A 57198-nucleotide genomic window follows, 5' to 3' on the forward strand; every position below is an offset into this window, starting at 1 on the left:
GGGCGTGGTCCGCCCCCCACTCCGGCGCCACCGGGGCGACGATCGGGGGGGGGGGCTTCGGGTGGTGCTTTTCTGGTCCCGGGCCCGGGGCCCGGCCGGACGGCCGGCCCCCGGACCGTCGGCGGAAGGTTCGTCAGCCGGCCGTGACGGAGGCCGAACGGCGCTCCCGGTCGCGCTGCTCGATCTTGTCCCGGATGAGCTCCATCTGGACCCGCGAGTTGCGGTTGATGTTGTCGGTCATCCAGGCGTCGTCGACCGGGGCGTCCGGGCGCATCGCGAAGTCCTGCGCCCAGTGCATGCGGGTGCCGCCGGGGACCTCGGAGTACTCCCAGTGGATGTCCATGTGCTGGAACGGGCCGGGCTCGACGCGACGGGCCCGGACCTTGCGCCCGCGCCGGTCCGTGGTGCGCTCGGAGACCCAGCTCCACACCTTGTCGTTCTCGTCGGGGTGCATGGTCAGGCGGAACGTGGTCCGCTCGCCGTCCCGCTCCATGACCTCGACCGCCGCGTACTCGCTGAACAGCGCGGGCCAGTTCTCCAGGTCGTTCGTCATGTCCCAGACGAGGTCCAGGGGTGCGGCGATGACGATCTCGTTCTCGGTGTGTCCGGACACTTCAGGCTCCTGTCATGAGGCTGTTGTTGACGAGGTCGAGGAACTCGCGGGGCGTCTTGCACCGGTCTGCGTCGGCCGGCAGCGGCTGTCCGTGCCGGTTCTCCAGCACGCCGACGATGCCGAGCAGGCCCAGCGAGTCGAGGCCGAACTCGTCGAAGGCGGTGCCGGACCGGTTCTCCATCTCCCGGGGGTCGACGGTGAGTCCGGCACCCTTCTTCATCAGTGCGGCCAGTTCTTCGTACGTCAGTCGGTCGGTCATGAGGGACTTCTCCTTCTCACGAGGGGGTGTCGGTGGAGCGCCGCAGCACCATCGCCGCGTTCGAGCCCATGAGGCCGCGGCTGAGCACGAGCGCCGTGCGCAGTTCGGCGGGACGGGCCCGCCCGGTGACGACGTCGAGGTCGTGGCACACCTCGAAGACGTTGGGTGTGGGCGGGATCAGACCGTTCTCCATGGCGAGCACGGCGGCCGCCGCGTCGAGGACCGGGGCACCGCAGTACGCCCGTCCGATCCCGGTCTTGGGCGCCGTCACCGGCACCCGCCGGCCGTGCGCTCCCAGCGCGTCGGCCAGGGCCAGCGCCTCGGCCCGGTCCGCGGCGGGTACGCCGAGGGCGTCCGCGAAGACCACGTCGATCTCCTCGGGCGCGCAGCCCGCCTCCCGCAGTGCGCCCTCGATGGCGTGGGCGAGCCCCTCGCGGGACTCCTCCCAGCGCATCGCGGTGGTGAAGGTGGCGGCATGTCCGGCGACTTCGGCCCTGACCCGGGCACCGCGCCGGCGCGCCGCACCCTCCTCCTCGACCACGAACATCGCGCCGCCCTCGGCGGGCACGAAACCGCAGGCGTCCGAGGTGAACGGGCGGTAGGCCCGGGTCGGCTCCTCGGTGACGCTCAGGTCCCGGTAGCCGAGCTGGCAGACGACGGAGTAGGGCGCGAGGGGGGCCTCGGCCGCGCCGACCACCACCGCGTCGGTGCCGCGCCGGATGGACCGGGCGGCGTGCGCCAGGGCGTCGAGGCCGCCGGCCTCGTCGCTGGCCACCACCGCACACGGCCCCTTGAAGCCTCCGCGGATGGAGATCTGACCGGTGCTCGCGGCGTAGAACCAGGCGATCGACTGGTAGGGGCCGACGTATTTGGAACCCTGGCCCCAGAGCCTCTGCAGCTCGCGCTGGCCGAACTCGCCGCCGCCGGAACCCGCGGCGGTCACCACTCCGACGCTGAACGGCGCGCCCTCGTAGTCGGCGCGGCCGAGCCGGGCGTCGTCCAGCGCCATGTCGGCCGCGGCCATCGCGAAGTGCGTGAACCGGTCGGTCTGCACGAGGAAGCGCTCCTCGATCAGGCTGACCGGGTCGAAGCCCCTCACCTCGCCCGCCACCCGCAGCGGCAGTTCTTCGCACCCTTCACGGGTGATCCGGTCGAGGACGCTCATGCCCTCCTGTGTCCGCTTCCAGAAGGCCTCGGTGGTCGTGCCGTTGGGGGCGACGACACCGATGCCGGTGACGACGGTACGCCGGTCCTCTGGGGTGCTCATGGAGTCCTCCCACCGGTTCTGGTCAGGGCCACCGCGGACTGGAAGCCACCGAAACCGCTGCCGACCGAGAGGACGCTGCGCAGCTTCAGCGAACGTGCGGTGCGTGGCACGTAGTCGAGATCGCACTCGGGGTCCGGCGACTCGTAGTTCGCGGTCGGCGGTACGGTCTGGTGGACCAGCGCGAGTACACAGGCCGCTATCTCTATCGCCCCGATCGCGCCGAGCGAGTGCCCGACCATCGACTTGATGGAGCTCATCGGTACGTCGTGGGCGTGCGCGCCCAGTGCCCGCTTCACCGCGGCGGTCTCGTGCCGGTCGTTCTGTTTGGTGCCCGAGCCGTGCGCGTTGACGTAGTCGATGTCCGAGGCGGCGATCCCGGCGTGTCCCAGCGCCCGGTTGATGGCCTCGGCCATCTCCAGGCCCTCCGGGGTCAGCCCGGTCATGTGGTAGGCGTTGCCGAAGGTGGCGTAGCCCGCGATCTCGCAGTAGACCGTCGCACCGCGGGCGCGGGCGTGCTCCAGCTCCTCCAGCACCAGTACCGCTCCGCCCTCGCCCATCACGAAGCCGTCGCGGCGGGAGTCGAAGGGCCGGGAGGCGTGTTCGGGGTCCTCGTTGTTGGCCGAGGTCGCCTTGATCGCGTCGAAGCACGCCACCGTGATCGGGGTGATCGGGGAGTCCGACGCCCCGGCGATGCAGACGTCGACGCGGCCGTCCTCGATGGAGTGGAAGGCGTAGCCGATCGCGTCGAGTCCGGAGGTGCAGCCGGTCGAGACGGTCTGCACCGGACCGTGCGCGCCGACCTGCTCGGCGACGGCGGAGGCCAGCGAACTGGGTGAGAAGGCCCGCTCCAGATGGGGCCCGGCCGGCCGGTGGTCGACGTCCCAGCGTGCACCGCTGCCGCTGACGGCGACGTAGTCGTGCTCCAGCCGGGTGGTTCCGCCGACCGCGGTACCGAGCGAGACACCCATGCGCCAGGGGTCGGTCCGCTCCTGGTCGAGGCCCGCGTCGGCGAGCGCCTCGCGGGCGGCCACCGTCGCGAACTGGACGTAGCGGTCCGAGCGGGCGATCTCGCCCTCGTCCAGCCCGTACGCCGCCGGGTCGAAGTCGCATTCGGCGGCGATCCGGGACCGGAAGCCGGCCGGGTCGAAGAGCGTGATGCCGCGTGTCGCCGTGCGGCCGTTGGCGAGGAGGTCCCAGAAGGCCGGTGTGCCGATCCCGCCCGGGGCGACGACACCGACGCCCGTGACCGCCACACGCCGGGTCATGAGGCGGCCTCGGTTCGTTCTGGCGGCGCGCTCCGCTCGGCGGAGTCCGTGTGCTCGGTGTCGACGTGTCCGAGCTCCGGGCGGGGGGCGAGCGGCCCGAGATGGAAGACCATGCGCGCCTCGGTGTCGCCCACGTTGCGGAAGCGGTGCCTGACGTGCGGGGGGATGAGCAGTCCCTGGTCGGGCCGCATCGCGTGCGGTTCACCGTCCAGGTCGACCTCGAGGAGCCCGTTCACGACGTACACGAACTCCTCCGAGTACGGGTGGTAGTGCTCACCGATGCGGTCACCGGGCTGGACGATGGCCAGTCCCATGAAGCCGCTGGTGGCACCTACCGCCGTCGGGGTGAGCAGGGCGCGCAGGTCGCCTCCGCGCCTGCGGTTGGGCTGGGTCTCACTGAGGTCCACGATGCGTGGCCGGTGCGTGGTCATGGCTGCTTTCCTCCTGGCGCGTTGCGCGTTGTGTCGACGGGTTGAGCGAGAACCCCCCAAGTGCTGGGGCGCGGCTCAGGACTCCGCGGCCCGCCGGTCGGTGATCAGGTGCATCTCGGACCGGGCGAGGAAACGCGCGGCGTCCTCGTCGCTGGTCGGCACGGCGTTCGCGGTCCCGTCCAGGAGGCGGGCGAGCCTGGCCGCCTTGCCGGGGCCGTGGATGCCGAGCGCCTGGGCGGGCTGCCCGTCGAGCGGACCACTGACCTCCAGGAGACGGACGACGATGTCGTCGCGCTGGAAGATCGTGCTGCTGTCGATGGGGCTGCCGGTCTCGTCGGCCTCCTCCTCGTCGTGCTCGGCCAGAAGCCGGGCCAGGGCCATGCCGCAGCCCTCCTTGGCCTGGTAGAACAGCGCGTGGCGCTTGAGGTCCGCCTCGGGGTGCCGGCCCGTCGTCACGTGGTGGACGGTGGGCAGCGCCGCCCGGGTGAAGAACATCCGTGCCGAGTCGGGGTCGGCCAGGTCGCGGTCCTGCTCCAGATACGGGTTGATCGCCTCTTCGACGGCCCGGATCTCCGGCTGCCGGGAGACGTGCCGGAGGGCCGCGAGGAGGTCGCCCTCGACCTCGACCGCGCGCACCACGCGGTTACCGTGCATGAAGAGCGAGGTGCGGCGCAGCCGGGTGTGCTCGTCGACCCGGGCCTTCGGGGGGTCGTAGTCGGCGAGGAGCTTCGCGACGATCTCCTCGGTGCCCGGCTTGACGGTGAAGGTCAGCGCGTGGCGCACGATCCCGTCCCCGAGGCGGGGTGCGGACTGGAGCCCGCCCTTGAGGGGCTCGAAGCTCTCCTCGAAGGCGGCGCCGGTCTCGCGCAGGACGCTGAAGCGCAGCGAGCGGGTGTCGCGTACGCAGCTGTGCAGGGGCTGGACGGTGGCGACGTGGTCCTCGCTGTTGACCCAGGCGAGGAAGGGCGGCGCGCTCTCCCACTCGCTGGTGATGAGCCACTGGGAGGGGTTTTCGATGGACTGGCACAGCTGGTCGCTGATGTGGCCGGGGATCGAGGCCACCTGGTTGCGCATGTGCTCGTAGGCCTCCAGGAACTGCTTCTGGGCGCCGTCGTGCAGGTCAAGCAGCAGGATGACCCGCAGCCTGGATCCGTCGAAGGCGGACTGGGAGGTCCGTTCCGAGAGGGTGGTGGTCATCTGTCGAGCTCCTTCGAGACGGTGGGGCGGCCCGGCCGGCCGGTTCGCTGGGTAACCGGCGGCTGTCGAGTGGAATGCGGAGCGGGGAGTCTCCCGGCGGATGAGCACGGTCCGCCCCGGACCGCGGGCGTCGTCTCCGTCACCGATCGTGAAACGCTGGTCCGCCTGACGCGAGATTTATGAACCGTTCAGGTGAGCGGGCGTCCGAACCGCTCCGACCCGGCTCCGACCAGGGCATGGACACTGCATCTGTACGGCGTCCGAGCTGGAGCAACTGATGAACGAGAACGTCGACCTCCACGTACCGGTCCTCATCGTGGGCGGCTCCCTGGTGGGCCTGTCCGCGTCCCTTTTCCTCGGTCGGCTCGGCGTCGAGCATCTGCTGGTCGAGAAGCACGCGGCCACCTCGACGCACCCACGCGGCCGCGGCAACAACGTCCGCACGATGGAGATCTTCCGCCGGGCCGGGGTGGAGCCGCAGATCCGGGCGGCCGCGTCGGTGCTGGCGGAGAACCACGGCATCCTGCAGGCCGGATCGCTGACCGGCGACGACCAGGAGTGGCTGTTCAAGGAGATCGACCCGGGTGGCGCACTCGCCCGCTTCAGCCCGACCGGCTGGTGCCTGTGCAGCCAGAACGATGTGGAGCCGGTCCTGCTGGACCGGGCCCGGGAGCAGGGCGGCGATCTGCGGTTCTCCACCGAACTGCTCTCGTTCGACCCGGACGGCTCAGGGGTCGGAGCGGTCCTGAAGAACCGCGAGACGGGCGAGCACACCACCGTGCGGGCGGACTATCTCATCGCCGCGGACGGCCCGCGCAGTCCGGTGCGTGAGCAGTTGCGCATCGGCCGTTCGGGTGCCGGAGACCTGTTCCACAACGTGAGTATCACCTTCCGTTCCCGCCGGCTCGCCGATGTGCTCGGGGACCGGCGCTTCATCGTGTGCTACCTGACGAATCCGGAGGCGGACGGCGCCCTGCTGCCGGTGGACAACGAGGAGCAGTGGGTGTTCCACGCGCCGTGGCAGCCCGACCGGGGCGAGACGCTTGAGGACTTCACGGACGAGCGGTGCGCCGAGCACATCCGCAGGGCGGTCGGCGCGCCGGACATCGACGTCGAGATCACCGGCAAGGCGCCGTGGCATGCGGCGGAACGGGTGGCGGACCGCTACTCCCGGGACCGGGTGTTCCTCGCCGGTGACTCGGCGCACGAGATGTCGCCCACCGGTGCGTTCGGTTCCAACACCGGTATCCAGGACGCGCACAATCTGGCGTGGAAGCTCGCCGCCGTGCTGCGCGGCGAGGCGGGAGCGGGTCTGCTGGACACCTACGGGGCGGAGCGGCTGCCGGTGGCACGGGCCACGAGCGAGCGTGCCTCGGCGCGCTCCGGCGAGCACAGCCACCCCGGGTATGCGCCGCCGCCCACCGTGGGCGGCGGGAAGCGCGGCGGAATGCTCAACGTGGCGCTGGGCTACCGCTATGTGGACGGTGCGGTGCTGGGCGTCGCCCCGGATCAGCCGGTGGTGCCGCAGGGGATGCAGCTGACGGGTGAACCGGGCAGCAGGGCACCGCACTTGTGGGTCCGGCGGGCGGGGACGCGGATCTCCACCCTGGATCTCTACGAGCGGTCGTTCGTGCTGCTCGCCGACGGCGCGGACGTGGCGTGGCGGCGGGCGGCGGCGCGGGTCGGTGACCAACTGGCGGTGCGGTTGGACGCGTTCGGGATCGGCACCGGTCCCGGCGGCGATCTGGAGCCGGAGGCCGGTGCCGACTGGGCCGAGGCGCACGGCACCAGCACCGAGGGTGCGGTGCTGGTCCGCCCCGACGGCTTCGTCGCCTGGCGCTCGGAGACGGGTGTCCCGGACGCGGAGGCGACGCTGCGGGACGTCATGGTGTCCTTGCTGGACAGGGGCTGACCCGGCGGGTCGCCTCCTGGCGCCCCGTCAGGCCATGCCGAACGACCGGAGGGCTGCGAGGAATTCCTCCGGCCGTTCGGTGTGGACGAGGTGGCCGGCGTCGATGGTGACGAGCCGGCAGTCGGGGATCCGGTGGGCCATCCAGACAAGATCGTCCTGGTCGATCTGGCTCGTCGGGCCGCCGCCGATGATCAGGGTGGGCGCGGTGATCTCGCCCAGGCGTTCGCGGCCCGCCGGATCGGGCTCATTGAGCTGGGCGTTGATGGACGGCACCACGGGCCAGTCGAAGCCGAGCTCTTCGTCGGGGCGTTCGACGGGGCCGCGGGGCGGGTCGAGCGGGAAGGGCGGCGGGGCCTCCTCGATGACGAGCCGGCCGATGAGTCCCGGCTGCCGCTCGGCGAGCAGACAGGCCGCGAGCCCGCCCATGGAGTGGCCGACGACCGTGGCGCCGGAGAGGTTGCGGGCCTCCAGGAACGCGTGCAGATCGTCCCGGAACAGCTCGAAGGAGTAGCGGCCGGTCCAGTCGCTGAGGCCGTGGCCGCGGAAGTCCAGTGCGTACACGCGGTGTCCACCCGCCAGCTCTTCGGCGATCCGGGTCCAGGTGCGGCTGTCGCCGCAGCGTCCGTGGACCAGCACGACCGGCGGCGCGGACGGGTCCCCCCACACCCGGTAGGCGATCCGTATCCCGCCGGCCTGCACGCTGTGCACGTCCGGGTCGAGGAAGGCGGTGACGGTGCGGACGAAGGCCCCCGGGTCGTCGAGCCACGGGAAGTGTGCGGCGCCGCGCTGCACGGCGAACTCCGCGTGCGGGAAGAGCGCGGCGAGTTCGGCGGCACGGTCGGGGGTCGTCACGCCGTCGTACTCTCCCGCGAGGACCAGCACCGGCGCCGGCAGCTCACGCAGAGCGGCCACCGTCGTCGCCGGATCGAACGCTTCCTGAGCGTAATAGGCCCCGGCCGCGAAGGAGTTGAGCTGCGCCGCGGACGACGCGGCGTGGGCCTGCGCGGCGGCGTCCCAGCGGCCGTAGAGGAACGGCCTTGCGGAGGCGCGCAGTTCGTCGGTGAGGCGTCCCGCCCAGATCTCCTCCAGGGCCGGGAGCGCCTCCTCGTACCAGGGCTCCGACCGACGCAGCCCGGCGGCCTCGCGGGCCTCGCGTTCGGCGAAGCCGAAGCCGGCGGCCTGCGTTCCGGGGGTGATGAGCAGGAGATTGCGCAGCGCACCCGGATACCGGGCGGCATAGAGCGCGGCGAGCTCGCCGGCGGCCGAGTGGGCGAGCAGGTCGATGTGTTCCAGACCCAGGTGTGCGCGCAGTGCCTCGATGTCGTCGACCATCCGGTCGCAACGGTAGGTGCCGGTGTCGTCCGGTACGGCGGAGTCCCCGGTGCCACGCAGATCGAGCAGCACCAGTTGCCGGTGGGTGTCGAGCCCTCCCAGGCCTCCGAGATAGGCACTGGCCCGCATGGCCCCGCCGGGCAGACAGATCAGAGGATCGCCCTGCCCGGCGAGGTGATACGCGAGCTCGGTTCCGTCGTACGTGTGGAAAGTCGGCATGGAACCATCCAAACAGGGCCGACCGGGTGACGCAGCCCTGTTCGGTACGAGCGTATCCGCGGCGCGGGGCGGCTCGTGTCGGGTCGGGGCGTCGCCGGGGACGTCCCGCCGGCGGTGGTCCGGGCGCGCCGCAACCCGTCACGCGACATGCGTCCCGTCGCCCCTCTTGCCATGGAGCGGAAGATCCTGAATTACTGCTCCCGGGAGGAACGACCGAATGATCGGTCGTCTGCACGGTGCGCTCGGAAGAGGGAGATCCGCATGACGGCTCTGCTGGACGCGGCGGAACGGATGGACCGCGAGGAGCTGCGGGCACTCCAGCTCGAACGGCTGCGGGCGACACTGCAGCATGCGTACACCCACGTCGGCCACTACAGGGCGGCGTTCGACCGGGCGGGGCTGCACCCGGACGACTGCCGCTCGCTCGCCGATCTCGCCCGGTTCCCCTTCACCACCAAGGCCGATCTGCGGGACAACTACCCGTTCGGGATGTTCGCGGTGCCCGAGGATCAGGTGCGCCGGATCCATGCGTCCAGCGGCACGACGGGCCGCCCTACCGTCGTCGGCTACACCCAGGGCGATCTGGACATCTGGGCGGACGTGGTCGCCCGCTCGATCCGGGCGGCCGGCGGCCGCCCGGGGCAGAAGGTCCATATCGCTTACGGGTACGGGCTGTTCACCGGCGGGCTCGGGGCACACTACGGGGCGGAGCGGCTCGGCTGCACCGTCATTCCCGCGTCCGGGGGCATGACCGCCCGGCAGGTCCAGCTGATCCAGGACTTCCGTCCCGACATCATCATGGTGACGCCGTCCTACATGCTGACGCTCCTGGACGAATTCGAGCGGCAGGGCGTCGACCCGAGATCGACGTCGCTGAAGGTGGGCATCTTCGGCGCCGAGCCGTGGACGCAGGAGATGCGGCGCGAGATCGAGGAGCGGTTCGCGATCGACGCGGTCGACATCTACGGGCTGTCCGAGGTGATGGGGCCCGGCGTCGCCCAGGAGTGCGTGGAGACGAAGGACGGGCTGCACATCTGGGAGGACCACTTCTATCCGGAGGTGGTCGACCCGTTCACCGGTGAGGTGCTGCCCGAGGGCGCGGAGGGTGAGCTGGTGTTCACCTCGCTCACCAAACAGGCCATGCCGGTGATCCGTTACCGCACCCGGGATCTGACCCGGCTGCTGCCGGGAACGGCACGGGTGTTCCGGCGTATGGAGAAGGTGACCGGGCGCAGCGACGACCTGGTGATCCTGCGCGGGGTGAACCTCTTCCCGACCCAGATCGAGGAGATCGTGCTCCGTACGCCCGCGGTGTCACCGCACTTCCAGCTGCGGCTGACCCGGGAGGGACGGCTGGACGTGCTGACAGTGCGCGCGGAGGCCCGGGCGGGGGCGACGCCGGAGCAGCGCGCGGCCGCGGCCGCGTCGGTGGCGACCGCCGTCAAGGACGGGATCGGGGTCTCGGTCGGGGTGGAGATCCTCGACCCCGAGACGCTGGAGAGGTCGGTCGGCAAGTTCAGGAGGATCGTGGACGAGCGGGACCGGCCGGGCAGTTGACGTTCACTCAGCTGTGCGGTCGGCTCAACTCACCACGGGTGCTGCGTGGTTGTTGTGACAGTATGCGTCGATGCGGTGAAGGCCCGCAGGGCAGACGTGCCCGGACCCGCACCCTCCCGCCTGTTCCGCGCACGCCGCACCGTCCGCACACCGAAGAACTCTGGAGCTGTCCATGACGCCAGGCACGGCCGATTCTCCGATCGACACCAGCAGGCCGCACCCGGCGCGTGTCTACGACTATCTGCTGGGGGGCAAGGACAACTACCCCGTGGACCAGGAGCTCGGCGAACAGATGCCGGCCATGGCCAAGGAAGCCGTCGCGCAGAACCGGGCGTTCATGCACCGGGCGGTCGGCTGGGCCGCGCGCGCGGGCATCGACCAGTTCCTCGACATCGGAACGGGCATTCCGACCCGGCCGAACCTCCACCAGATAGCGCAGGGGATCAGTCCCGCGGCCAGGGTCGTCTACACGGACAACGATCCCATCGTCCTGCGCCACGCCGAGGCGCTGCTCGTCAGCACCCCCGAGGGCGCCACCGACTACCTCGACGCCGATGTGCGAGCGCCGGAGAAGATCCTGGACCACGCCAGGACCCTGCTGGACTTCGGCCGGCCCGTCGCCCTGTCCCTCGTCGCCCTCATGCACTTCGTTCCCGACGAGGACGATCCCTACGGCATCACCCGCACCCTCATGGACGCGCTGCCCTCCGGCAGCTGTCTGGTGCTTTCGCACTTCACCAAGGACTTCCTCTCCGCCGAGCAGGACAAGACCGATGAGTACCGGTCGAGCGGAATCAGCCTGCGACCGCGGACGCGCTCGGAGGTCGCCCGGTTCTTCGACGGGCTCGATCTCGTCGAGCCGGGTCTGGTCACGGCTCCCCGGTGGCACCAGGACGCGCCGCTCCCGGAGAACACCGGGGCCACCGACAGCTTCTACGCCGGGGTCGCCCGCGTGGCATGAGCCCTATCCGGCGAAGCGGTCGCGCAGCTCACGCTTGAGGATCTTTCCGCTGGCGTTGCGCGGGAGCCCGTCCACGAAAAGGATCCGCTTCGGAGCCTTGAAGTGGGCGAGCCGCTCGCGGGCGTGGCCGATCAGCTCGGCCTCCGTGGCCTCACCGCGCAGTACGACGACGGCGGTGACGGCCTCGATCCACCGCTCGTCGGGCAGTCCGACGACTGCGGCCTCGGCGACCGCGGGGTGGGTGTAGAGGGCGTCCTCGACCTGGCGGGAGGCGACGAGGACACCGCCGGAGTTGATGACGTCCTTCACCCGGTCGACTACGGTGAAGTAGCCCTCCGGGTCGCGTACGGCGAGGTCGCCCGAGCGGAACCACCCGTCGCGGAACGCCTCGGCGCTCTCCTGCGGCTTGTCCCAGTAGCCGTTGCACAGCTGGGGCGAGCGGTACACCACTTCGCCGGCCGTGCCGTCGGGCACGTCCTTGCCGCTCTCGTCGACGACCTTCGCCTCGACGAAGAGGACGGGCCGGCCGCAGGAGTCCATCCGGCCCTCGTGCTCGTCGGGGCCCAGGACGGTGGCGAGCGGGCCGATCTCGCTCTGTCCGAAACAGTTGTAGAAGGCCAGTCCGGGCAGCCGGTCACGGAGTCGCTCCAGCACCGGCACCGGCATGATCGAGGCACCGTAGTACGCCTTGCGCAGCCCGCCGAGGTCGCGCCGTTCGAAGTCCGGGTGGTTGGCGAGGCCGATCCAGACGGTGGGCGGGGCGAAGAGGCTGTCGGCCTGTCCCGACTCGACGAGGTCGAAGATGCGGCCCGCGTCCGGGGCGTCCAGGACCGTGTTCTGCGCCCCGACCGCGAGGTAGGGCAGCAGGAACACATGCATCTGCGCCGAGTGATAGAGCGGCAGTGCGTGGACGGGGCGGTCACCGGCGCGCAGGTCGAGGGCGGTGACGGCGCTGACGTACTCGTGCACGAGGGCCCCGTGCGTCATCATCGCGCCCTTGGGGAGTGCGGTGGTGCCGGAGGTGTAGAGCAGCTGGGCGAGGTCGTCCGCGCCCGGTTCGTGGTGCGGCGTGAAGGCGCGCGGCGTGGACAGTTCGGCCAGCAGGGAGTCCGGGGCGTCGCGCAGCGCCCGTACGGCGTGACCGTCCGGGACGCGGCCGGCGAGGTCCGGATCGGTGAGGACCAGGGAGCTGCCGGACTGGCTCAGGATGTACGCCAGGTCCTCGCCCGTGAGGTTCTGGTTGACCGGGACGTGGACGAGTCCGGCGCGGGCGCAGGCGAGGAAGCCGATCAGGTACGCGTCGGAGTTGTGGGCGTAGGAGGCCACCCGGTCCCCCGGGCGCAGACCGTGGCCGTCCATGAGGACGGCGGCCGCGGTACCGACCGCCTCGTCGAGTTCCCGGTAGGTCCAGGCCCGGTCGGCGTACCGCAGGGCGGTGCGTTCGGGGGTGCGCCCCGCGCTGCGGGTCAGGACGCCGTCGACTGTGCTGCTGCGTACACCTGTCATGGCGTGATCCTGTGCGGGCGGGGCTCGGCGGTCAAGGGTCCGGATGCCGGCCGGGATGTCGCGGGCGGACCGGTCCGGTCGTCAGGGGCTGATCCCGAGGGCGAACGCGGCGAAGGCGAGCTGGGCGGAGGAGAACTCGGGCCCTTTCCTGCCGGTGGTGGAGGTGGGCAGCACCGGGCTGAGGGTGGCCGGCGTCGCGACGGTCGCCAGGGCCGCGCCGGAACCCTCGGCGTTGAAGACGACGACGCGGGTGCGGACCGCCCCCACCAGCAGGGACAGTCCGATGATCGGCGTTGCAGGTGATCATCACCGCCGCGTGGTGCACAGCGGCCAGGACGGCTCCGGCTAGGCAGAGAGCGATCAGGGCGACGGCGGACGGCACCGGCTTGCGCCCCCGGCTGAGGACCAGCACGACGGCGGCGAGGAGCGGCACGACCACGGTCCACCGGGTCGCCAGTGACCGGATCGTCGCGCTCGTGTTCATGGGCCGTACGCTGCCAGAGGTGCCCGGGGCCCGCGCGGTGAGTTGGGCCCCCGTGAGCGAGGGCCCTTCGCCCGGATCAGGCGTGTGACTCCCAGTAGGGCTCGCGCAGACGCCGTTTGTACAGCTTGCCGTTGGGGTCCCGGGGCATCGTCGTGATGAAGTCGAGGGTTTTGGGGCGTTTGTAGCCGGCGAGCAGCTCCGCGCTGTGGGCGAGGATCTCGGCGGCGAGTGCGTCTCCGCCCTCGTGCCCCTCGGCGGGTTCGACGACCGCCTTCACCTCTTCGCCCCAGTCGGCGTGCGGAATGCCGAAGACCGCGGCGTCGGCGACCGCGGGGTGGGTGAGCAGAGCGCTCTCGATCTCGGCGGGGTAGATGTTGACCCCGCCCGAGATGATCATGTCGATCTTGCGGTCGCGGAGGAAGAGGTACCCGTCCTCGTCGAGGACGCCGAGGTCGCCCACGGTGAAGAAGTCCCCGATGCGGTTCTTCCGGGTCTTGCCCTCGTCCTTGTGGTAACTGAATCCGCCGGTGCTCATCTTCATGTAGACGGTGCCCAGCTCGCCGGGGGCGAGGCGGGTGCCCTCGTCGTCGTACACCGCGAGTTCGCTGATCGGCCAGGCCCGGCCGACGGTGCCCGGTTTCCTCAGCCAGTCCTCGGCGGTGGCGAAGGCGCCGCCGCCCTCGCTGGCCGCGTAGTACTCCTCGACGCACCGGCCCCACCAGTCGATCATGGCCCGTTTGACGTGGTCGGGGCAGGGAGCCGCTCCGTGGATGGCGTGGCGCATCGCCGTGACGTCGTACCTCTGCTTCACCTCGTCGGGGAGGGCGAGCAGGCGGTGGAACTGGGTCGGGACCATGTGTGTGTGGGTGCAGCGGTGGGTGTCCATCGCCCGCAGCATCTCCTCGGGCGACCACTTGTCCATCAGGACCAGCGGGTGGCCGATGTGCAGGGCCGCTCCGGCGAACTGGAGGACCGCGGTGTGGTAGAGCGGTGAGCAGACCAGATGGACGTTGCCGTCGAACGGCTTGATGCCGAAGATGCCGAGGAAGCCGCCGAGGTAGGTCTCCTCGGGCAGTTTGCCGGGCAGCGGGCGCCGGATGCCGCGCGGCCGGCCCGTGGTGCCGGAGGTGTAGTTCATGACCCAGCCGAGGGTGCGCCCCTCGGGGGGCGATACCGGCCGGTTCTCCAGCAGTTCGCCGTACGGGCGGAAGCCGTCGACCGCGCCGACGCCGTAGCGGTGGCTCGCCGGCAGCTTCGCCTCGTCGGCGGCGGCGGTCGCGGCGTCGGTGAAGCGTTCGTGGGCGATGAGCACCTTGGCGCCGGAGTCGGAGACGATCCAGGCGATCTCGGGTCCGACGAGATGGTGGTTGACGGGGACGAGATAGAACCCGGCCTGCGAGGCGGCCAGGTAGGCGGTGAGGAACTCGACGCCGTTGGGCAGGACGACGGCGAAGGAGTCGCCTTCCTCCAGACCGGCGGCGCGCAGTCCGTGGACCATGCGGTTGGCGTCTGCGTGCAGCCGTCCGGCCGTCCACTTCTCGCCGTCGGGTGCGATCAGGATCGTACGGTCGGGGTCGGCGGTGGCCTGGGCCCAGAAGCCGTTGGGCGGCTGGTTCATGCGGTGCTCCGTCCGGCGATGCGGTTGATCCGGTCCACGGCACGTTCGAATCCCCGGGTGAGGTCGTCGAAGACGGCCTGCACGCTGCGCTCGGTGTTCATCCGGCCGACGATCTGGCCGACGGGGGTGCCGAGCAGGGCGCCCGTCTCGTACTTCTGGATCCGCGAGACGGCCTCGGCGACCAGCAGCCCCTGCAGCGGCATGGGCAGGGTGCCGGGTCCCGACGGGTCGTCCCAGGCGTCGGTCCATTCGGTACGGAGCTGGCGTGCGGGTTTGCCGGTGAGGGCGCGGGAGCGGACGGTGTCGCCTGATCCCGCGGCGAGGAGTTTGGCGGTCAGGGCGCGGGAGTGCATGTCGGCCTCCTCGGTGGTGAGCCAGAGGGAGCCGAGCCAGACGCCCTGCGCGCCGAGGGCGAGCCCGGCGGCGGCCTGTTCGCCGCTGCCGATGCCGCCTGCTGCGAGGACGGGGAGCGGGCCCACGGCGTCCACGACGTCCGGGACCAGCACCATGGAGGCGATCTCCCCGGTGTGGCCGCCCGCTTCGTACCCCTGGGCGACGACGATGTCGATGCCGGCGTCCGCGTGGTGCCGGGCGTGCCTGGCGCTGCCGGCGAGGGCGGCGACCAGCACGTCCTGGTCGTGGGCGCGGGCGATGACGTCGGCGGGCGGTGAGCCCAGCGCGTTGGCCAGGAGCTTGATGGGGTAGTCGAACGCCACGTCGAGCTGGTTGCGTGCGACTTCCTCCATCCAGCCGGTGATGCGCCAGCCGGAGGCCTCGCCCTCGGCGAGCTCGGGGACGCCGTGCTTGGCGAGGGTGTCCTGGACGAACTGCCGGTGTCCGGCCGGGATCATCGCCTCCACATCGGCCTCGCTCACGCCCTCCACCTTCTTCGCGGGCATGACGACGTCGAGGCCGTACGGTTTGCCGTCGGTGTGCTCCTGCATCCAGTCGAGGTCGCGTGCGAGGTCGTCGGGGGCGGTGTAGCGGACCGCTCCGAGCACACCGAATCCGCCTGCCCGGGTGATGGCCGCGGCCACCGCGGGGAACGGCGTGAAGCCGAAGATGGCGTGCTCGATCCCCAGTTTCTTGCTCAGCTCCGTCTCCATGGGCGGCAGGATGCCGCAGTCGCGCAGCCGAGGGAAGAGATTTTCTGATGCAGTGTCAGATTCTTTGTGGCTCCGGGCCCTCCGGGACGGCGGGCGCTGACAGTACCCTCTGCCTCGGCAGGAAGTTTCACGGTCGGACGAGATTTCGAAAGTTACTTTCACGCAGCGGGAAGGGGTTCCGGATGACCGAGGACACGGCGGGTGGCGGCATCAGCCGACGGCGGCTGGGCGGTGGGATGCTGGCCCTGGGCGGAGCACTCGCCCTGGCGCCGATTCCGTTCACGGAACGGGCGTCCGCAACGGAGTCGGGGGCGGGGTCGTCGGGTATGCGCACAGGAACGGCGGCGGGATCACCGTCCGGACAGAGCAGGCCGACGCTGCGGCGCGGGTCCGCCGCCCGCGCCGGGCTGCTTCAGGAACCGCTCGATCAGCTGGTGACCGAGGCGGAGAGATATCTCGACGACTCCTCCGGGCATCCCTGGTACGCCGGTGCGGTGCTGCTCGCGGGGCGGGGCGGAACGGTCGCGCTGCACCGGCCGATCGGCAAGGCGCTGCGCTATGCGGCATACGACGAGAAGACCGACACCGGTGTGGAGTTCCCGCCGGAACAGCAGATCCCCATGGCCCAGGACACGGTCTTCGACCTGGCGTCGGTGTCGAAGCTGTTCACCTCGATCCTGGCCGTGCAGCAGATCGAGCGCGGCAGGCTGGAGCTGGAGGCGACCGTCGCCTCGTACCTCCCCGACTTCGCCGGTGGCGGCAAGCAGGACGTCACGATCCGCCAGCTGCTCACCCACACCTCGGGCTTCCGCGCCTGGATCCCGCTCTACTCGGCGCCGACCCGGGAGGGGAAGCTGGAACTGATCTGGAACGAGGTGCCGGCGAGCCCGCCCGGCACCGCGTACCTCTACTCCGACCTCAATCTGATCTCACTCCAGCTGGTACTGGAGAAGATCACCGGCCGCACCGAGGACGTACTGCTCCGCGAGCAGATCACCGCTCCGCTCGGGATGCACCGCACCCGCTACAACCCGCCGGCCTCCTGGAAGCCGAAGATCGCCGCGACCGAGGACGCCCGGGCGCCGTGGTCCGGTCTTGAGCGCGGGCTGGTCTGGGGCGAGGTGCACGACGAGAACGCCTACAGCCTCGACGGCGTCGCCGGTCACGCAGGTGTCTTCTCCTGCGCCTGGGACCTGGCGATCCTGGCCCGCACGCTCCTCAACGGCGGGGTCTACGGGCGTGCGAGGATCCTCTCGGCCCACTCGGTGGACCTACTGTTCACCGACTTCAACACGGCGTTCCCGGGTGACGCGCACGGCCTCGGCTTCGAGCTCTACCAACACTGGTACATGGGGGCGATGGCCACTCCGCGCACGGCGGGCCACACCGGTTTCACCGGTACCAGCCTGGTCCTGGACCCGACCACGGACACGTTCCTGATCGTGCTGGGCAACTCGGTGCACCCAGTGCGCAACTGGCGTTCCGGCAGCGCGCCGCGCGTCGCCACCGCCAACCAGCTGGCACGCGCCGTCGCGGTTCCGCCCGCCCGGGGCCGCACGGCGTGGTTCTCCGGCCTGGCCAGCGCGTCATCCGCCACGCTGACACTCCCCCCGCTGGCTCTCGCGTCGTCGCGGGCCGGGCTGCGCTGTGCCCTGTGGTGGGACACCGAACCGGACTCCGACTTCCTGTTCCTGGAGGGCTCGTCGGACGGCGGGGCCACCTGGCAGCCGGTGCCCTTCACCACCGTCCCCACGCCGCAGGAGCAACGGCCGCAGGCCGAACCCCATCCGGCCGGTTCCGTCTCGGGCTGGTCGGGACGGGTCTGGCACCGGATGGACGCGGACCTGTCGGCCTGGCAGGGCACCGAAGTGCGGCTGCGCTGGCGGTACGCCACGGATCAGCTGTACGTCGGCCGAGGGGTGTACGTCGACGCCGTCCGGGTCGAGGACGGTGGCCGCACGCTCTTCGACGAGGGCAGACCGGTCGACGCCCGCCGTATCGAGGCGAACGGCTGGACGGCCTCGGCGAACTGACGCGGCCGCTTCCGGGCGGAGCCCGGGACCACGCACCCGGTCCCCGCCCGGACGCGGTGCGAGGGCATCGCTTCAGTACCGGCACCCTCGCACCGCCTGCCGCGCGGTCCCGCTCACCGGCGCGCTCCGGTCGGGGCCGCCGGGGCGACGGTGCGCGCACGGCTTGCCGGCACCGTCGCTCCGGCCGGTGCGGGCGCGGTCGACTCCCGTACGACCAGCCGGGGCCTGATCAGGAGCGAACGTCCCGCGACGGGCGCCGAGTCGATACGGGCTCGCAGCTGCTGAAACGTCTCGGCGGCCATCTCCGGCAGCGGCTGGCGGACCGTGGTGAGCGGCGGTTCGAAGAGGTCGGCGAGCAGGATGTCGTCGAACCCGACCACGGAGACGTCCTGGCCCGCACTGTGCCCGGCGTCCTTCGCTCCCCGGCAGATCCCGATCGCGCACATGTCGTTGATGGCGACGAACGCGGTGGGCGGGCGCGGCCCGGCCAGCAGTTCACGGGCGGCGTTGCGCCCCAGCTCGGCGGCGTCCTTGTCGCCGAACTCGGCGGTGTCGGCGCCGGGCCAGACGATCGCGTCGGCCGGGTCGAGTCCCGCCGACTCCAGGGCGGCCCGGAAGCCGCGCAGCCGCTCACGGCGGTTGACACTGTTGACCGATCCCGAGACGAACGCCAGCCGGCGGTGGCCAAGATCCAGCAGATGACGGGTGGCGAGCTCGGCGCCCATCGCGTTGTCGACGCTGATGGAGGCCAGCGACGCCGGATCGCCGGCCTGGGCGGTGCGGTCGAAGGCGACCATCTTCAGGCCCCGGCCGAGCAGCGGCGCCACGTGGTCGAGCGAGGGCAGCGAGGAACAGAGCACCACTCCGCTCACCCCGTCGGCCAGCAGTTCCTCGCCGTACTTGAGTTCGCGGGCCGGGTCGCGCTCACTGTTGCAGAGCAGTACGTGGTAGCCCTCGGCCAGCGCGATGGCCTCCAGCTCCCGGGCGAGCGCACCCCAAAAGGGGTTGGCGACGGACGGCACGATCAGGCCGATGACCTTGATCCGGCCGGTGCGCAGCATCCGCGCCGCACGGTTGGGCCGGTAGCTGAGCTCCTCGATCACCCGCTCCACGCGGGCCAGGGTGGCCGCCTGCATACGGTCCGTACGCCCGTTGAGGACGTTCGACACGGTGCTCGCGGATACTCCCGCGGCCTCCGCGACCTGATGGATCGTTACCCCGCTCATGCCACCTCCGGTTCGGAACGTGTTCAGCCAGACTAGTGTACCGATTTACTGAACTCTCTTCACCGGTACACCCGTTAACTTCCCTGAAAATTGTTGTGCATCAGCTGTTGACGCACCTCTCGGCACGTTCCTAGTCTCAGTGCATCGATTTACCAGCACTTCCCAGCCAGAGCCGGGTTGTCATCGCTGGATCGATCCACTGCCTCCACCTCAAAAGGGGTGCCCATGGAACTCAAACGACGGTCGCTGCTCGCTGCCATCGGCGCCGGGACGGCTGCGGCCGCACTCTCCGGCTGCGGCACCGGCTCCTCGGCAGCCGGCTCCGCCGACGGTCCCGCCGAGGGCGAGATCACGCTGCTCACCCCGATCTACGAAGGCGCCGACGGCAAGACACTGCTGGAGAAGGAGATCCTCGGCGGCTTCCGGAAGAAGTATCCGGACGTCAAGGTGAACGTGGACTACACCACGTATGCGCAGCTCAACGAGAAGATCACCACCGGCCTTGCGGGCGGCCTGCTGCCCGATGTGCTGATGATGGGCGTCGGCTGGATCCCCCCGTTCGCGGCCAAGAAGGCGATCGCCCCGCTGCCCGAGAAGTTCGCCACGGCGCACGACTACGAGAAGCGGGTGCTGGAGCCCTCCCGCTACGACGGCAAGCTGTACGCGCTGCCGGTGGTCCTGGACACCCGCATCGTCGTTTACCGCAAGGACCACTTCGCCGAAGCCGGGATCAAGAAGACTCCGGCCAACTGGTCGGAGCTGCGGGCCGTGGCCAAGCAGCTGACGAAGGGCGGCCGGATCGGTTTCGACCCGTTCTCCATTGAATTGCGCCAGTGTTGGGAGACTTTCCTCTTCGCCAACGGCGGTCAGCTGTTCAGCGAGGACGGCAAGAAGGTGTTGTTCACCGACAAGCGGGGTGTCGAGGCGCTGCAGTTCTTCAAGGACCTGTCGAAGGACGGCTCCTCCGACTACACGAAGAAGACGGACGCCGGTGCCCCGTCGAACGTCCAGACCGGCAAGGCGTCGATGATGATGACGACCAGCGCCCTGTGGGAACAGGTCCGTGACCAGTCGCCCGACCTGCTGAAGGACGACACGCTCGGCTGCTTCGTCCTCGCCAACCGCCGTCCGGCGATGCTCCAGGGCGGCACCCTGGTCACCCAGTCGGCGAGTTCCAAACACCCCGCCGCGGCCCGCGCATTGGTCGAGTACCTCGCGACGCCCGAGTCGATCCTGGGCGCAGCCAAGCAGCGCGGTTCGGTGCCGGGGCTCAAGGATCTCAACGAATCCGGCTATGTGAAGGAGAACAAGTTCGTCGACCTCTCGCTGCAGAACATGAGCGCCGCCCGCTCGGAGGGCGGCACCGCTGCGTGGATGGAGATCCGCGAGAAGATCAAGCCGACGCTGGAGCCCGCGATCGTGGGCGGCCAGTCCGCCAAGGACGCCATCGCGGAACTCGGCCGTCTCGCCGAGGCCGCCATCGGCCGGATGTGAGGCGTCACTGTGGGAACGACATCCGTATTGAAGGCACGGCCCGCGCGGCCGCCTGCCCCGCCCGATAACGACGCGTCCGCCAAGAAGCGCACCGGCAGGACCCCGACCGGCCCGGGACGCCGCAGGCAGCGGGCCGGCATGCTGATGGTGACGCCCGCCCTGCTGCACGCCTCCCTGTGGATCGGCCTGCCGGTCGTGGCCTCGGTGGTGCTGGCCTTCACGAAGTACGACGTGCTCACCGCACCGCAGTTCGTGGGGCTCGACAACTTCCGGGACATGCTGGACGACGCGGTCTTCCGCAAGTCCATCGTGAACACCGTCATCTACACCTTCTTCACCGTGCCGTTCGGCATGGCGCTGGGTCTGCTGGTGGCCTTGGCCCTGCACACGGGCCTGAAGGCGCGGGGCATCTTCCGCACCGCGATCTTCCTGCCCCAGGTCACCGCCACGGTCGCGATCGCACTGGTCTGGCTGTGGATCTACAACCCGGGCAACGGGCTGTTCAACACCCTGCTGTCACTCGTCGGCATCAACGGCCCGGCCTGGCTCTCCTCGACATCATGGGCGATGCCCTCGGTCATCCTGGTCGGCATCTGGCAGGGCATCGGCATGAAGATGCTCATCTACTTGGCCGCTCTGCAGTCCATGCCGAAGGAGTTGTACGAAGCAGCCTCGGTGGACGGCGCGTCCAAGGTGCGGCAGTTCTTCTCCATCACGCTGCCGCTCCTGAAGCCGGCGACGTTCTTCGTGCTCATCACCTCGATGATCACCGCGTTCCAGTCCTTCGACCAGATCTACATCCTCACCGACGGCGGACCCGCCAACAGCACCACGATGATGACGTATGAGATCTACAAGTCCGCCTTCCGGGAGTTCCGCGTCGGCTACGCCTGCGCCCAGTCACTGGTGCTCTTCGTCCTGCTGATGGGCTTCACTCTGGTCAACCGGCGGATCATGGGAGGCACCCGTGGCCACAGCTGAGCTGCACAAGCCCGCGACCGGGCACAAGCCCCGCCCCGCGGCGAAGAGAAAGCCGCTCTCCGGCGGCCGGGTCGCGCTCTATGTGACGCTGTCCGTCGTCTCGCTGCTGATGGTGGTGCCGTTCGTCTGGATGGTGCTGACCTCGCTCAAGAGCCCGGTGGAGATCGCGTCGCAGGACGCCGGACTGCTGCCGGAACACTGGGAGTTCGGCAACTACGTCGACGCTCTGAAAGCCGCGCCCTTCGCCACGTACGCCCGGAACAGCTTCATCATCGCGTTCAGCCACACCCTCATCAACGTCCTGGTGGCGTCGATGGCCGGGTACTCACTGGCCCGGATCAGGTTCCGGGGCAGCGAGGTCATCTTCTACCTGTTCATCGCGGCGCTGATGATCCCGACGTACACCAAAGTGCTGCCGGAGTTCCTGATCGTCCGCTTCATGCCACTGGCCGGCGGGAACGACCTCTTCGGCCAGGGCGGCAGCGGCTGGCTCGACTCCTGGTGGGCGCTCATCGTGCCCGGCGCGGTGACCCCCTTCGCCGTCTTCCTCTTCCGGCAGTTCTATCTGGATCTCCCGGTGGAGCTGGAGGAGGCTGCCCGTCTCGACGGGCTCGGGGAGTTCCGCATCTACTCCAGGATCATGTCCCCGCAGGTCAAGCCCGCGTTCATCACGGTGGCACTGCTGACCTTCGAGTCGTCGTGGAACAACTTCCTCTGGCCGTTGCTGGTCACCCATTCGGACAATCTCCGGGTGATCCAGGTCGGGCTCTCCGTCTTCAAGACCGAGAACGGCACCCAGTGGCACTTCCTGATGGCCGGCACCACGCTCGCCACCCTCCCCATGGTCGTTCTCTTTCTCATCGGCCAGCGCTACTTCGTGCAGGGCTTCGCAACCGCCGGTCTCAAGTGACCGGTCCCGGTCCTCATTGACCGGTTATCGAAAGGGTTTCCCCCCATGTCTGCTGATCTCCAAGGTTCCCGCGCGCTGGTGACCGGAGCGGGCCACGGCATCGGCCGTGCCATCGCCGTCGCCCTCGCCGAGGCCGGCGCCGACGTCGCCGTCCACTACCACTCCTCCGCCGACGAGGCCGCGAAGACGGTCTCGGAGATCGAGGCGCTGGGCCGGCGGGCCAAGGCGTTCCAGGCCGATGTGACGGTGACGTCCGAGGTCGACCGCCTCGTTGAGGAGGCCACCGGCTTCCTCGGCGGACTTGATGTCCTGGTCTGCAACGCCGGGCACCTGATCGGCCGGGCGAAGATCGCCGAGATGTCCGACGCCCACTTCGACCAGGTCATCTCCACCAATCTGACCTCGACATTCCGCACCGTGCGGGCCGCCCTGCCGCATCTGACGAAGTCGTCGGCCGGGCGCGTCATCACCATGGCCTCGCTGGCCGCGCACAACGGCGGCGGCCCCGGCTCGGTCGCCTACGCGGCGGCCAAGGCCGGAGTCATCGGCTTCACCAAGGGCCTGGCCAAGGAGCTCGGCGGCACCGGCATCACGGTGAACGCCGTGGCACCGGGCTTCATCAAGGGCACCGCCTTCCACGACACGTTCACCGCGCCCGAGGCGCAGCAGGCGATGGAGGCGGGCATCCCGGTGGGCCGGGCCGGCACTCCGCAGGACGTCGGCTCGGCCGTCGTCCACCTGGCGTCGCCCGCGTCCGGCTTCCTGACCGCCACCACCGTGGACATCGACGGTGGCGTGTGGCCGCGTTGAGGGGCATCGCCCGGGAGCGGGGCGGCTGGTGGCACGCCTATGTGTGCCCGGCGCACGGTGTCGAGCTGGACCACGGCGATGTGCTCGCCGGGGTGTTCCCCGAGGGCGGCGCGCGCTGTGCGTACGGCTGCAGGGTGGACAACGAGGCGGTGCGCGGCGCCTGGCTGGTGCTGTCGCACCAGGCGTGGGCGCGGCATCTGCGGGTGCTCGCCCACCGCGGCGAACGCGCCGAGGCGGTGGCCCGGCTCGTCGAGTACGCGGGCCTGTACGAGGAACTGGCCACCGCGCAGCACGGCGAGGCGCAGGGCTGGATGCTGCGCGGCCGGCTCTTCCACCAGGCGCTGACCGACGCGATCTGGGCGGTGAACATCGGCCACGCGGTCATCACGCTCGCCGAGCACGGCACGGACGACCTGGCCGGGGTGCTGCCGCTGCTGGACGCGCTGGAGCGCTCGGCCCTGGACGCCCGGTCCGTGCTGACCGGCAAAGGGCAGCTCGCCTCGAACTACACGGCGTGGCTCAACGCCGCCGGGGTGGCAGCCGGTCGCGGCGCCGCCGCGGCGCGCGGGCTGAGGTGGGACGGCGGCAAGGAGTGGCTGGAGGGCGAGCACGGCCTGTACGCGCATCTGCGGGTCGCGGTCGCCGAGGACGGCTGGGAGTGGGAGGGCAGTACCTACTACCACGGGTTCGTGCTGCGGGCGGCGCTGCTGGCGCTGCGGGGCACCGACCCGGCGGCCGTTCCGGCCGATGTGGTGGGTGTGCTGGCCGGGATGACGGATGTGCTGGCGACGATCGCGACGCCGGGCGGCATTCTGCCCGCGCTGCACGACGGTCCGTATCTGCGCGGTCCGCTGGCTCTGGAGTGGCTCGAACTGGTCGCACTGGCTCAGCAGTTGGTGCCGTCCGCCGCCCTGGAGCAGGTGGCCGGGCGGGCCCGTGCCGAGCTCGGTGACGCGGACGACGGTCTCGACCGGGAGCTGGGCGGCTGGTTCGCCGGTCCGCCGCTGCCGGAGCGGGCCGCGCCCGGTGCGCTGACGGTGTTCGGGTCGGCGGGTTACGGGGTGTTGCGGGTCGCGGGCATCCACGCGCTGCTGGACTTCGGCCCGCACGGCGGCTCGCACGGCCATCGGGACAAGTTGTCTCTTTATCTCTACGGCGATACGACTCCGTGGCAGCCCGACCCCGGTCAGGTCCCCTACGCCCACGCCGAGTTCCGTGATCTGTACGCATCGGCCGAGGCGCATCCGGCATTCCGGGTGGACGACGGCGAACAGGCCGAGTGCACGGGCACACTGGTGGCTTCGGACGAGCGCTCGGTGACGGCCGAGGTGACCACCGCGTACGAGGGGGTGCGGGCGGTCCGGCGGATCGTGGCGGGCGACGGCTATCTGGTGGACCTGCTGACCGTGTCCGCCGGGGAGGACCGGCGCATCACCGCTCAGCTGCGTCCGGGTACCGCGCTGGACGTCCAGGTGCAGGCCACCGGCCCGGTGCGCACCACCTGGTACGGCGACGAGACCCTGCACGGCTGGCACACGCACCTCGCCGGGGTACCGGTGCGCCCGGTGAGCACCCCGGGCCCCGGGCCGGCAGATGACCCCCAGCGGGTGCGCACCCGGGTCGACTTCACCGCCGTCACCGACCGGGCCACCTTCGCCTCGGTGTACCAGGCGGCGTCGGCCGGCCCCGCCGTGACCGACGTACGGCTGGCGGACGACGGGCTGACGGTCCGTCTCGCCGACGGCAGCACCGCACGGTTCCGATCGGAGGACTGACCCTTGTTGCTCTCGGCGACCCCGCCGCCCGGACCGCGCCCCGCGCAGGAGACCCGGCTGTACGAGGAGGCTGCCCGCCACCGCGGGCTGACCCCGCCCCGTACGCACCCGCTGGCCAGCATCACCTGGCTGGGTCCGGCGGCCTCCAACCCGGCGCTGGCCTACCGGGTGGGCGGCGATCCGGCCCATCTGGCGGAGAGCCGGCGCTGGATCGAGGCCGCGGTGCGGCTGCCCCACTGGGGCAAGGCCCATATGCCGGACCACGACCTGGACGCCGGCTGGCTGCTGCACCACCTGGCCCTCACGTACAAGTGGATCGGCGACGAACTGCCGGACGGGGTCCGGGCGCTGCTGCGGTACAAGCTGCTGCTCCAGGGGCGGCGGATGTACGAGTACGCGGTGGCGAGCGAGGGCAGCTGGTGGTCCTCCTCGTACTGGCAGAACCACAACTGGATCTGCTACGCGGGACTGGCGACGGCCGGGTACGTGCTCGGCAAGGAGGAGTGGACCGAGCGCGCCAAGGACAATCTCGGGACCGTGCTCGACCTGATGCCCGAGGACGGCTCGCACGCCGAAGGTGTCGTGTACTGGCGTTACGGCGTGCCCTTCCTCGCCATCCACCTGGACCTCCTGAAGGAAGCGGAGGGCATCGACTGGTGGGACCGCGGCGGTTTCATGTCCCGCACGTTCCGCTACCGGCTGCACCAGACCGCGCCCGGCTTCGCGTTCAACGTCGACCACGGTGACTGCCACGACCGGCGCAGCGGTCACAGCGCCGCTCTGTACTATCGCCTCGGCGCGCAGTACGGCATCCCGGAGGCCCAGTGGATGGGTGATCTGGCCTCGGGCGAACTGTTGTGGCAGGAGGCGGCCGAGAGCGGAGTGCGGCCGGGGATCCTGCCGGAGGCCTACCTCGAATACCTCTGGTACGACCCGTCCGTGCGCGCGGCCCGCCCCACCGAGACCCGGGCGTTCTTCCCGGATCTCGGGCTGCTGGCCGCGCGCACGGGATGGGACGAGGACGCCACACTGGTCTCGTTCAAGGCGAGCCCGGGTGGTGGCCACCGGGCCTGGGAGACCGCCGGGACGCACCGGGTGGAGCGGGGCTGGGAGACCCTGAACCAGGGGCACCACCACCCGGATTCGGGCTCCTTCGTGCTGGTCTCACAGGGCGAGTTCCTCGCGGTGGACGAGGGCTACAGCAACCGCAAGCGGGCCGCTCACCACAATCTGCTGCTGGTGGACGGGCAGGGCTACGCTGACGAGGACCGGTACCACGTGTACCGGGACATCCCGTTCGAGCGGCAGGCCCGGCAGCGCGATGTGCTCCTCTCCCCCGACTGCGGATGGGCGCACGCCACGGCGGAGATCGCCGCGATGTACGACCCGGCGCTCGGGGTGCGGCGGCTGGACCGGACGCTGGTGTTCACCCCGTCGGGGCGGCTGGTGCTGCTGGACCTCGCCGAGGCGGACGCGGCACGCGAGTGGACGTTCCTGCTCCAGACCGACCGGCCCACCGAGGCCCTGCCCGACGGCAGCCGGCTGATCCGGTCGGGGACAGCCTCGGCGAGGGTGCGGCAGTTCGCACCCTCCGACGGCCGCATCGTCTGCGAGGTCACCGAGGTGGTGGCCAACCCGACGTCCAGCACCCCCGGACTGAGCCTCAACCGGACCCTGCACACCCTGCGTTCGGCGACCTCCCGGTCCACCGAGGGGCTGTTCCTCACAGCGATCGCCCCGGAGGCGGGCGCGGACGCCGAGCAGGTTCCCTGCGCGGAGGGGAACGGAGTGACCTTCGGTGCGGAGACCGTACTGCTCTCCCCCGTCACCCGCCGGATCCGTACCGGCGATGTCCACGCCGACGCCGCGGCCGTGCTGCTCACCTCGGGCGGCGCGCCGTACGTGGTGGCGGCCACCCGGCTCGAACGGAACGGCACGGTCCTCCTCGACGTGCCGGAACCGTACACAGGAAAGGTCGGCTGACCCATGCAGGCAGCTCTCTCGTCCAGTTGGCCGACGCTGCTGCGGCGGCTGGAGTTCGTGGCCTATCCGGCAGCCGCCGGGGCCGCGTTCGTCGTGCTCTCGCTGGGGGTGGTGACCTGGCTGCCCGCGCTCGCCGCGATGGCGCACGGTATCCAGCGGTGGCGGGCCGAGGGAGACAGCCACTGCTTCACCCGCACGTTCGAGTCCTTCCCCCGGTACTGGCGGGCCCTGTGGCGGCACGGGCTCGCCTCCACGGCGGCGGCAGCCGTCCTGACCGCCAACATCGTCTATCTGATGGGCCGTTCGGAGCCGTGGACGTTTGTGCTGCTCGCCGCGCAGGCGGGTATCGCGGCCGCTCTGGTCATCCACCATGTGGCGCTCGCGGCCGAGGCCGGCCGGGCGCCCGGCGGCACCGTGCGGAGCTGGACCCGGGGCGCGCTGGCGCTCGGCTTCGGCTCGGCCGCCCGGGGCACCGCCCTGCTCGGCGCGGTGGTCTCCGCCGTCCTGCTCTCTCTCGTCGTACCGCTGGGGCCACTGCTTCTCGGCCCCAGCATTCCCGTACTGCTCGCTCTGTCCTTCGCTGATCCCAGGAGGCACACCCCATGAGCCACGCACTGCGCACCGCCCTCGTCGCCGCACTCGCCGTCGGCACCCCGCTCGCCCTCGCCCCGCCCACGGTGGCCGCTACGGCCGCCGCCGACTACTACGTGTCGCCGTCCGGCAGCGACACCAACTCCGGTACGTCGGCGGGGTCCCCGTTCGCCACGATCCAGAAGGCGGTCGATCTGGCGCCGGCGGGCGCGGTGGTGAACCTCGCTGCCGGCACGTACAAGCAGGATGTCGTCACCAAGCGCGCCGGGGTCACCCTCACGGGCCCTTCGAACGCGGTGGTGAAGGGGGCCGGCGGCACCCGGATCATCCAGGTGCGGCACGACTCGACGACGCTGAGGGGATTCACCGTGGACGGGCTGCACGGCTCGTCCACCGATGTGTCGGGGTACCGCCTCAAGCTCATATATGTCATGAGCACGACTCCCGGCAACGGTGTGGGCGATCTGCACATCACCGATATGACCCTGAAGAACGCGGCCGACGAATGCCTGCGGGTGCGCTATCTCGTGACCGGCGCCGACATCTCGGGCAACACCATCACCGACTGCGGCGTCGCGGACTTCAAGTTCGGCGGCGGCGGCAAGAACGGCGAGGGCATCTACCTCGGCACGGCCCCCGAACAGCAGGGCGCGAACGGCGCCCCGGACGCGGCCCCCGACGTCAGCCGCAACAACCGCATCCACCACAACACGATCACCACCCGGGGCAACGAGTGCGTCGACGTGAAGGAGAACTCGACCAGCAACTACGTCGAGTACAACGACTGCAGCCAGCAGAAGGACCCCAGCTCCGGCGGGCTCGACGCGCGCGGCAGCGGCAACATCTTCCGCTACAACACCATCCACGACAACGTCGGTGCGGGCATCAGGCTCGGCGGCGACACGGCGACCGACGGCACCGCCACCAGCATCTACGGCAACACGATCACCGGGAACGCGGGCGGCGGCATCAAGTTCATGCGCACCCCGCAGGGCCCCGTCTGCACCAACACCATGAGCGAGAACACCGGTGGCGACGCGGTCGGCACCTATGGCAGCGAGTACGCCCCGACCGGCGCGTGCCCGCAGTGACCGGCCGGGGGCCCGCCAGACGCGGGGTGCTGACGGCGGCGGCAGGGCTGGCCGCCGTCGCGGTGGCGGCGCCGGGCGCGCACGCCGCCGAGGGAGCGGGCGGCGATACGCGCCGCCCGCGCTGGACGGCCTCCTGGGCGACGGCCCAGACCGCGCCGACCGACACCGACCCGGTGGCGAGCACCGGGCTGACCGACGCGACGTTCACCGCGAACGTCCGGCTCTCGGCCGGCGGGCAGGTGCGACTGCGCTACGGGCACGCCTTCGGCACGGCGCCCGTACTGATCGGTCCGGTGACCGCGGGCGGCAGGCCCGTGACGTTCGGCGGACGGCGGCAGGCGTGGCTCGCCGCGGGCGCCTCGCTGACCAGTGACGCGATCGCGGGCCTGCAGGCCGCCGAGGCGTCCCTGCTGACGGTGCGGACCGAACTGCCCGGCCCCACCGGACCGTTGTCCTTCCACCGCAACACCCATGCCTCGCACGACGTCGACGGGGAGCGCACCGCCTCGGTGTACCTGCTGACCGGTGTCGAGGTGACGGGGGCGCACGGGCCGGTCGTCGCGGTGCTCGGCGACTCCATCGCGGAGGGCGTCGGCACCCCCGACGACTCCGATCTGCGCTGGCCCGACCTGCTGGCCCGGCGGCTGCCCGGTGCGGCCGTCGCGAACCTCGGGATCAGCGGCAACCGGGTACTGCTGGACGACGCCCGGTTCGGTCCCGGCGGGCAGGCCCGCTTCGACCGCGATGTGCTGTCCCTGCCCGGGCTGCGGACCGTGCTGGTCCACCTCGGAGTCAACGACCTCCAGCAGCCGCCGAGCCAGACGGACCCCGCGCTCGTCCTGGCCGGATACCGGCAGCTGGTGCTGCGCTCACGGGACTCCGGGCTGCGGGCGGTCGGCGCGACCATCGCCCCGTTCGGGGGCTGGACCCGCTGGACACCGGAGCTGGAGACCGTGCGGCTGCGGATCAACGCGGCGGTGCGGGCCGGCCGAGTCTTCGACGGCGTGGCCGACTTCGACGCGGCCGTGCGCGACCCGGATCACCCGGAGCGGATGCGGCCCGCGTACGACAGCGGCGACGGCCTGCACCCCAACCCTTCCGGCCATGCGGCGCTCGCCGCTGCCGTCGACCGCCGACACCTTCTGTGAGGGCAGCACCATGAACCCAGGCACCACCCGAGGCACCACCGGCGGCGCCACCCGCCGCACCGTTCTCGCCGGTGCGGCGGCGCTCGGCGCGGCCGCCGCGCTGCCGCTCGCGGCGGGCACCGCGCAGGCCGCCGGCGCCGGGGACATCCCCGTCGACGACCCCACCGCCCTGCGCGCCCGGTGGCACACCCTGCTGACCGGAGGACCCGGCCTCGATCTGACGGACCCACAGATCGCCGCCGCCGTGGCCAGGATCGGCAAGGCCGCGACAACCTCCGCCAACGGCCTGGACCCGGCCCGTACCGACGGGCTGTTCCCGGACCTGACCAGCACCACGCTCTCCAACCACGTCACGACGTCGTTCAAAAGGCTCGCCACGGTCGCGACCGCGTGGGCCGTGCCCGGCACCCCGCAGTACGGCGACACCGCACTGCGCGATCTGCTGCCGGCGGGCATCGACTGGATGCTGACCAACCGCTACGGCCCCGGCCACACCCGGTTCGACAACGACTGGGACTGGGAGATCGGCTCCGCGCTCGCGCTCAACGACGCGACTGTGCTGCTCTACGACGCCCTCGGCGACGAGCGGCTCGCCCGGATCAACGAGGCCGTCCGGCACTACACGCCCGACCCGAACCTGTGGCGGGCCGACCGGCAGATCGCCACCGGCGCCAACCGGGTGTGGATCTCCACCGTCGTCGCCGTGAACGCCGTGCTGCGCGACAGCGGCGAGGACCTCGTCCGGGTCCGTGACGCTCTTTCGGACGTCGAGGGTTCGGGCGCCAACAGCGTCCTCGCCTTCAACGACGTCAGCGCGGCGGCCGAGGGCACGGGCGAGGGCTTCTACTCCGACGGCTCGTTCCTCCAGCACTACAAGCACCCGTACAACGGCGGCTACGGCAAGGAGCTGCTCAACAACCTCTCGCGGCTGCTGAACCTCCTCGCGGGCACGGCGTGGACGGTGACCGACCCGGACCTGGACAACGTCCGCGGCTGGGTCGACGAGGGCTTCGACCCGCTGCTGGTGCGCGGTGACGTGATGGCATCGGTGTGCGGTCGCGAGATCGCCCGGCCCAGCAAGCAGGGCCACGTCTCGGCCCAGACGGTCATCGAGGCGGTGGTGCGGCTGATCCCGGGCTTCCCCGGCGAGACCGCCGACCGGTTCACCGCCCTGGTCAAGCAGTGGATCGCCGAGGACACCTACCGCGACTTCCTGACCGTCACCGATCTCGCCTCACTCGTCGCGGCCCGGCAGGTCATCGCCTCGTCCGTGCCGGCGCGCGGTCCGCTGGTCGCCCACAAGCAGCACCCCCGGATGGACAAGGCGGCCCACCACCGGCCCTCGTTCGCCCTCGGCATCTCCGCGTACTCGTCCCGGATCTACAACTACGAGTCGATCCAGAACGAGAACCTGCACGCCTGGCACCTCTCCGACGGCATGGTGCTCCTCTACACGGACGACCTCGGCCACTACAGCGAGGACTACTGGCCGACGGTCGACCCGGCACGGCTGCCCGGCACCACCGTCATCGCGGGCCGGCCCGCCGACGCAGCGGGTCAGCGCACCGCCAGCACCTCCGACTGGGCGGGCGGCGCCGCACTGCCGGGCACCACGCTCGCCGCGTACGGCATGGAGCTCCGGGCGTTCGGCAGTTCGCTGCACGGCCTGAAGAGCTGGTTCTGCCTGGACGACGTCATCGCCTGCGTCGGTTCGGGCATCACCGCCGACGCCGGCACGGCGGAGACCGTGGTGGAGAACCGGAAGCTGCGGGACGCGAAGGCGGCGCTGCTCGTCAACGGCGAGGCCGCCCCGGCGGACACCGGATGGTCGGCGCGGCTGGACGAGGTGCGGTGGCTGCATGTCGCCGGGACCGGCGGCTACGTCTTCCCGGCGCCCGTCACGCTGCACGGGCTGCGCGAGGACCGGACCGCGACCTGGCGCGAGATCAACCTCAAATACGGCACGGACACCTCCGTCACCCGCCCCTATCTGACGCTGTGGCAGGACCACGGTGCCGCTCCGAGCGGGGCGGGCTACTTCTGGCTGCAGGCCCCGGCGGCGTCCGCCGAGCGTACGAAGCAGCTGTCCGCCGCGCCCCCGGTGACACCGGTCGCGGACTCCGCCGCCGTGCACGCGGTCCGCCGCAGCGCGGACGGACTGCTCGCCGCGAACTTCTGGTCTGCGGGAACTGCGCAGGAACTCACCTCGGACGGGCCGGCCTCGGTCCTCGTCCGGCCGCAGGGCAGCACCGTGACCGTCGCCGTCTCCGACCCGACCCAGCTGCGGTCATCCGTCGTCCTCGACCTGGCGCTGCGTGGGCTGACCGTCGTCTCGGCGGACCCGGGGGTGAGCGCCGCACCGGCCGGCGGCGGCATCCGGATCACCGCCGACACCGCCGGCCGCCACGGCGCAACCCTCAACCTCACCCTGAAGAGGAGCTAGACCCTTGCTGTTCGACATGCCACTGGACCGGCTGCGCGACTACCGGCCTGAGCCCGAGGAGCCGGCCGACTTCGACGCCTTCTGGGAGAAGACACTCGCCGAGACGGCCCGGCACGGCCTGGACGCCGAGTTCGTGCCGTACGACGCCGGATTCGCCACCGTCGACGTGTTCGACGTGACGTTCACCGGCTGGGGCGGACAGCCGGTGAAGGCGTGGCTGCTGCTGCCCCTGGTCCGCTCGGGTCCGCTGCCCGTCGTCGTGCAGTACATCGGCTACAACGGCGGCCGGGGCATCCCGTACTCCTGGCTGACGTGGAGCGCCCTGGGCTACGCCCATCTGGTCATGGACAACCGGGGCCAGGGCGGCGGCGGCAAGAACACCGCCGACACCGTGGACGTCGGTCCGGACGGGAACGGCTCCTCCTCCCCCGGCTTCCTGACCCGGGGCATCGAGGACCCCTACCGGCACTACTACCGCCGGCTCATCACCGACGCGGTGCGGGCCGTGGACGCGGCGAAGGCGCACGACGGCGTGGACGCCTCCCGGGTGGCGGTGCTCGGCGGCAGCCAGGGCGGCGGCCTCGCGCTCGCCGTGGCGGGGCTGCGGGACGACGTCGTGGCGGCCGTCGCCGATGTGCCGTTCCTCTGCCACTACCGGCGGGCCTCGCAGATCACGGACGCGGGTCCGTACGCGGAGATCGCGCGCTGGCTGTCCGGGCACCGGTTCCGGATCGACGAGGCGATGCAGACCCTGTCCTACTTCGACGGGGTGAACTTCGCGGCGCGGGCCACCGCCCCCGCCTGGTTCTCGGTGGGTCTGATGGACAAGATCTGCCCGTCGTCCACGGTGTTCGCCGCCTACCACCGCTATGCGGGGCCGGCGCAGATCGAGGTGTTCACGTACAACGGCCACGAGGGCGGCGCGGAGTACGACCTGCCGCGCAAGATCGAGGCCCTGCGCGGCGCGTTCGGACAGTAGCGGTACCGGTCACCGGCCCAGCGCCGCCATCGCGGCGTTGTGGCCGGGGACCCCGCTGACGCCACCGCCGCGCACCGCGCCGGCCCCGCACAGCAGGACGTTGGCGTGCGCGGTCTCCACGCCCCAACGGCCGGTCGCCCCGGTGGCGTACGGGAAGGCGAGGTCCCGGTGGAAGATATGGCCGCCGGGCAGCCGCAGCTCCCGCTCCAGGTCCAGTGGTGTCTTCGCCTCGATGCAGGGCTCGCCGTTCCCGTCTAGGGCCAGGCAGTCCGTGATCGGCTCCTCCAGATGGGAGTCGAGTTCGGCGAGGGTCGCCTTGAGCAGGGCCGCGCGCGTCGCCCCGTTGTCCGCGGCGAAGAGGCGGGCCGGGGTGTGCAGGCCGAACAGGGTGAGGGTCTGGTAGCCCCGGGCGGCGAGCTCCGCGCCCAGGATCGAGGGATCCGTCAGCGAGTGGCAGTAGATCTCGGACGGAGGCGCGGCCGGCAGCCGGCCCGCCGCCGCGTCCCGATAGGCGTCGGCCAGCTGTCCGTAGCCCTCGGCGATGTGGAAGGTCCCGGCGAACGCCTGCCGCGGATCCACGGAGCGGTCACGCAACCGGGGCAGCCGGGTGAGCAGCATGTTCACCTTCAGCTGGGCCCCTTCGGCGGGCACCGGCGGTTCTTCTCCGAGAAGGGCGGCAAGGGCCTGGGGCGAGGCGTTGACCAGGACGCGCCGGGCGCCGACGGTCCGCTCGGCGCCGTCCGCCCGCACCGTCACCTCGGCGTGCGTGCCGTCGGTGTCGATGCGGACCGCCTCGTGGCCGGTGCGGATCTGCGCCCCGGCCGCGCGTGCTGCCCCGGCGAGGGCGTCGGTGAGCGCGCCCATGCCGCCGACCGGCACGTCCCAGTCACCGGTGCCGCCGCCGATCACGTGGTAGAGGAAACAGCGGTTCTGGAGCAGCGAGGGATCGTGCGCGCCGGCGAAGGTGCCGATCAGCGCGTCGGTGAGCACGACGCCGCGTACGAGATCGTCCTCGAAGTTCTCCTCGACGGCGACGCCGATGGGCTCCTCGAACAGCATCCGCCAGGCGTCCGCGTCGCCGATCCGTTCGCGGAGCGCGTCGCGGGTGGGCAGCGGTTCGGTGAGGGTCGGGAAGACCCGCTCTGCGACCTGGCCGGTGCGGGCGTAGAAGCGTCCCCAGGCCTCGTACTCCCGGTCCGAGCCGGTGAGCGCGGCGAAGGAGTCGCGGGTGCCGTCGCCGCCGACGAGCAGTCCGGTGGCGTGCCCGTCGCGGACGGCGGGGGTGTACGAGGAGACGGTCCGCTTGCGTACGGCGAAGTCGAGGCCGAGCTCCCGGACGATCTTCGGCGGCAGCAGGGACACCAGGTACGAGTATCGCGACAGCCTGGCGTCGACACCCGCGAACGGCCGGGTCGAGACAGCCGCTCCCCCGGTGGTTCCCAGGCGTTCCAGGACCAGGACGGACTGGCCGGCGCGGGCGAGGTAGGCGGCGGCGACGAGACCGTTGTGACCGCCGCCCACGATGACGGCGTCATAGCTGTCGGGTTCGGGCATGCCCCTTGGTAACACGGACGACGGGCCCTGACCAGGGCATGCGGCGGGCTGCGCGGATCAGGACGACGGGATGCCGCGCTGCTGCCGCAGGGCCGCGACCTGCCGGTACAGCTCGACCGCTTCCGTTCCCCGGCCTAGCTGTTCGAGGCAGTGCGCCTCGTCGTTGCGGCTCGCGAGGGCGTCGGGGTGGTCGGCGCCCAGCAGCCGGGTCCGTACCTCGGCGACCTGCCGGTAGGCGGTGAGCGCCTCGGCCCAGCGGCCGAGCCAGCCGAGGCCGACCGCGACCTCACGGAGGCTGACCAGGGTGTCGGCGTGGTCGGCGCCCAGGACGCGTTCCCGGGTCGCGCACACCGCGTGCGATTCGGCCAGGGCTTCGTCCCAGCGGGCCAGCCGGCCCAGGTTGACGCCCAGTCCGTGGCGGGCGCGGAGGGTCTCGGGGTCGTCCGGGCCGCTGACCCTGGTCCGGTCGCCGACGAGCACGCGGTACAGCTCCAGCGCCTCGGCGCTGCGGCCCAGCCGGCCGAGGCTGATACCCACCTCGTAGCGGGCGGCGAGGGTGTCGGGGTGGTCCGCGCCCAGCGCCTGCGACCGCAGCTGGACGACCTCGCGGTAGACCCGCAGGGCCTCCGTCCACCGGCCGAGCCGGCCCAGCGTGTAGCCGACCTCGTAGCGGGTGACCAGGGTGTCGGGGTGGGTGGCGCCGAGCAGCCTGGCGCGGGCCTCCGCGACGTCGCGCGCCATGCGGTACGACTCCTCCGGCCGCCCGAGCCTGCTGAGGTTGAACGCCAGGTTGTGACGGCAGCGCAGAGTGTCGGGGTGGTCGGGTCCCATGGAGCGTTCCCGGGAGGCGAGGACGTCGGCGTACACCTGGTGGGCCTCGAAGTGGCGGCCGAGCTGGCCCAGTACGTAGGCCACCTCCTGACGGGCCGCGAGAGTCTCCGCGTGGTCGGGGCCCAGCGTCCGCTCGCGGCCCTCGGCGACGCGCCCGAACTCCCGCAGCGCGTCCGCCGCGCGCCCGGTGCGGCTGAGGGTGAACCCGACCTCGTAGCGGCTGCAGAGCGTGTCCGGATGGTCGGGGCCGAGTGCCTGTTCGCGTTCGGCGGCGACCGCCCGGTGGACCTCGCCCGCCTCGTCCCAGTGGCCGAGGCGCCCCAGGTTGAGGCCGGCGCTGTGGCGGCTGGCGAGTATGGCGAGGAGTTCCGGCGAGGGCGTGGGCCGCTCGGCCCTCGCCGACGGAGCGGATCCGGTGGGGACGCGCGGGTCGGTGCCCGTGGTCCACGCGCCGGTCAGACCCGCCGAGTGGTCGGGCGGCGCGAGGCCCGGCGTCCCGGCGCCCGTCGCCTTGTGCCCGCTCGTCATGCCACGGGTCCAGGCGGGCAGCCGCGGTCCGGAGCCGGGCCGTGCGCCGGGATGTTCGACCGGGGCGGGCGGCGCGAGCAGCACCCGTCCGGTCGGCTCCAGGTGCGGCTGCTCGCCGGTGCGGCCGACGGCGATGCGGCGGCGCAGGTCGCCCGCGTCGGCGGGCCGCTGCTCCGGGGTCTTGGCGAGGAGTTCCAGGACGACGCGGTCGAAGAATCCGGGGAGTTCGGCCCGGTGCGAGCGCAGGGGCTCCGGCGGGGTGTCGCGGTGTCCGACGAGCACGCCCCAGGCGTCGTCCAGATCGAACGGCGGCGCTCCCGTGGCGATCTCGTAAAGCACGCAGCCCAGTGAGTAGAGGTCGCTGCGGTGGTCGATCTGGCCGCCGCTGATCTGCTCGGGCGACATGTAGTGCGGGGTTCCCATGGCGATGCCCACACCGGTGAGACGTGAGGTGACGTTGATGTCGTGGCCGAGCCTGGCGATGCCGAAGTCGCAGATCTTCACCGTCCCGTCGGCCAGCCGCATGATGTTGGCGGGCTTGAGGTCGCGGTGGACGATGCCCTGCTGGTGGGTGTAGCCGAGGGCGTCGGCGACCTGCTCGGCGATGTCGACGACGTCGTCGACCGGCAGCGGGTGCTGCTCGTTGTCCTCCAGGAGCTGGCTGAGGTTGCGGCCGTCCAGGAGCTCCATCACCAGATAGAGCACGCCCTCGTGCTCGCCGAAGTCGTGGACGACGGTGACGCCCCGGTGCTGGAGGGCGGCCGCGACCCGGGCCTCACGGCGGAAGCGTTCGCGCAGGACCCGGGTGAAGTCCTGGTCGTGCTGCGGGCCCATCGGCTTGAGGCACTTGACGGCGACCTGGCGGCCCAGCGATTCGTCGCGGGCGCGCCACACCTCGCCCATCCCGCCCCGCCCGATCAGATCGAGCAGTCGGTACCGGCTCTGGATCAGCCTGGTTTCCGCCATCCCCGCTGTCGCCCCCGTCACTCCGCCTACTGTTGCTGCGCCCTCCCCGGCCCGTCCAGTATGGCTGCCTGCCTCTTCAGTTTGTACGGGGTGGGGCGGCTGCCGGGGCCGAGCCGTGCCATGGCCTTGAGAATATGGCCCGGCGGGAGCTGCCAGCGCAGCCGCGACGGGATGGCCCGCAGGAGGGTTCCGGCGGTGCGCAGCCGCCGGTCGACGGTGGCCGCCGGCGGCGCGGGTCTGCCGTACAGCTCATGGGCGTACGGGGGCAGCGACTGGTAGGCGAGGTTCGCGACGCGCCGCCATAGCAGGGCGCGCGCGGGCACCAGCAGGGGGTGGACCGGTGGCTGCCGCAGGAAGTCGTCGACGTCCGACGCATCGGCGGAGAAGGCCAGTTGGGGCCGCACCCGCTCGAAGTAGGCGGCCAGCTGTGCGGTGGTCGCGGGGACACCGGCCGGGTCGAGTCCGACCAGCCGGGCGCTGTGTCGGTGTTCGTCGATGTACCGGTCGGCCTGCGCGTCGGTGAGCGGGAATCCGGAGCGCCGCTGGACCCGGAGGTAGGAGTCGACTTCGGCGCAGTGGATCCACAGCAGCAGTTCGGGGTCGTCGATGCCGTACGTCTCGCCGGTGTGCGGGTCGGTGGCCTTGAGGAGCCGGTGGATCCTGCGGACCCGGGCGCCCGCCTTCTCGGCGGCCTCGGTGGTGCCGTAGGTGATGGTGCCGACGAAGCCGGCCGTGCGCATCAGCCGGCCCCAGGCGTCCTTGCGGAAGTCGGAGTTCTGCATGACGCCGCGCACCGCGCGCGGGTGCAGCGCCTGGAGATACAGCGCACGCACCCCCGCCACCCACATCATCGGGTCGCCGTGCATCTGCCAGGTGACCGATTCGGGCCCGAAGAGTCCGGGGTCGGGTTCCGTCATGAAGTTGTCCTCCTCCATCGCGGCGCACAGGTCGTCGGGTCGACCGCCCCCTGCGTACCATGCGTCATCCCGTCATCGGAGTACAGGGCGATCCGGGGTCGGCAGGGCCCGGACACACGGGCCCTGCCGGGGGCCGCAGTCCAGCCTCACCCAACTGGGCGGCCTGTTCGACGGAGCCTGCCGGCTGTTCACAGCCTCGCGCCGAAGTCCTGCGTCCACCACGGTCCGCCGGGACCCTGGTGGATGCCGACGCCGATGTCCTTGAAGTCGCAGTTGAGGATGTTGGCGCGGTGGCCTGGGCTGTTCATCCAGGACTCCATCACCGATGCGGGCGTCTGCTGGCCCCGGGCGATGTTCTCGCCGTACGTCGACCAGCGGTACCCGGCGTCGGTGACGCGTTGTCCGGGGTCGGCTCCGTCGGGGTTGGTGTGCTCGAAGAAGTCCCGGGCGGACATGTCGTCGGAGTGGCGCTGTGCCGCGTCCGTGAGCTGCGTGTCCTCCTTGAGCGGCCCGCATCCGGCGGCCTGCCGCTCCTTGTTGACCAGGGCGACGACCTGGGCCGCGGTGCTCACGGGGACGGGCTGCGCGGCGGGGGAGCTCGGCACCCGCGCCGTGGCCGTTCGCCTCGGCACCGGGGCGTGGCTTCGCTCCGGCTTCCGGCGTGGGGTCGCCGGGGCACTCTTCTTCGCCGCCGTCGAGGGCGACGCGGACGCGGACCGCGAGGGTGCCGGTGAGGGCGCCGTGGGGACCGGGGCCCCGGGTGCGGTGAGATCGGTGACGGACTCCGCAGAGGTACGCGACGCCGCTTCGTCCTCACTCCCGGTGCCGGGCCCGAGGGACACGTACCAGAGGCCCCCGCCGGCCATGCACGCCGCCAGGACCGCGCCGCCGACCGCCCGCCGCCGGACGGTCCGCCGACGTCGGCGCGCGTCGGCGCGTGTGGCGCCCCGACGTCCTCCGTGCCGCCCGCCCATGGCACGGTGCCTGCCGGACCCGGCGGGTATCGCGCCGTCGCCCGCCGGCGCGTCGAGCGTGTGCGAGGCGGCGACGGGTGCCGTCCCGTCCTGCTCGGGCCACCACGCGAACAGGGCCACGGGCACCGCGACCAGAGCCAGCCCTGCCAGCAGACCCTCGGCGGGCATCAGTCCGCTCCGGAGCCCGGCACACCGCAGGCAGTCACGGGCGTGCCGGGCTATGCGTTTGCGCCACAGCGCCGACGGCCGGCCGTCCCACGCCACGAGGACCCCTCGCAGGTCCTGGCACGGCGGCTGCGCGTCGAGCGCCCGCACCACGACGCGGGCCGTATCCAGCTGCGCCTTCATCCGCTGCACCCGGACCGCCGCGTACGGCAGCGAGAGTTCGAGCGCTTCGGCGACCTCGGTACGGGTCAGCTCCCCCGCGCATTCCAGCCACCACAGCGACAACAGCCACCGGTCCTCCGGCTCCAGCCACCGCGTCGCACGCGCCGTCTCCTGGCGCTGTCCTGACAGTTGCAGCCGCGTCATCGTCACATCGACAAAGTCGGCTCCGGGATCGGCGACCTGCCCGACCTCGTCCAACGCGCCCGGCGCGCCGTTGCGGACCTGCCAGTACGCGCGGACCTGATTCATCGTGATCGACACCAGCCAGGAGCGGAAACTCTCCGGGGCCCGCAGGCCTCCGAGCCCGTCCAGCGCTCGGAGCATGGTGTCCTGCACCACGTCGTCCACGTCCGCCGAACCGTTCAGCGCCCGGCCCACGATGTTGTAGACGAGCGGAAGGTACGCGCCGGCCAGCGCCTCCTTGGCCCCTGCGTCCCCCGCGCGGGCGGCGGTCACCAGTGCCACCGGGTCCACCGTGTGCTGATGGCTCATGAAGAAGTTCCCTGTCCTGTAGACCGCTGATGATGCCCGATGACTGGGAGACCGCCGCGGCCGGCCGGGATATCAGTTATCTACGACCGGGATTCCCGCGCGCGTGCACCGGCACAGTTCACGGCGCCGTGACCGCGGTGTGACCGCGGCCCGTTGGCGTCCCCGGCACCGCGAACGGTGCGATCGGCGCGGCCGCCGTCACGCTCGCCCGGCGGTTCCGGGCGCTCCGGCGGCAGCGGCAGTCCGAGGAGACCCTTCGATGCCCAGCAGTGAGACGCGGGGCCCGAGTCGCTCCGCATCGTGGGAAGGAACGGTGCGTGCCGGGACAGTCCGGGTTCGAGCGGCGAGCAGTCCGCTAGCTCACCCGTCCACAGGTGACATTCGGCTGGGCACGGACTGCCGGGTGCCGGCCGTACTGGTGCGCGGTGCGGCTCCGCCCGCCGGGGCAGTTCGTTCAAACGCTCGCGTCGGCATCCGTTTGGGGGGGCCTGGGCGAATTTGTGGCAGTATCCCGGCCGGCCGCAGGATGATCACCTACGGCGCGGCGTGGCTCAACTGGTGGGCCTCGCCTCTCGCTGCGGACTCGCATTCATCGCCGGACCCGGGAAGACCGTAGGCATTTCACTGCCCGAGTACAGGTGCGCGTGCTCGCCGTACGGGCGCCCGCCCGGAGGTGCCCTGGCCGCCTTCCCCGGTCCGGGTCACCACGGGCCGGAGACACCATCACCATGACCGAGGAGCACGGATGCACCTGATTCCGTCAGAGCAGGAAAAGCTGCTGTTGAGCGTGGCGGGGATGCTCGCCAGCTACCGCAAGGAACGCGGCATCAAGCTGAACTACCCGGAGGCCGTCGCCTACATCAGCTGCTGGGTCATCGAAGAGGCCAGGGCGGGCAGCTACACCGTCGACCAGATGATGAGCGACGCCGGCGCCCCCCTGGATGAGCGGAAGGGCGAGACCCGGGGCGAGGGCGAGAGCGTCCTCACGACGGTCGACGTCATGGAGGGCGTCGCCGAGATGCTCGACATCCTCCAGATCGAGGCGACGTTCCCCGACGGCCGCAAGCTCGTCACCCTCTACGACCCGATCCGTGCCCCGAAGACGACGCCGAAGGCCGCCCCGATCCACTGAGGACGAACCCATGCCCTACTTCCAGCCGCTGGCACCGAGGCCCACGCCGATCGTGTGCCCGGACGCGCGGCCTGACTGCCCTGCTCCTCCCGAACTCCTGCCGCCCTCCGATCTGGACCCGGGCCAGGTCCACGACTTCTCCCGATACCAGGTGGGCGGAGTGTGGGTCAAGGACCCGACCGCGGAGCACGTCCTCAACTCCGCAGAGGGCAAGACCACTGTCTACGTGGTCAACGTCGGTGACCGCGACATCCAGATCGGTTCGCACATCCACCTGGCCGACGTCAACGAGGACCTGCTGTTCTTCACCGGCCTGGACGCCGCCACCGCGGCCGAGGCCGCCCTGACCGACCCCGAGCGCGTGTGGTCCGAACGGATCGCCACGGCACGCGAGTTGGCGCACGACCGATCGAAGACACCAGGAGTGGCCCCCTGGGGCCACCGCCTCGACATCGCTCCGGGGGACTCCATGCGGTTCAGCCCCGAGAACGCGCCCAGCGACGCGATCGACGTCGTTCCGATCGGCGGGAGGCGACATGTTCCGGGCCTGCGCAAGGACAAGCCGGCCGGCGACGCCGATCTCGACTGACAGGGCCCCCGCAAACCCAGCTGGAGAAGAGCAATGGCGAACATCACCCGCGAGCAGTACGCCAAGTCCTACGGCCCGACCGTCGGCGACCAGGTCCGTCTGGGCGACACCAACCTCTGGATCGAGATCACCGAAGATCTGGCCTTCGGCGGTGACGAGGCGATCTTCGGCGGCGGCAAGACCATCCGCGAATCGATGCTGCAGGGCACCGCCACCCATGCGCAGGGCGCTCCCGACACCGTGATCACCAACGTGATCATCCTGGACGTCGCTCCCGCCCAGGAGCGGGGAAACAGCAACGCCGTCGTGCGTGCGGACGTCGGAATCAAGGGCGGCAAGGTCGTCGCGATCGGTAAGGCCGGCAACAGCGATGTCATGGACGGGGTCACGCCAGGACTGGAGATCGGCACCTCGACGGACGTGATCTCCGGCGAGGGCAAGATCCTCACCGCCGGCGCCGTCGACACCCATGTGCACTACATCTCCCCCTCGGCCGTCATGGAGGCCGTGGCCACCGGGACCACCACACTGATCGGTGGCGGTGTGGGCCCCTCCGAGGGATCCAAGGCGACCACTGTGACCCCCGGCCCGCAGCACCTGGTGAACCTGCACCGCAGCTTCGACGACCTGCCCGTCAACGTGATGCTGCTGGGCAAGGGCAACACGGTCAGCGAGGAAGGCCTGGACGAACAGGCACTGGCCGGCGCCGGCGGATACAAGATCCACGAGGACTGGGGGGCCACTCCCGCGGCCCTGGACGCCGCGCTGAAGGCCGGAGAGAAGTGGGGACTCCAGGTCACCCTGCACGCCGACTCCCTCAACGAGGCCGGCTTCGTCGAAACCACCCTCGACGCCATCGGCGGGCGCTGCGTCCACGTCTTCCACGCCGAGGGCGCCGGCGGCGGCCACGCCCCCGACATCCTGAGGGTGGCCGCCGAGGAGAACGTGCTGCCCGCCTCCACGAACCCCACGCTGCCGTACACCAGGAACACCGTGGCCGAGCACATCGACATGCTGGCCTCCGCCCACCACCTCGATCTCAGCAACAAGGCCGACCAGGCGTTCGCCGACTCCCGCATCCGCTCCACGACCATGTTCGCCGAGGACGTGCTGCACGACATGGGCGCGATGTCCATCACCTCCTCCGACGCCCAGGCCATGGGCCGCATCGGTGAGGTCGTGACCCGCACCTGGCAGGTCGCCCACGTCATGAAGGAGTGGAGCCACAAGACCTTCGAGGACGCGAACTTCTTCTACCGGACCGAGCGGGGAGCCGGCGACAACGCCCGCGCACTGCGCTACGTGGCCAAGTACACGATCAACCCCGCCATCGCCCACGGCATCGACGAGTACATCGGTTCGGTGAAGGTGGGCAAGCTGGCCGACCTGGTGCTGTGGGACCCGCGGTTCTTCGCCGTACGGCCCGAAATCGTCATCAAGGGCGGCGCCATGGTGATCGGCAATCTGGGCGACCCCAACGGCTCGGTGTCGACACCGCAGCCCACGTTCCTGCGCCCGGCGATGGCCGACGCGATCGCCTCCCAGCTGTCCTACTCGTTCGTCTCGGACAAGGCCCTCAACCCGCCCGCCGACACCGACCCGTACGGCACGGTGAGGGACCAGGGCGTGTTCAAGGACTCCCTGAAGGCCACCCTCGCTCTGCGGCGTGAACTGAAGGGCGCCAAGCCCGTCAAGGACGTCAAGAAGGCGGACATGGTCTTCAACGGCGGGCAGTTCGGCATCGCCATCGACCCGAGCACATTCAAGATCGCGGTGGAGATCCCGGGTCTGACCACCGCACAGAATCACAGTCTCACCAAGCACCGGAGCCATGCCGGATTCTGGTATCTCGACCAGCCGAACCCGCCGAAGACCCTGCCGCTCACCCAGCGCTACCTGATGTTCTGAGGCACCCGGTGAACACCTCCCCGCTCCTGCTCGCCCTCCTGGGCGACGCCCGGCTCCCGTCCGGGGGACACACACAGTCCGCCGGTCTGGAGCCGGCCCTGCGGGCCGGCACGACAGCGGCCCAGGTCCCCGCCTACCTGCGAGCCCGCCTCCGTACGGTCATCCGTGTCGAGGCGGGAACCGCGGTCGTCGCCCGTGCCGTGGCAGCGGGCGGCGGCGACCTCGCCGAGGTCGAGGCCGCCTGGGCCGCCCGCACCCCCAGCCAGGCGCTCAGGGCCAACGGGCGCCGCCTGGGGCGCGGATACCTGCGCGTCCTGCAGACCCTCTGGCCCGGCCCCGTCGACGCCCGCGCACGCACCTGGTCGCGCCCGGTCGTGCTGGGCCTGCTCGCCCACCGCGCCACGATGGCCCCCGCCGACGTGGCCCGCCTGGTCGGGTACGACGACGTACAGACCGTGACGGCGGCCCTGCTCAAACTCGAGCCGCAGGACCCGCTGCTCACCGCCGGGTGGGTGAAGGACCTGCTGCCCGACATCGACGAGATGGCCGCTCAGGTCGCCCACCTGCACACCCCCGAACAGATCCCGGCCCACGGCGCCCCTCTCATCGAGCGCTGGGCCGAGGCCCACGACACCACCACAGAAAGACTCTTCAGTGCCTGAGAACACCACCGCCCCCACCCGTGCCATGCGTCTGGGCGTAGCCGGTCCCGTCGGCACCGGCAAGAGCTCGCTGATCGCGACACTGTGCCAGGCGCTCTCCGCCGAACTGCGCCTGGGCGTCATCACGAACGACATCTACACCGACGAGGACGCACGCTTCCTCAAGAGCGCCGGAGTGCTGGACCCCGAACGGATCCGCCCGGTCGAGACGGGCGCGTGCCCGCACACCGCGATCCGCGACGACGTGACCGCCAACCTGCTGGCGGCCGAGGACATGGAGGCCGACTTCGGCCCGCTGGACCTGGTCATCATCGAGTCCGGCGGCGACAACCTCACCGCGACCTTCTCCCCGGCCCTGGTGGACGCCCAACTGTTCGTCCTGGACGTCGCCGGCGGCGGTGACGTCGTACGCAAGGGCGGCCCCGGCATCGCCCGCGCCGACCTGCTCGTGATCAACAAGACCGACCTGGGCCCCTACGTGGGCGTGGACGTCGAGCGCATGGCCCGTGAGGGCCGCGAAGCCCGCCGGGGCTCCCCGGTGGTCGCGCTGTCCCGGCACGACGCGGCATCCGTCCTGACGCTGACCGGCTGGGTCCGCGACACCCTCGCCCACTACCGCACCGGCGAGCACACCCCCGTCGACCCCGGCCCCATGGCCCCGCACGTCCACGCCGGCCAGGACGGCGAGGGCGGCAAGGGCGGCAAGGGCGCTCACCCGCACACCCACGCCGACGGCACCCACCACGCGCACCACCACGCACCGGCGAATGCAGGGCAGAGCACATGACCCGCCCGACCGTCCTGAGCGTCGCTCCCACGGAGAGCCGCAGCCGCGTCCGCCACACGACCGGGCACCTGACGGTGCGGGTCATGGACCAGGACGCAGACGGAGCCAGGGTCGGCCTGCTCGCCACCCAGGCACTGCTGCTGTCCGGCGACGACGTCCGCATCGAGGTGGACGTCGCTCCCGGCGCCTGGCTCGACGTCGTGGAGACGACCGGCACGGTCGCCTACGAAGGCGAGGCACCGTCGTCCTGGACGGTGGACGCCACCGTGGGCGACGGAGCCGTCCTGACCTGGGCGGGCAAGCCGTTCGTGGTCTCGGACGAGATCGCCACCCACCGCCGCACCCGGATCCGGCTGCACGGGAGCGGCAAGGTACTGATGCAGGAGAAGGTCGTACTGGGGCGTGCCGGGCAGTCGGGCGGGGACCTGACCATGTCCCTGGAGGCGAGCGACGACACCGGGCCGGTCCAGGTGGAACACCTCGACCTGGGACAGCGAACCCGCCAGATGCCCGGCATCCTCGGACACCTGCGTTCCATGGACACGGTCACCGCCCTGGGATGGACACCCGAACCAACCGGTGAACCAGAGGCCGGCACCACCGGCCCCGGGGAGACCTACTTCCCCCTGGACCGGTCAGGGGCCGCACTGCGCTGGATGGGAATCGGCCGATTCCGTGACCAGCTGTGCGATGCCACCTTCGCCGCCTGGCGAGAGGAGGTCATGCGCGACTACCGGCACCGAAACGCCGCACGGCACCTGGGCCACGCAGAGGAGCAGACCGGCCTCGGAGAAGTTGATCGTGGCCCCGCCGCGGACGCCGTGGCAGCCGCGGCCGGGCGGGTCCGTCACCCATCGATCAGGGCGACAACTCCCCTCTGAACGTGACAACTGGAATCCGCGGTCACCTGCGGTCAGCGTCGTACGCGCGGCATCCCCAGCCCGATCCACGAAATGATCTCGCGCTGGATCTCGTTGTTGCCGCCGCCGAAGGTGAAGATGACGGCGGACCGGTATCCCCGTTCGAGTTCACCGTGCAGCACGGCGCCCGCCGAGCCCTCCTTGAGCGGGCCCGCCGAGCCGACGACCTCCATGAGCCAGGCGTAGGCGTCACGGCGCGCCTCGGAGCCGTAGACCTTGACGGCCGAGGCGTCCTGCGGGGTGAGGGTGTTGTGCTGAACGGCGGACACCATCTGCCAGTTGAGGAGCTTCATGGCGTCGAGCCGGGTGTGGGTGCGGGCGAGCCGGGCACGGACCCAGCCGAGGTCGATGACGCGGCGGCCGTCGGCGAGCCGGGTGTCGGCGGCCCAGCGGCGGACGTTGTGCAGGGCGCGGATGGCCATGGTGCCGTGGGCGGCGAGGGTGACCCGCTCGTGGTTGAGCTGATTGGTGATGAGCCGCCAGCCCTTGTTCTCCTCGCCGACCCGGCGGGAGACGGGGACCCGGATGTTCTCGTAATAGCTGGCGGTGGTGTCGTGCGAGGCGAGGGTGTTGATCAGGGTGCAGGAGTAGCCGGGGTCGGAGGTCGGCACGAGGAGCATGGTGATGCCCTTGTGGGGCGGGGCGTCCGGGTCGGTGCGGGCGGCGAGCCAGACCCAGTCGGCGGTGTCGCCGTTGGTCGTCCAGATCTTCTGTCCGTTGACGACGTAGGTGTCGCCGTCGCGCACGGCCCGGGTCTTCAGTGCGGCCAGGTCGGTGCCCGCGTCCGGTTCGCTGTAGCCGATCGCGAAGTCGATCTCTCCGGCGAGGACCTTCGGCAGGAAGTAGGCCTTCTGCTCGTCGGTGCCGAACTGCATGATCGTCGGTCCGACGGTGTTGAGGGCCATCAGCGGCAGCGGTACGCCGGCCTGCGCGGCCTCGTCGAAGAAGATGAACTGTTCCATCGGGGAGAGGCCGCGCCCGCCGTACTCCGTGGGCCAGCCGACGCCGAGCCAGCCGTCGGAGCCGAGGCGACGGATGGTCTCCCGGTAGAAGCGCTTCTGCTCCGCGGGGTCGGCATAGCGCGCGTAGGCGTTGTCGGGGACCAGGGCGGCGAAGTACGTGCGCAGTTCGGTGCGCAACTGCTGCTGCTCAGGCGTGTATTCGAGGTGCACGGCCCCTCCAGGAGTCTCGCGTTCGCGTCGCCCGTGTGCGGCGGCGCACACAGTAGAACGTGTTGCAAGAATCCGGAAGGGGCGCGGCGCCCCGGGCAGCCCGCGTCAGCGCTTGACGGCGCGCAGCACCACGAATTTGGGGTCGCCCGCCACCGTGGTGCAGTTGCCGAACGTCCGGCGCAGCTGGGTGTGGTAGCCGAGATGCCGGTTGCCCACGACCCAGAGCTCTCCGCCCTGGCGCAGCGCGGCACGCGCCCCGTGGAACATGTTCCGGGCGGTCGCGTCCGTGGTGGCCTGGTGCGAGTGGAACGGCGGATTGTTGAGGACCAGGTCGACGCCGGCGGGCGCGGTGCCGGCCAGACCGTCACCGACGACGAAACGCGCCTCGGCCCCCGCCTCCGCATTGGCCCGGAACGTCTCCTCGGCCGAGGCGACGGCCTGGTACGACTCGTCGATGAAGGTGAGCGCGGCCTCGGGGTTGGTGAGTGCGGCGGACAGGCCGAGAACCCCGTTTCCGCAGCCGAGGTCGACGACCTGCTCGGGCCCGCTGCGCCGCGGCAGGTGCTTCAGGAAGAAGCGGGTGCCGATGTCGAGCCGTTCCGCACAGAAGATCCCGGCGTGGTTGACGACCGTCCGCCCCGCGACGGCCCCGACGTCGTCCGGCAGCTCGTACCGGTGGGGCCAGGGACTGGGCGTGCGGGCCCGGGCCGGGTCCGGTGTGCAGTGGATGAGCCGGGCTTTCTTGACCGCGAGCGAGGTACGGGTGGGACCGATGATCCGCTCGAAGAGCTTGAGGGTGGAGGTGTGGATCTCCTTCACCATCCCGGTGCCGACGACGACGGTGCCGCGGTGGACGGCGGGCGCGAGCCGGTGCAACTGGTCCTCCAGGAGCGCGAGGCTCTTGGGCACCCGTACGAGCAGGACGTCGATCCGGTCCGGCGGGGTGTCACGCGCGGACAGCAGGCGCACCGCGCCGGCATCGATCCCGTTGCGTTCCAGGTTCGCCGCCGTCGCCCGCTGGGCGAGGTAGGAGTCGGTGATCTGTACGGGCCGGTGGCCGGCCAGCACCGTGCTCAGCGCGCCCCAGCGGTCGCCGACCACGACGACGCTGCCGGACAGGTCGACGGGTTTCGCACCGTCGGTCCCCTCCAGCTGCCGCAGCAAGTATTCGTCGGCCGCGTCCCAGGCGCGGAACGGGTCGCGGGGGTCCTCGGGGAAACGGGCAAGGTCGTAACCGGCCCCTGACGTCGTCAAACGGTTCATATTCCGTTCAGGCTAACCGAGCGGCGGAAGGCATCCGCACACTTCCGGCCGCCGCGTCGGCGCGGAGCGGCCGCACCGCTCCCGCTGTCGCGGTGTCCGACGGCGGCTACGGCAGTTGCTTGTCGATGGCAGCCCGGCCTTCCCTGGCCAGCCTGCGCCGCGCCCACTCGAGCGTCTGCGGCGTCAGGTCCCGCCCGGAGGCGAGCACCAGGTCCTCGGCCGACGGATCGTCGCTCGCCCCGGTGTGCAAGAGGCTGTCGGGGGTCACTCCCCGCAGTGCGGATACGGATTCGGGCTCGTCGCTCATGCCGCCTCCTCGTCCTTGCGGCAATTCTCGCCCCGCGCCGACGGGGGCGCATCCGATGCCCGGGCGACGCCGCCGGCCCGGGCCGGAACCCGCCCCTCACTTGACCTGCACATGATAGGTACGCAGCGTTCACACCTCGGTCACGGTGCGTGTGGAAGGCTCCCGCTGACCACGTATCACATGACCACCGCGGAGCCGCCCCCCACCCTGTGTCGGCGCCGCGGTGCCCGTATTTCCGGAGAGGACACCCCACATGTCCCGTCGTCATCTTCCCTACCGGCGCCCGCTGCTGGCCACTCTGGCCGCATTCGCGGTACTCGCCGGCACCGCGGCCGCCGCACCGGCCGCCACGCCGAGCGCCCCGGCGGCCGCCGCCACGCCGCTCGGCGCGCTGGACGACACGTACTACCAGGACGCGCTCGGCAAGACCGGCACCGCCCTCAAGGGCGCCCTGCACACGATCATCAGCGACCAGTCCACGCTCACCTACAGCCAGGTCTGGGACGCGCTCAAGGACACCGACGAGGACCCGTCGAACTCCTCCAACGTCATCCTTCTCTACTCGGGCATCTCCGAGCCCAAGAGCGACAACGGCGGCGGCAGCGGCCAGTGGAACCGGGAGCATGTCTGGGCGAAGTCCCACGGCGACTTCGGCACGGCCACCGGCCCCGGCACCGACATCCACCATCTGCGCCCGGAGGACGTTTCGGTCAACTCCGTCCGCGGCAACAAGGACTTCGACGAGGGCGGCAGCGAGGTGAGCGGGGCGCCCGGCAACTACACCGACGGCGACTCCTTCGAACCGCGCGACGCCGTCAAGGGCGATGTCGCCCGCATGATCCTCTACATGGCCGTGCGGTACGAGGGCGACGACTCCTTCGCCGATCTCGAACCCAACGACCAGGTGTCGAACGGCTCCGCACCGAACATCGGCCGGCTCTCCGTACTGAAGGCGTGGAGCCAGGAGGACCCGCCGGACACCTTCGAACAGCGGCGCAACGACGTCATATTCGACCAGTACCAGCACAACCGGAACCCGTTCATCGACCACCCCGAATGGGTCGACGCCATCTGGTAGACCGCAGGCGCGTTCACCGTCACGTCGTCGCGCGGCCTGCCCGACGACGTGACGGCCGGCCCCTGCGGTGCGCTCAGCCGGCCCGCCCCGACGCGCACCAGTCCACGGCCTCCTCACGGGAGGCGAAGCGGCGCGCGGCCCCGGCCTCATCACCCTCTTCGACCAGACGGCCCGCCGGGTCGGCAACCGCCACGCGCCGGCCGCCGGCCGTGAGCCGGTCCAGTCCGCTGCGCAGCATCGCCCTGGCCACGGTGTCGATGTCCGTGACCGGGCGCAGATCGAGCACCACGGCGGCCGTCTCCTGCGGGCCCGACTCGTCCAGGGCGTACAGCACCCGCTCCGCGGCGGTGAAGTCCAGCGCCCCCTGGGCGGCGACCACCGCCACCCGCTCGTGGTGGGCGCGTTCCCGCTCCCCCGCCGGGGCGGCCGGCAGATCGTCGGCCGTGGTGACCATCGTGACGGTGGATGCCGCCAGGGCCGGGTTGTGCATGAGGTGCAGTCCGAACCGCTCCGACAGCGCGTCGATCGCCAGATGCCCCCGCACCGAGGTCCCGGCCGGGTCGAGGAGCGGGCTGTACGTCGCGAGTCCGAACCGGGCCGGCCCGGCGGCGATCAGGCCACCTGACACGCCGCTCTTGGCGGGCAGCCCCACCCGGAGCAGCCAGTCGCCCGACACGTCGTACATCCCGCACGTCGCCATCACGGCAAGGACATGCGCGGCCACGGGCTCCGGGACCACCGCATCCCCGGTGAGCGGGTTGACGCCGCCGTTCGCCAGGGTCGCCGCCATCGCGGCGAGGTCCAGTGCCGTGACCCGTACCGCGCACTGGCGGAAGTACGTCTCCACGGCCGCCACCGGGTCCACGGGCAGCGGACCGGCGCTGCGGACCAGGTAGGCGAGGGCCCGGTTGCGGTCACCGGTGAGCGCCTCGGAGGCGTACACCTGCTCGTCGACATCCAGGCGCCGGCCGGCGAACCGGCCCAGGAAGCCGAGGATCCGGTCGAACCTCGGGGCGTCGCGGGTGTCGGGGACCAGTGCCGTGGTGACGATGGCGCCCGCGTTGACCATCGCGTTGGCCGGACGTCCGGTGTCCGGTTCCAGGCTGATGGCGTTGAACGCCTCCCCGCTGGGTTCGGCGCCGACCCAGCGGCACACCTCGTCGAGGCCGAGCAGGGACAGGGCCAAGGCGTAGACGAACGGTTTCGACACGGACTGGACGGTGAACGGCAGATCGGCGTCACCCGTGCTGTAGCGATGGCCGTCCATGCTGACCAGGGCCAGTCCGAACGCACCGGGGTCGGCCAGGGCCAGCTGCGGGATGTAGTCGGCGAGCCGGCCGTCCCGCAGTCCGGCGTACCGGGTGTGCAGTTCCCGCAGGGCGTCCGTGACCGCGTCGGCGGCGTTCACCGACCGGCCGTCAGCCGCGCTCGGCCTGGGTGATCCGCGGGAACGTCTTGACGCCCGCGGCCTTGCGGCTGTTGGCGTGCTGGCTGACCGTACGGCCGGACCCGACGTCGGCGAAGCCCAGCACCACGGAGTCCAGCACCTTGCCGGAGGAGTCGGTGAACTCCACCCGGACCGCGTAGAAGGCGGCCTTGTCGGTGTGGTTGGTCACCCGGACCAGGGCGCTGCGGAACTGTTCGGCGGGCTCCACCGGAAGGCCCTTGACGGAGACGTCCTTGACCGCGTTTCCCTTGCCCTTCACACCCTTGAGCGTGGTGACGGCCTTCTGCCGGTTGCGCTCGGTCTCGGCGGAGACGGAGGCCGCGAAGTCCTGCTGGGTGCGACCGCTCTCGGTGGCCTTCGGGGACGCTGAGGGTGCCGCCGACACCGTACGGGTGCTCCGGGCCGTGCCCTGCGAGGAGGTGTCGGAGCTGTCGCAGGCGGCGGTGCCGGCGACGATCACCGCGGCCAGTACGGCGGGGGTGAGGCTGCGGGCCGCGCGGCCGCCGAGGGCACGCCGCACAGTGCTGGTCTGGTTCACGGACGCTCCGTCTGCTCGGGGGTACGAAGGGAGAGGTGTACGCGGGAGAAAGGAGAGGGCGCGCGAGGGGTCATGCCGCGTCCTCGCCGAAGATGTCACGGAGGCGGGCCTCGCTCCCGCTGTCCAGATTGCTGTGGAGCAGTTCGGCGCCGCCGCCCGGGAGCGCCGCGCTGATCCGGTCGGGCACCTCGTTCATGGTGAGGAGGAAGAGCGCCGAGGTACCCGGCGTGACCTTCTCCTTCACCTCGGCGATGAACTCGTCGTCGATACCGACGTCGGCGAGCTTTCCGCCGAGCGCCCCGGCGGCCGCGCCGATGGCGGCGCCCAGCAGCGGCATCAGGAAGATCAGCCCGAAGAGCATCCCCCAGAACGTGCCGCTCAGGGCGCCCGCGCCGACCAGGTTGAGCAGCTGCTTGGTCCGCGGCTTCGCCCGGTCCGCCGGCCAGCTGACCACTGCCGCGTCCAGGATCTTGATCAGCCCCTCCTTCTGAAGGGAGACCAGCGTCGCTTCCACATCCTCCGCGCCTTCGGCGGACTGGAACTTCCACACGGTGAGCGTGGACATCGCGCATACCTCCTGGACCCGGAATCACCAATTCGCCCATATTAGGATCAAAAGGTATGAATTGACTCGTCGAATCACCCGCTCCACACAGCAGTACGCACACGTCCCGGGAGGGAACAGATGGACACGGATGCCCTGACCGCCGGCCTCTTGCAGGAGCTCCGGGCGGCCAAGCCCTATCCCGCCCTGTCCCTGACGATGCCGACCCACCGCCGCGCGCCGGACAACGCCCAGGACGCCGTCAGGCTGCGCAATCTGGTGGCGGCTGCGGGCAGCCGGCTGGACGCCGACTCCCGAGTCGACCGAGAGGCGGCCGCCGCCGTCAAGCAGCAACTCGACCGGGCGGTGGCCGAGATCGACCCCCGCCGGGCCCTGGACGCACTGGTGATCCTCGCGACGGAGCAGGAGTACCAGATCTGGCAGCTTCCCCGCACTGCGCCCGAACGAGTGGTGCTGAGCGACACCTACCTCACCCGCAACCTGGTGGCGGCGAAGGCCCAGGCCCAGCCGTTCTGGGCACTCACCGTCTCCGCCGACCACGCCTCGCTGTTCAGCGGGACGGCCGGCGCCGCGCACGAGGAGCACATCGGCGGCTTCCCGCTGACGGCTCCGCGCGAGGCGCCCAACCCGCAGCGCGAGGAGCGGATCGGCGACACCCCGAGCACCTTCACCGACGAGGAGACCCGTCAGTTCCTGCGCACCGTCGACGAGAAGCTGCGCGGGGTGCTGGCCACGGATCCGCGCCCGCTGTACCTGGTCGGTCTCGCCCCGGCGCTCGCGCTGCTGGACGACGTCGGCGAGAGCGCCGGGGCGGCGGTCGGACGGGTCACCAAGGGCGCGCCCGCCGATACGACGCCCAGCGATCTGCTCACCGAGCTGCGGCCCGCACTGGAGGCCCGGCAGAAGCGGTTCGCCGCGGAGATCGACGGCAAGCTGGACGAGGCGCGCGGCCGTCGCGCCTTCGCCGGGGGCCTGGACGAGGTGTGGGCCGCCGTGCGGGAGGCACGGGCCGGGCTGGTGGCGGTGGAGGAGCACTACCAGCAGACGGTCCGGCTCGCCCGGGAACACCTGGAGCCGGTGAGCGGGGACGCCGCCGACCTCACGGACGAGAGCGTCCGCGAGGACATCGTCGACGAGCTCGTCGAGGCCGCTCTGGACAGCGGCGCCGACGTGGTGTTCGTCGCGGACGACTCGCTCAAGGAGCACGGCCGGATCGCGGCCGCGCTGCGCTACTGAACATCGCACGGAAGGGGCCCGGACGGACCACCGTCCGGGCCCCTTCCGTGCGCGGGGAAGGACCTCAGCCCTCCCAGGTCCAGTCCGCCACCTCCGGCAGGTCCGTGCCGTGCTCGCGGATCCAGGCGTGATGACGGGTGCGGGTGTCGGACATTTCCTGACGCACCGCCACGGTACGGACGCCAAGGCCCGGGACCCGGTCGATGACGTCCATGACCAGCCGGTAGCGGTCGAGGTCGTTGCGGACCACCATGTCGAAGGGCGTCGTCGTCGTGCCCTCCTCCTTGTAGCCCCGCACATGCAGGTTGGCGTGTCCCGCCCTGCGGTAGGCCAGCCGGTGGATCAGCCAGGGATAGCCGTGATAAGCGAAGATCACCGGCTTGTCGCGGGTGAAGAGGGCGTCGTACTCGGAGTCCGGCATCCCGTGCGGATGCTCGCCGTGCGGCATCAGCCGGGCCATGTCGACGACGTTCACCACCCGCACGGCGAGCTCGGGCAGATGGCGCCGGAGCAGACCGGCCGCCGCCAGCACCTCCAGCGTCGGTACGTCCCCGGCGCAGGCGAGCACCACGTCCGGTTCGCGGCTGCCGTCCTCCGTGCCCGCCCACTCCCAGACGCCCGCACCCCGCGCGCAGTGCGCACGGGCCTGGTCGAGGGTGAGCCAGTCGAAGCTCGGCTGCTTGCCCGCCACGATCACGTTGACGTAGTCGCGGCTGCGCAGCGCGTGGTCGGCCACCGACAGCAGGGTGTTGGCGTCCGGGGGCAGATAGACCCGGACGACCTCGGGGCTCTTGTTGAGGATGTGGTCGACGAAGCCCGGGTCCTGGTGCGAGAAGCCGTTGTGGTCCTGGCGCCAGACGTGCGAGGTGAGGAGGTAGTTGAGGGAGGCGATGGGGCGGCGCCACGGCAGCCGGCGCGAGGTCCGCAGCCATTTGATGTGCTGGTTGACCATCGAGTCGACGATGTGGGCGAACGCCTCGTAGCAGGAGAACAGTCCGTGCCTGCCGGTGAGCAGATAGCCCTCCAGCCAGCCCTGGCACAGGTGCTCGGAGAGGACCTCCATCACGCGGCCGTCGCGGGCGAGATGCTCGTCGGTGGGCAGCGTCCCGGCCTGCCAGGCCTTTCCGGTGGCACCGTAGAGGGCGTCGAGCCGGTTCGAGGCCGTCTCGTCGGGGCCGACGACCCGGAAGTCCCTGCGGTCCGCGGTGGCCGCCATCACGGCTTCCAGCAGTCCGCCCAGGACCCGGGTCGGTTCGTGCAGGACGGTGCCCGGCCGGTCCACCTGGACCGCGTACGCGTCGAGGGGCGGGACGGGCAGATCGCGCAGGAGCAGTCCCCCGTTGGCGTACGGGGTGGCGCCGAGCCGGGCCGTGCCGCCGGGCACACGGGCCAGGACCTGCTCAGAGGGACGCCCCTCGGCGTCGAAGAGCTCCTCGGGCCGGTAGGAGCGCAGCCACGCCTCCAGCTGACGCAGATGGTCGGGGTTGTCGCGGACCCCGGGCAGCGGGACCTGGTGGGCGCGCCAGGTGCCTTCGACGGGCAGCCCGTCGACCTCGGCGGGGCCGGTCCAGCCCTTCGGGGTGCGCAGCACGATCATGGGCCAGCGCGGGCGGGCGGTGTCGCCGCCGCTCCGGGCAGCCGTCCGGAGCTCCTCGATACGGTCTACGGCCCGGTCCATCGCGGCGGCCATCGCCCGGTGCACGGTGAAGGGGTCGTCGCCCTCCACGTACAGCGGTTCGTGTCCGTAGCCGCGCAGCAGTGCGTCGAGCTCGGCCTCCGGCAGCCGCGCGAGCACCGTCGGGTTCGCGATCTTGTAGCCGTTGAGGTGGAGCACCGGCAGGACGGCGCCGTCGTGGACCGGATCGAGGAACTTGTTGGCGTGCCAGGAGCCGGCCAGCGGCCCGGTCTCCGCCTCGCCGTCGCCGATGACGCAGGTGACGAGCAGGTCCGGGTGGTCGAGGGCGGCGCCGTAGGCATGGGCGAGGGAGTAGCCGAGTTCGCCGCCCTCATGGATGGAGCCGGGGGTCTCGGGCGCGACGTGGCTGGGCACGCCACCGGGGAAGGAGAACTGCTTGAACAGCAGCCCCATGCCCGCGGCGTCCCTGCTGATGTCGGGGTAGGTCTCCGAGTAGCTGCCCTCCAGCCAGGAGTTGGCGAGGACAGCGGGACCGCCGTGCCCGGGGCCCCAGACGCAGAGCGCCTGGGTGCCGCGCGCCGCGATGACGCGGTTGAGGTGGGTGTACACGAGGTTGAGGCCCGGCGATGTGCCCCAGTGACCGAGCAGCCTGGGCTTGATGTCCTCGGGGGCGAGCGGCCGGGTCAGCAGCGGGTTGGCCATCAGGTAGATCTGGCCGACGGCCAGGTAGTTGGCGGCCCGCCAGTGTGCGTCGAGCGCGGAGATCTCCTCGTCGGACGGGCCGGCCGTCGGCGAGGTCGGTGGGGCGTCGCTCATGGTCACCTCTCAGCGGGCGGGATGGTGCGGGCCGGGATGCGGTCACTGCGGCTCGGGGCCGTACCAGACGGTGGTGGCGTTGCAGAACTCGCGGATGCCGTGCCCGGCGAGCTCGCGCCCGTAGCCGGAGCGCTTCACCCCGCCGAACGGCAGCGCGGGGTGCGAGGCCGTCATCCCGTTGAAGAAGACCCCGCCTGCCTGCAGATCTCGGATGCAGCGCCGGCTCTCCTCGGCGTCGTGCGTCCACACGTTGGAGCTGAGCCCGAAGGGGGTGTCGTTGGCGAGCTCCACTGCCTCGTCGAGGCTGTCCACCCGGTAGAGCGTGGCGACGGGGCCGAAGGTCTCCTCACGGTGGATCCGCATGGCGGGCGTGATTCCGGTCAGGACCGTCGGGGCGTAGAACCAGCCGTTCTCCAGACCGCCGCCCAGACCTTCGGGCCGGCCGCCGCCGCACAGGGCGACGGCGCCCTGCCGCACGGCGTCGTCGACGAGTTCCTCCAGGTCGGTGCGGCCCTGTTCGCTGGCGAGCGGGCCCACGTCGGTGGTCTCCTCCAGCGGGTCTCCGACGGTCAGCTCGCGCATGCCCACGGCGAAGCGCTCGGCGAACTCCTCGTACACCTCGGTGTGCACGATGAACCGCTTGGCGGCGATGCAGGACTGTCCGTTGTTCTGGACCCGGGCGGTGACGGCGGTACGGGCCGCCTTGGCGACGTCGGCCGACGGCAGGACCAGATACGGGTCGCTGCCGCCCAGTTCCAGGACGGTGTGCTTGACCTCGTCGCCCGCGACGGCCGCGACCGCGCGGCCGGCCGGTTCGCTGCCGGTCAGGGTGGCAGCGGCCACCCGGCGGTCGCGCAGGATCTCCTCGACCGCGCCGGAGCCCACCAGCAGCGTCTGGAAGGCACCGGCCGGGAATCCGGCCCTGCGGAACAGGTCGCCCAGATAGAGCGCGGTCTGCGGCACGTTCGAGGCGTGCTTCAGGAGCCCCGTGTTACCGGCCATCAGAGCGGGCGCCGCGAAGCGTACGACCTGCCAGAGCGGGAAGTTCCACGGCATCACGGCGAGCACGGTGCCCAGCGGGCGGTAGTGCACGTAGGCGTGGGAAGCCCCGGAGTCCTCCACGTCGGCGGGCGCCGGGTGCTCGTCGGCGAGGAGCCCCTCGGCGTGGGCCGCGTACCAGCGCATGGCCTTCGCGCACTTCGCGGCCTCCGCACGGGCCGCCTTGACCGGCTTGCCCATCTCCAGCGTCATGGTGCGGGCGATGTCCTGCTGGTCCTCGTCGAGGAGGTCGGCGGCCCGGTT

46 protein-coding genes and 1 pseudogene (1 of these 47 only partly in view) are annotated in these 57198 nt (G+C 71.2%); 23 read left to right on the forward strand and 24 right to left on the reverse strand.

Annotated features, from left to right (window positions below; all coding sequences use genetic code 11):
* Window positions 1-133: 133 nt before the first annotated feature.
* From ACFVW8_RS14505 to ACFVW8_RS14530, 6 genes are all read right to left on the reverse strand, one after another.
* Window positions 134-613, reverse strand: a complete 480-nt coding sequence (locus ACFVW8_RS14505) for an SRPBCC family protein (RefSeq protein ID WP_389689686.1) — start codon at window positions 611-613, stop codon at window positions 134-136.
* 1 nt (window position 614) lies between these two features.
* Entirely contained in the window at window positions 615-872 is a 258-nt protein-coding gene (locus ACFVW8_RS14510) for an acyl carrier protein (protein WP_359079804.1), read from the reverse strand.
* A gap of 16 nt (window positions 873-888) precedes the next feature.
* Window positions 889-2139, reverse strand: a complete 1251-nt coding sequence (locus tag ACFVW8_RS14515; protein WP_389689688.1) for a beta-ketoacyl synthase N-terminal-like domain-containing protein — start codon at window positions 2137-2139, stop codon at window positions 889-891.
* Window positions 2136-3404: a beta-ketoacyl-[acyl-carrier-protein] synthase family protein gene (locus ACFVW8_RS14520; protein ID WP_389689690.1), complete on the reverse strand. Its 1269-nt coding sequence runs from the start codon at window positions 3402-3404 to the stop codon at window positions 2136-2138. Before ACFVW8_RS14520 ends, ACFVW8_RS14515 begins: the two co-directional genes overlap by 4 nt.
* The gene (locus tag ACFVW8_RS14525; RefSeq protein ID WP_389689692.1) at window positions 3401-3835 is read right to left on the reverse strand and encodes a cupin domain-containing protein; all 435 of its coding nucleotides are present in this window, start codon (window positions 3833-3835) and stop codon (window positions 3401-3403) included. The genes ACFVW8_RS14520 and ACFVW8_RS14525 overlap by 4 nt, the downstream gene beginning before the upstream one ends.
* Window positions 3836-3910: 75 nt before the next feature.
* Complete coding sequence (locus ACFVW8_RS14530; protein ID WP_389689694.1) at window positions 3911-5032, reverse strand: SchA/CurD-like domain-containing protein; 1122 nt, start codon at window positions 5030-5032, stop codon at window positions 3911-3913.
* Window positions 5033-5309: 277 nt separating this feature from the next.
* Between ACFVW8_RS14530 and ACFVW8_RS14535 the strand changes: the two genes are divergently transcribed.
* Window positions 5310-6944, forward strand: a complete 1635-nt coding sequence (locus tag ACFVW8_RS14535) for an FAD-dependent oxidoreductase (RefSeq protein WP_389689696.1) — start codon at window positions 5310-5312, stop codon at window positions 6942-6944.
* A 27-nt stretch (window positions 6945-6971) separates the two neighbouring features.
* On the opposite strand, the gene ACFVW8_RS14540 is transcribed toward ACFVW8_RS14535, so the two are convergent.
* Complete coding sequence (locus ACFVW8_RS14540) at window positions 6972-8495, reverse strand: alpha/beta fold hydrolase (protein WP_389689698.1); 1524 nt, start codon at window positions 8493-8495, stop codon at window positions 6972-6974.
* A 261-nt stretch (window positions 8496-8756) separates the two neighbouring features.
* Here ACFVW8_RS14540 and paaK point away from each other — a divergent pair, with 261 nt between their 5' ends.
* Together paaK and ACFVW8_RS14550 are read left to right on the forward strand one after the other, a co-directional pair.
* Window positions 8757-10052 (forward strand): phenylacetate--CoA ligase PaaK, encoded by a 1296-nt coding sequence (gene paaK / locus ACFVW8_RS14545; RefSeq protein ID WP_389689700.1) that lies wholly within the window; start codon window positions 8757-8759, stop codon window positions 10050-10052.
* 172 nt (window positions 10053-10224) lie between these two features.
* A complete protein-coding gene (locus ACFVW8_RS14550; RefSeq protein WP_389689702.1) occupies window positions 10225-11013 on the forward strand; it encodes an SAM-dependent methyltransferase in 789 nt (262 codons plus the stop codon).
* 3 nt (window positions 11014-11016) lie between these two features.
* On the opposite strand, the gene ACFVW8_RS14555 is transcribed toward ACFVW8_RS14550, so the two are convergent.
* The 4 genes and pseudogenes from ACFVW8_RS14555 to ACFVW8_RS14570 form a co-directional block, all read right to left on the reverse strand.
* Window positions 11017-12519 (reverse strand): acyl-CoA synthetase, encoded by a 1503-nt coding sequence (locus ACFVW8_RS14555; RefSeq protein WP_389689704.1) that lies wholly within the window; start codon window positions 12517-12519, stop codon window positions 11017-11019.
* Between the two features lie 99 nt (window positions 12520-12618).
* Window positions 12619-13003: pseudogene (locus ACFVW8_RS14560) on the reverse strand (ionic transporter y4hA); the annotation flags it as partial.
* 76 nt (window positions 13004-13079) lie between these two features.
* Window positions 13080-14621, reverse strand: coding sequence for an acyl-CoA synthetase (locus tag ACFVW8_RS14565; RefSeq protein ID WP_389689706.1), 1542 nt, complete (start codon window positions 14619-14621; stop codon window positions 13080-13082).
* Window positions 14618-15727: an NAD(P)H-dependent flavin oxidoreductase gene (locus ACFVW8_RS14570; RefSeq protein WP_389689708.1), complete on the reverse strand. Its 1110-nt coding sequence runs from the start codon at window positions 15725-15727 to the stop codon at window positions 14618-14620. The genes ACFVW8_RS14565 and ACFVW8_RS14570 overlap by 4 nt, the downstream gene beginning before the upstream one ends.
* A 182-nt stretch (window positions 15728-15909) precedes the next feature.
* On the opposite strand from ACFVW8_RS14570, the gene ACFVW8_RS14575 reads away from it, so the two are divergent.
* The gene (locus ACFVW8_RS14575; protein WP_389689710.1) at window positions 15910-17760 is read left to right on the forward strand and encodes a serine hydrolase; all 1851 of its coding nucleotides are present in this window, start codon (window positions 15910-15912) and stop codon (window positions 17758-17760) included.
* A 113-nt stretch (window positions 17761-17873) separates the two neighbouring features.
* Here the strand turns inward: ACFVW8_RS14575 and ACFVW8_RS14580 are convergent, their stop codons facing one another.
* A complete protein-coding gene (locus tag ACFVW8_RS14580) occupies window positions 17874-18986 on the reverse strand; it encodes a LacI family DNA-binding transcriptional regulator (RefSeq protein ID WP_389689712.1) in 1113 nt (370 codons plus the stop codon).
* 225 nt (window positions 18987-19211) lie between these two features.
* Here ACFVW8_RS14580 and ACFVW8_RS14585 point away from each other — a divergent pair, with 225 nt between their 5' ends.
* The 11 genes from ACFVW8_RS14585 to ACFVW8_RS14635 all read left to right on the forward strand — a co-directional run bounded on the left by ACFVW8_RS14585 (window position 19212) and on the right by ACFVW8_RS14635 (window position 33191).
* Window positions 19212-20480 (forward strand): ABC transporter substrate-binding protein, encoded by a 1269-nt coding sequence (locus ACFVW8_RS14585; RefSeq protein WP_389689714.1) that lies wholly within the window; start codon window positions 19212-19214, stop codon window positions 20478-20480.
* 138 nt (window positions 20481-20618) lie between these two features.
* Complete coding sequence (locus tag ACFVW8_RS14590; RefSeq protein WP_389689716.1) at window positions 20619-21461, forward strand: carbohydrate ABC transporter permease; 843 nt, start codon at window positions 20619-20621, stop codon at window positions 21459-21461.
* Window positions 21448-22371: a carbohydrate ABC transporter permease gene (locus tag ACFVW8_RS14595; protein ID WP_389689718.1), complete on the forward strand. Its 924-nt coding sequence runs from the start codon at window positions 21448-21450 to the stop codon at window positions 22369-22371. Before ACFVW8_RS14590 ends, ACFVW8_RS14595 begins: the two co-directional genes overlap by 14 nt.
* Before the next feature lie 45 nt (window positions 22372-22416).
* Window positions 22417-23181 carry an SDR family NAD(P)-dependent oxidoreductase gene (locus ACFVW8_RS14600; RefSeq protein WP_389689720.1) on the forward strand — a complete coding sequence of 255 codons (765 nt, stop codon included), beginning with the start codon at window positions 22417-22419 and terminating at the stop codon, window positions 23179-23181.
* Complete coding sequence (locus ACFVW8_RS14605; RefSeq protein ID WP_389689722.1) at window positions 23169-24956, forward strand: heparinase II/III family protein; 1788 nt, start codon at window positions 23169-23171, stop codon at window positions 24954-24956. Before ACFVW8_RS14600 ends, ACFVW8_RS14605 begins: the two co-directional genes overlap by 13 nt.
* A 3-nt stretch (window positions 24957-24959) precedes the next feature.
* Entirely contained in the window at window positions 24960-26939 is a 1980-nt protein-coding gene (locus tag ACFVW8_RS14610; protein WP_389689724.1) for a hypothetical protein, read from the forward strand.
* Window positions 26940-26942: 3 nt separating this feature from the next.
* Window positions 26943-27545: a DUF624 domain-containing protein gene (locus ACFVW8_RS14615; RefSeq protein WP_389689726.1), complete on the forward strand. Its 603-nt coding sequence runs from the start codon at window positions 26943-26945 to the stop codon at window positions 27543-27545.
* Window positions 27542-28621, forward strand: a complete 1080-nt coding sequence (locus ACFVW8_RS14620) for a DUF1565 domain-containing protein (RefSeq protein ID WP_389689728.1) — start codon at window positions 27542-27544, stop codon at window positions 28619-28621. Before ACFVW8_RS14615 ends, ACFVW8_RS14620 begins: the two co-directional genes overlap by 4 nt.
* Window positions 28609-29769 carry an SGNH/GDSL hydrolase family protein gene (locus ACFVW8_RS14625; RefSeq protein WP_389689730.1) on the forward strand — a complete coding sequence of 387 codons (1161 nt, stop codon included), beginning with the start codon at window positions 28609-28611 and terminating at the stop codon, window positions 29767-29769. The genes ACFVW8_RS14620 and ACFVW8_RS14625 overlap by 13 nt, the downstream gene beginning before the upstream one ends.
* Window positions 29726-32212, forward strand: coding sequence for a polysaccharide lyase 8 family protein (locus ACFVW8_RS14630; protein WP_389689732.1), 2487 nt, complete (start codon window positions 29726-29728; stop codon window positions 32210-32212). The genes ACFVW8_RS14625 and ACFVW8_RS14630 overlap by 44 nt, the downstream gene beginning before the upstream one ends.
* A 4-nt stretch (window positions 32213-32216) precedes the next feature.
* The gene (locus ACFVW8_RS14635; RefSeq protein ID WP_389689734.1) at window positions 32217-33191 is read left to right on the forward strand and encodes an acetylxylan esterase; all 975 of its coding nucleotides are present in this window, start codon (window positions 32217-32219) and stop codon (window positions 33189-33191) included.
* 9 nt (window positions 33192-33200) lie between these two features.
* Here ACFVW8_RS14635 and ACFVW8_RS14640 read toward each other — a convergent pair whose 3' ends face one another.
* The 4 genes from ACFVW8_RS14640 to ACFVW8_RS14655 form a co-directional block, all read right to left on the reverse strand.
* Window positions 33201-34745, reverse strand: coding sequence for a phytoene desaturase family protein (locus ACFVW8_RS14640; RefSeq protein ID WP_389689736.1), 1545 nt, complete (start codon window positions 34743-34745; stop codon window positions 33201-33203).
* A gap of 57 nt (window positions 34746-34802) precedes the next feature.
* Complete coding sequence (locus ACFVW8_RS14645) at window positions 34803-37070, reverse strand: tetratricopeptide repeat protein (RefSeq protein WP_389689771.1); 2268 nt, start codon at window positions 37068-37070, stop codon at window positions 34803-34805.
* A gap of 26 nt (window positions 37071-37096) precedes the next feature.
* Window positions 37097-37987, reverse strand: a complete 891-nt coding sequence (locus ACFVW8_RS14650) for an oxygenase MpaB family protein (protein ID WP_389689738.1) — start codon at window positions 37985-37987, stop codon at window positions 37097-37099.
* 188 nt (window positions 37988-38175) lie between these two features.
* Window positions 38176-39840: a sigma-70 family RNA polymerase sigma factor gene (locus ACFVW8_RS14655; protein ID WP_389689739.1), complete on the reverse strand. Its 1665-nt coding sequence runs from the start codon at window positions 39838-39840 to the stop codon at window positions 38176-38178.
* A 745-nt stretch (window positions 39841-40585) separates the two neighbouring features.
* Here ACFVW8_RS14655 and ureA point away from each other — a divergent pair.
* The 6 genes from ureA to ACFVW8_RS14685 all read left to right on the forward strand — a co-directional run bounded on the left by ureA (window position 40586) and on the right by ACFVW8_RS14685 (window position 45799).
* Window positions 40586-40972 (forward strand): urease subunit gamma, encoded by a 387-nt coding sequence (ureA, locus tag ACFVW8_RS14660; protein WP_389689741.1) that lies wholly within the window; start codon window positions 40586-40588, stop codon window positions 40970-40972.
* A gap of 10 nt (window positions 40973-40982) precedes the next feature.
* The gene (locus ACFVW8_RS14665; protein WP_389689743.1) at window positions 40983-41561 is read left to right on the forward strand and encodes an urease subunit beta; all 579 of its coding nucleotides are present in this window, start codon (window positions 40983-40985) and stop codon (window positions 41559-41561) included.
* Window positions 41562-41594: 33 nt separating this feature from the next.
* Entirely contained in the window at window positions 41595-43469 is a 1875-nt protein-coding gene (ureC, locus tag ACFVW8_RS14670; protein WP_389689745.1) for an urease subunit alpha, read from the forward strand.
* Window positions 43470-43477: 8 nt separating this feature from the next.
* Window positions 43478-44131 carry an urease accessory protein UreF gene (locus tag ACFVW8_RS14675; protein WP_389689747.1) on the forward strand — a complete coding sequence of 218 codons (654 nt, stop codon included), beginning with the start codon at window positions 43478-43480 and terminating at the stop codon, window positions 44129-44131.
* 25 nt (window positions 44132-44156) lie between these two features.
* On the forward strand, window positions 44157-44918 hold the full coding sequence (gene ureG, locus ACFVW8_RS14680) for an urease accessory protein UreG (RefSeq protein ID WP_389689773.1): 762 nt from the start codon (window positions 44157-44159) through the stop codon (window positions 44916-44918).
* Window positions 44919-45001: 83 nt separating this feature from the next.
* On the forward strand, window positions 45002-45799 hold the full coding sequence (locus tag ACFVW8_RS14685) for an urease accessory protein UreD (RefSeq protein WP_389689749.1): 798 nt from the start codon (window positions 45002-45004) through the stop codon (window positions 45797-45799).
* A 32-nt stretch (window positions 45800-45831) separates the two neighbouring features.
* Here the strand turns inward: ACFVW8_RS14685 and ACFVW8_RS14690 are convergent, their stop codons facing one another.
* The 3 genes from ACFVW8_RS14690 to ACFVW8_RS14700 form a co-directional block, all read right to left on the reverse strand.
* On the reverse strand, window positions 45832-47010 hold the full coding sequence (locus tag ACFVW8_RS14690) for an acyl-CoA dehydrogenase family protein (protein WP_389689751.1): 1179 nt from the start codon (window positions 47008-47010) through the stop codon (window positions 45832-45834).
* Window positions 47011-47115: 105 nt separating this feature from the next.
* On the reverse strand, window positions 47116-48273 hold the full coding sequence (locus ACFVW8_RS14695) for a methyltransferase (RefSeq protein ID WP_389689753.1): 1158 nt from the start codon (window positions 48271-48273) through the stop codon (window positions 47116-47118).
* Between the two features lie 106 nt (window positions 48274-48379).
* Window positions 48380-48580, reverse strand: a complete 201-nt coding sequence (locus tag ACFVW8_RS14700) for a hypothetical protein (protein WP_384127826.1) — start codon at window positions 48578-48580, stop codon at window positions 48380-48382.
* Window positions 48581-48833: 253 nt separating this feature from the next.
* Here ACFVW8_RS14700 and ACFVW8_RS14705 point away from each other — a divergent pair, with 253 nt between their 5' ends.
* On the forward strand, window positions 48834-49658 hold the full coding sequence (locus ACFVW8_RS14705) for an endonuclease I family protein (RefSeq protein ID WP_389689755.1): 825 nt from the start codon (window positions 48834-48836) through the stop codon (window positions 49656-49658).
* 73 nt (window positions 49659-49731) lie between these two features.
* On the opposite strand, the gene glsA is transcribed toward ACFVW8_RS14705, so the two are convergent.
* The 3 genes from glsA to ACFVW8_RS14720 all read right to left on the reverse strand — a co-directional run bounded on the left by glsA (window position 49732) and on the right by ACFVW8_RS14720 (window position 52208).
* Complete coding sequence (gene glsA / locus ACFVW8_RS14710; RefSeq protein WP_389689757.1) at window positions 49732-51066, reverse strand: glutaminase A; 1335 nt, start codon at window positions 51064-51066, stop codon at window positions 49732-49734.
* A gap of 10 nt (window positions 51067-51076) precedes the next feature.
* A complete protein-coding gene (locus ACFVW8_RS14715; RefSeq protein ID WP_389689759.1) occupies window positions 51077-51643 on the reverse strand; it encodes a hypothetical protein in 567 nt (188 codons plus the stop codon).
* A gap of 70 nt (window positions 51644-51713) precedes the next feature.
* Window positions 51714-52208, reverse strand: a complete 495-nt coding sequence (locus ACFVW8_RS14720) for a DUF1269 domain-containing protein (protein WP_389689761.1) — start codon at window positions 52206-52208, stop codon at window positions 51714-51716.
* Window positions 52209-52328: 120 nt separating this feature from the next.
* On the opposite strand from ACFVW8_RS14720, the gene ACFVW8_RS14725 reads away from it, so the two are divergent.
* The gene (locus ACFVW8_RS14725) at window positions 52329-53444 is read left to right on the forward strand and encodes a chemotaxis protein (RefSeq protein WP_389689763.1); all 1116 of its coding nucleotides are present in this window, start codon (window positions 52329-52331) and stop codon (window positions 53442-53444) included.
* Between the two features lie 64 nt (window positions 53445-53508).
* Here the strand turns inward: ACFVW8_RS14725 and ACFVW8_RS14730 are convergent, their stop codons facing one another.
* Both ACFVW8_RS14730 and ACFVW8_RS14735 read right to left on the reverse strand, forming a co-directional pair.
* Window positions 53509-55896 carry a phosphoketolase gene (locus tag ACFVW8_RS14730; RefSeq protein WP_389689765.1) on the reverse strand — a complete coding sequence of 796 codons (2388 nt, stop codon included), beginning with the start codon at window positions 55894-55896 and terminating at the stop codon, window positions 53509-53511.
* A 42-nt stretch (window positions 55897-55938) separates the two neighbouring features.
* On the reverse strand, window positions 55939-57198 hold the 3' portion of the coding sequence (locus ACFVW8_RS14735) for an NADP-dependent succinic semialdehyde dehydrogenase (protein WP_389689767.1). 153 nt of this gene lie beyond the right edge of the window; only the last 1260 of its 1413 coding nucleotides appear in the window; its start codon lies off the right edge, out of view; its stop codon occupies window positions 55939-55941.

The organism is Streptomyces sp. NPDC058221, assembly GCF_042882365.1.
GTDB lineage: Bacteria > Actinomycetota > Actinomycetes > Streptomycetales > Streptomycetaceae > Streptomyces.

Bases quoted from the DNA above. Each gene is read 5' to 3' on its own strand.
- ACFVW8_RS14510 (WP_359079804.1), bottom strand. From the start codon at position 872: ATGACCGACCGACTGACGTACGAAGAACTGGCCGCACTGATGAAGAAG.
- ACFVW8_RS14515 (WP_389689688.1), bottom strand. From the start codon at position 2,139: ATGAGCACCCCAGAGGACCGGCGTACCGTCGTCACCGGCATCGGTGTC.
- ACFVW8_RS14520 (WP_389689690.1), bottom strand. From the start codon at position 3,404: ATGACCCGGCGTGTGGCGGTCACGGGCGTCGGTGTCGTCGCCCCGGGC.
- ACFVW8_RS14525 (WP_389689692.1), bottom strand. From the start codon at position 3,835: ATGACCACGCACCGGCCACGCATCGTGGACCTCAGTGAGACCCAGCCC.
- ACFVW8_RS14530 (WP_389689694.1), bottom strand. From the start codon at position 5,032: ATGACCACCACCCTCTCGGAACGGACCTCCCAGTCCGCCTTCGACGGA.
- ACFVW8_RS14535 (WP_389689696.1), top strand. From the start codon at position 5,310: ATGAACGAGAACGTCGACCTCCACGTACCGGTCCTCATCGTGGGCGGC.
- ACFVW8_RS14540 (WP_389689698.1), bottom strand. From the start codon at position 8,495: ATGCCGACTTTCCACACGTACGACGGAACCGAGCTCGCGTATCACCTC.
- paaK (WP_389689700.1), top strand. From the start codon at position 8,757: ATGACGGCTCTGCTGGACGCGGCGGAACGGATGGACCGCGAGGAGCTG.
- ACFVW8_RS14550 (WP_389689702.1), top strand. From the start codon at position 10,225: ATGACGCCAGGCACGGCCGATTCTCCGATCGACACCAGCAGGCCGCAC.
- ACFVW8_RS14555 (WP_389689704.1), bottom strand. From the start codon at position 12,519: ATGACAGGTGTACGCAGCAGCACAGTCGACGGCGTCCTGACCCGCAGC.
- ACFVW8_RS14565 (WP_389689706.1), bottom strand. From the start codon at position 14,621: ATGAACCAGCCGCCCAACGGCTTCTGGGCCCAGGCCACCGCCGACCCC.
- ACFVW8_RS14570 (WP_389689708.1), bottom strand. From the start codon at position 15,727: ATGGAGACGGAGCTGAGCAAGAAACTGGGGATCGAGCACGCCATCTTC.
- ACFVW8_RS14575 (WP_389689710.1), top strand. From the start codon at position 15,910: ATGACCGAGGACACGGCGGGTGGCGGCATCAGCCGACGGCGGCTGGGC.
- ACFVW8_RS14580 (WP_389689712.1), bottom strand. From the start codon at position 18,986: ATGAGCGGGGTAACGATCCATCAGGTCGCGGAGGCCGCGGGAGTATCC.
- ACFVW8_RS14585 (WP_389689714.1), top strand. From the start codon at position 19,212: ATGGAACTCAAACGACGGTCGCTGCTCGCTGCCATCGGCGCCGGGACG.
- ACFVW8_RS14590 (WP_389689716.1), top strand. From the start codon at position 20,619: ATGCTGATGGTGACGCCCGCCCTGCTGCACGCCTCCCTGTGGATCGGC.
- ACFVW8_RS14600 (WP_389689720.1), top strand. From the start codon at position 22,417: ATGTCTGCTGATCTCCAAGGTTCCCGCGCGCTGGTGACCGGAGCGGGC.
- ACFVW8_RS14615 (WP_389689726.1), top strand. From the start codon at position 26,943: ATGCAGGCAGCTCTCTCGTCCAGTTGGCCGACGCTGCTGCGGCGGCTG.
- ACFVW8_RS14620 (WP_389689728.1), top strand. From the start codon at position 27,542: ATGAGCCACGCACTGCGCACCGCCCTCGTCGCCGCACTCGCCGTCGGC.
- ACFVW8_RS14630 (WP_389689732.1), top strand. From the start codon at position 29,726: ATGCGGCGCTCGCCGCTGCCGTCGACCGCCGACACCTTCTGTGAGGGC.
- ACFVW8_RS14640 (WP_389689736.1), bottom strand. From the start codon at position 34,745: ATGCCCGAACCCGACAGCTATGACGCCGTCATCGTGGGCGGCGGTCAC.
- ACFVW8_RS14645 (WP_389689771.1), bottom strand. From the start codon at position 37,070: ATGGCGGAAACCAGGCTGATCCAGAGCCGGTACCGACTGCTCGATCTG.
- ACFVW8_RS14650 (WP_389689738.1), bottom strand. From the start codon at position 37,987: ATGACGGAACCCGACCCCGGACTCTTCGGGCCCGAATCGGTCACCTGG.
- ACFVW8_RS14655 (WP_389689739.1), bottom strand. From the start codon at position 39,840: ATGAGCCATCAGCACACGGTGGACCCGGTGGCACTGGTGACCGCCGCC.
- ureA (WP_389689741.1), top strand. From the start codon at position 40,586: ATGCACCTGATTCCGTCAGAGCAGGAAAAGCTGCTGTTGAGCGTGGCG.
- ACFVW8_RS14665 (WP_389689743.1), top strand. From the start codon at position 40,983: ATGCCCTACTTCCAGCCGCTGGCACCGAGGCCCACGCCGATCGTGTGC.
- ureC (WP_389689745.1), top strand. From the start codon at position 41,595: ATGGCGAACATCACCCGCGAGCAGTACGCCAAGTCCTACGGCCCGACC.
- ureG (WP_389689773.1), top strand. From the start codon at position 44,157: ATGCGTCTGGGCGTAGCCGGTCCCGTCGGCACCGGCAAGAGCTCGCTG.
- ACFVW8_RS14685 (WP_389689749.1), top strand. From the start codon at position 45,002: ATGGACCAGGACGCAGACGGAGCCAGGGTCGGCCTGCTCGCCACCCAG.
- ACFVW8_RS14695 (WP_389689753.1), bottom strand. From the start codon at position 48,273: ATGAACCGTTTGACGACGTCAGGGGCCGGTTACGACCTTGCCCGTTTC.
- ACFVW8_RS14700 (WP_384127826.1), bottom strand. From the start codon at position 48,580: ATGAGCGACGAGCCCGAATCCGTATCCGCACTGCGGGGAGTGACCCCC.
- ACFVW8_RS14705 (WP_389689755.1), top strand. From the start codon at position 48,834: ATGTCCCGTCGTCATCTTCCCTACCGGCGCCCGCTGCTGGCCACTCTG.
- ACFVW8_RS14720 (WP_389689761.1), bottom strand. From the start codon at position 52,208: ATGTCCACGCTCACCGTGTGGAAGTTCCAGTCCGCCGAAGGCGCGGAG.
- ACFVW8_RS14725 (WP_389689763.1), top strand. From the start codon at position 52,329: ATGGACACGGATGCCCTGACCGCCGGCCTCTTGCAGGAGCTCCGGGCG.
- ACFVW8_RS14730 (WP_389689765.1), bottom strand. From the start codon at position 55,896: ATGAGCGACGCCCCACCGACCTCGCCGACGGCCGGCCCGTCCGACGAG.